This is a genomic window from Hydrogenophaga sp. T2 (genome assembly GCF_049843535.1).
GTDB lineage: Bacteria > Pseudomonadota > Gammaproteobacteria > Burkholderiales > Burkholderiaceae_C > Hydrogenophaga > Hydrogenophaga crocea.
The window spans coordinates 1-55,517 of the sequence record NZ_JBBHZJ010000001.1 but is presented as its reverse complement, the minus strand read 5'-3'; the positions used below and the strand labels follow the sequence as shown (position 1 = coordinate 55,517).

Sequence of the window (55,517 nt, the reverse complement as noted above, 5' to 3'; positions counted from 1 at the left end):
GCAAGCTCGAGGCGCTCGAAGCCGGGCGCTACGGCGAACTGCCCGACCTCACCTTCGCGCGCGCGCTCGCGTCCAGCGCCAGCCGCCACCTCAAGATCGACCCGGGCCCGGTGCTCGAGCAGATTCCGCTCAACCAGGCGCCGGTGCTCGGCGACGCCAGCCGGCCGATCAATGCGCCCTTCAAGGGCGCCAGCGACGCCCCGCCCGCGGGCGCGCTGAGCTGGCTCTCGCGGCCGGCGCTGCTGGTCGCCATCGTGCTGCTGCTGGCCGCGCTCGTGATCGTGTTCCTGCCGCGCATGGGCAGCGGCCCCGCCGAAGAAGCGGCCACCCCCGCCGCGCCCGCGGCCGTGCCCATGGCGCCGCCCGCGGCGCCGCTGTTCCAGCCCGGCACGCCCGAAGCGGGCGAGGGCGGTGCGTCCGCCCCGGCAGCCGCCGACGCGGGCGCTGCACCGGGTGCGGGCGCCGCACCGGCTGCACCCGCTGCGCCAGGCACCCCCGTCACGCCCGCCACCGAAGCCCCCGCCACACCCCCTACACCCGCTGCCCCCGCCGCCGCGACCGCGCCAGCCAGCCCCGCGACCCCGGCCGCGGAGGCCGGCGCCCGGCCGCCCGAAGGCGCGGTGCTGGGTCTGGCTGCCAGCCAGGCGTCCTGGGTCGAGGTCACGAACGGCACCGGCACCGTCGTGCTGCAGCGCCTGCTGCAGGCCGGCGAGCGCGTGGAGTTCTCGGCCGCGCCGCCGTACGCGGTGGTGGTCGGCAACGCGGGCGGCGTGGAGGTGACCCTGCGCGGCCGGTCCTTCAACGCCGCGACCATCGCGCGCAACAACGTGGCCCGATTCGAAGCGAAGTGACCCATGAGCAGCCCTGAGCCCCAGCCCATTCCCCTGCCCGAAGTGCCCCGGCGGCGCACGCGCCAGGGCGTGGTGCGCTGGGGCAGCCACGCCGTCACCGTGGGCGGTGACGCGCCGGTGCGCGTGCAGTCCATGACCAACACCGACACCGCCGACGCGATCGCCACCGCGATCCAGGTGAAGGAACTCGCGCAGGCCGGCTCGGAGCTCGTGCGCATCACGGTCAACAACGACGAAGCCGCCCGGGCCGTGCCGCACATCCGCGAGCAACTCGACCGCATGGGCATCGCGGTGCCCCTGATCGGCGACTTCCACTACAACGGCCACCGCCTGCTCACCGACCACCCGGCCTGTGCCGAGGCGCTGTCCAAGTACCGCATCAACCCCGGCAACGTGGGCCGCGGCGACAAGGGCGACCGCCAGTTCTCGCAGATGGTCGAGATCGCCGCACGCCTGGGCAAGCACGTGCGCATCGGCGTGAACTGGGGCAGCCTCGACCAGGATCTGCTGGCCCGCCTGATGGACGAGAACGCCGCGCGCGCCACGCCCTGGGACGCCAAGCAGGTGATGTACGAGGCGCTCATCACCTCGGCGATCGAATCCGCGAAGAAGGCCGAGGCCATCGGCCTGCCGGGCGAGAACATCGTGCTGTCGTGCAAGGTCAGCGCGGTGCAGGACCTGATCGCCGTGTACCAGGCGCTCGCGCAACGCTGCGACTACCCGCTGCACCTGGGCCTCACCGAGGCCGGCATGGGCACCAAGGGCGCGGTGGCCTCCACCGCGGCGCTGTCGGTGCTGCTGCAGCAGGGCATTGGCGACACCATCCGCATCTCGCTCACGCCGCAGCCCGGCGAAGCGCGCACGCAAGAGGTGGTGGTGGGCCTGGAGATCCTGCAGGCCATGGGTCTGCGCAGCTTCGTGCCCAGCGTCACCGCCTGCCCGGGCTGTGGCCGCACCACCAGCACCACTTTCCAGGAACTCGCCAAGCAGATCGACGACTACCTGCGCGCGTCCATGCCCGTGTGGCGTGAGCGTTACCCGGGCGTCGAAGGCATGAAGGTGGCGGTCATGGGCTGCATCGTCAATGGCCCGGGCGAAAGCAAGCACGCCGACATCGGCATCAGCCTGCCCGGCACCGGCGAAGCGCCCGCCGCGCCCGTGTTCATCGACGGCCAGAAGGCCATGACGCTGCGCGGCGAAGGCATCGCACGCGAGTTCCAGACCATCGTCGAAAACTACATCGAGAAGCGCTTCGGCACGCCCGCCTGAGCCCTTTTCCCATCCCGTCCCGCACATGGCTGAAAAACTGGTTGCCGTCAAAGGCATGAACGACATCGCGCCGCCGCAGTCGGCGCACTGGGAGTGGCTGGAGGACACGCTGCGCGCGCTCATGGCGCGCTACGGCTATCGCAACCTGCGCACCCCCATCGTCGAGCCGACCGCGCTGTTCGTGCGCGGCCTCGGCGAGGTCACCGACATCGTCGAGAAGGAGATGTACTCCTTCGAAGACAAGCTCAATGGCGAGCACCTCACGCTGCGCCCCGAGAACACCGCGGGCGTGGTGCGCGCGGCCCTCGAGAGCAACATGCTCTACGAAGGCCCCAAGCGCCTCTACTACATGGGCCCGATGTTCCGCCACGAGCGCCCGCAGCGCGGCCGCTACCGCCAGTTCCACCAGTTCGGCGCCGAGGCCCTGGGCTTCGCCGGGCCGGACGTGGACGCCGAGCTCATCGTGCTCGCGAGCGATCTCTGGGCACAGCTCGGCCTCACGGGCATCGAGCTCGAGATCAACAGCCTGGGCCAGCCCGCCGAGCGTCTGGCGCACCGCCAGGCCCTGATCGCCTACCTCGAAGCGCACGCCGACCAGCTCGACGAAGACGCCAGGCGCCGCCTGCACAGCAACCCGCTGCGCATCCTCGACACCAAGAACCCCGCCATGCAGGCCCTGGTGAACGCCGCGCCGCGCCTCATGGACCACCTGGGCGCCGAATCGCTCGGCCACTTCGAGCGCCTGAAGGCGTTGCTCGACGCGCACGGCATCGCCTACCGCGTCAACCCGCGCCTGGTGCGCGGCATGGACTACTACAACCTCTCGGTCTTCGAGTTCGTCACCACCCAGCTCGGCTCGCAGGGCACGGTCTGCGCGGGCGGCCGCTACGACGGCCTGTTCGAGCAGATCGGCGGCAAGCCCACGCCGGCCGTGGGCTGGGCGCTCGGCATGGAGCGCATCCTCGAGCTCCTGAAAGAGCAGGGCCGCCTGCCCGATGCGCCCGTGCCCGACGCCTATGCCGTGGTGCCCGACGCCGCCGACCTGCCGCGCGTGATGCCGCTGCTGCGCGCCCTGCGCGCGGCCGGCGCGCGCGTGCAGATGCACGCCGGCGGGCCCGACGGCATGGGCAGCATGAAGTCGCAGTTCAAGAAAGCCGACGCCAGCGGCGCGCGCTGGGCGCTGATCTTCGGCGCCGACGAACTGGCCCAGGGCCAGGTGGCGCTCAAGCCCCTGCGCGGCGAGCGCGACGCCGCGCCTTCGCAGGCGCCCATGCCCCTGTCCGACGCCCAGGCCATCGCCGCCCGCGTGCGCGCGCACTGAGGCGTTTCGCGCCGCTACCTACAATCCAGCACTTTCGCGACCACATCCCGACATGGCCAAGCACCTCGACCTCGAAGAACAGGAACAGCTCGATCAGCTCAAGCACTTCTGGGCCAAGTACGGCAACGCCATCAGCTGGGTGCTGATCGTGGTGTTCGGCAGCTTCGCCGCCTGGAACGGCTGGAACTGGTACCAGCGCAACCAGGGCGCCAAGGCCGCTGCGCTCTACGAAGAGGTCGAGCGCGCCGCGCTCGCCAAGGACCTCGAGCGCACCGAGCGCAGCCTGGCCGACATGCGCAGCGGTTTCGCCCGCACCACCTACGCCGCACAGGCCGGTCTGCTCGCGGGCAAGGTGCTGTTCGAGGCCGGCCAGCACGACAAGGCGCGTGCCGCGCTGCAAGGCGTGCTTGACACCACCCAGGACGACGGCCTGCAGGCCGTGGCCCGGCTGCGCCTGGCCTCGGTCGAGCTCGAAGCCGGCCGCGCCGACGCCGCGCTGCAGGCGCTGCAGACCCCTGCGCCCGCGGCCTTCGAGCCGCTGCTGGCCGACCGACGCGGCGACGTGCTCATGTCGCAGGGCAAGACCGACGAGGCCAAGGCCCAGTACCAGGCCGCCTGGAAGGGCCTGGAGCCGCGCAGCGAGGTGCGCCGCCTGGTCGCCATCAAGCTCGCCGCCCTGGGCGTGAGCGTGGAACAGCCGGAGGCGCGCTCATGATCCGGCGCCACCTGCTTGCCCTGGGCATGGCCTCGGTGGCCCTGCTGGCTGCCTGCTCCTCCGGCCCCAAGAAGCCCGACCCCACGCCCCTGGCGCCGCCTGCGGCCCTCATGGGCACGCGACAGATCTGGACCGCGCAGGTGGGCGAGGGCGGGGTGGGCTTCGTGCCCGTCGCCGCGGGCGGCCGCGTGTTCGCCGCCGGCTCGGCCGGTGTGGTCGCCGCGATCGATGCGGCCACGGGCGCCGACGTCTGGCGCGTGGACCTGCGCACCCGCCTCTCGGCCGGCGTGGGCAGCGACGGCCAGACCGCCGCGGTGATCACCGGCGAGAACCTGCTCGTGGCCCTGGCCGATGGCAAGGAACGCTGGCGCGTGCGCCTGGCCGCGCGCTCGTTCACGCCGCCGCTGGTGGCCGGCGGGCGCGTGTTCGTCTTCACCGCCGACCGCAGCGTGGCCGCCTACGACGCCGCCAACGGCGCGCGCCTGTGGGGCCAGACCCGCACCGCCGACCCGCTGGTGCTCAGCCGCCCGGCCGCGCTTGCCGCCGTGGGCGACACCCTGGTGGCTGGCGTGTCGGGCCGCCTCGTGGGCCTGAACCCCGACAACGGCGCCGTGCGCTGGGAAGTGCCCGTGGCGAACGCGCGCGGCACCAACGAGGTCGAGCGCCTGATCGACATCGTGGCCCCCGTGGGGCGCCTGGGCAACGAGGTCTGCGTGCGCGCCTACGGCGCCGCCGTGGGCTGTGTGGACACGTTGCGTGGCCAGCCCGTGTGGACCCGCGCCGCCCAGGGCACGAGCGGCGTGCACGGCGACGACCGCCTGCTGTTCGGCAGCGAGTCCGACGGCACCCTGATCGCCTGGCGCCGCGGCGACGGCGAGCCCGCCTGGCGCAACGAACACCTCAAATACCACCGCCTCGCGGCCCCGCTGGCCCTGGGCCGCGTGTTCGCGCTGGGCGACGGCAACGGCCTGGTGCACCTGCTGTCGCGTGAAGACGGCAGCGAGATGACGCGTCTGAGCACCGACGGCTCGGCCATCGTGTCCCAGCCCGCCCTGGCCGGCGACGCGCTGGTGGTGCTCACCAGCCGCGGCGGTCTCTACGCTTGGCGCCCGCAGTGAGCGGCCCGGCCCTTTTGCAAAGTCGCGCAACGTGAAACCCGTCATCGCCCTCGTCGGTCGCCCCAACGTCGGCAAGTCCACGCTCTTCAACCGCCTCACGGGCACGCGCGACGCCATCGTGGCCGACTTCGCCGGCCTCACGCGCGACCGCCACTACGGCAACGGCCGCGTGGGCAAGCGAGAGGTCATCGTCATCGACACCGGCGGTTTCGAACCCGACGCGGGCGAGGGCAGCATCTACCGCGAGATGGCCAAGCAGACGCGCCAGGCCGTGGCCGAAAGCGACGTCGTCATTTTCGTGGTCGACGCGCGCGCAGGCCTGAGCGCGCAGGACCACGACATCGCGAACTACCTGCGCCGCCTGGGCAAGCCCTGCGTGCTGGTGGCCAACAAGGCCGAAGGCATGACCAGCGGCGCGCAGACCGTGGAGTTCTTCGAACTCGGTCTGGGCGAGGTGCTGCCCGTGTCGGCCGCGCATGGCCAGGGCGTTCGCTCCATGCTCGAGATCGCGCTCGAGCGCGTGCCCGGCCTGCCGCCCGAAGACGAGGACGAGCCCGAGGCCGAACCCGGCGTGATCCGGCTCGCGGTGGCGGGCCGGCCCAACGTGGGCAAGTCCACGCTGATCAATGCCTGGCTCGGCGAAGAACGCCTGGTGGCCTTCGACATGCCCGGCACCACGCGCGACGCGATCAAGGTGCCCTTCGAGCGCAACGGCCAGAAGTTCGAGCTCATCGACACCGCCGGCCTGCGCCGCAAGGGCAAGGTGTTCGAGGCAATCGAGAAGTTCTCGGTGGTCAAGACGCTGCAGGCGATCGAGAACGCGCACGTGGTGCTGCTGCTGCTCGACGCGACCCAGGGGGTGACCGACCAGGATGCCCACATCGCGGGTTACATCCTCGAAAGCGGCCGCGCCGTGGTGCTGGCCATCAACAAGTGGGACGCGGTCGACGCGTACCAGCGCGAGCAGATCGAGCGCCAGATCGAAACCCGTCTGGCCTTCCTCAAGTTCGCCTCGCTGCACCTGATCTCGGCGCGCAAGCGCCAGGGCCTCGCGCCGGTGTGGAAGTCCATCGCCCAGGCGCACGCGTCGGCCATGCGCAAGATGTCCACCCCGCTGCTCACGCGGCTGCTGCAGGAATCGGTGGCCTTCCAGGCCCCGCCGCGCAGCGGTGGCGGCCGGCCCAAGATGCGCTATGCGCACCAGGGCGGCATGAACCCGCCGGTGATCGTGATCCACGGCAATGCGCTCGACCGCGTGCCCGACGCCTACACGCGCTTTCTCGAAGGGCGCTTCCGCAAGGCCTTCGACCTCGTGGGAACGCCGCTGCGAATCGAGTATCGGACGAGCGAGAACCCGTTCAAGGAAACGTGATCACCCCACGCGGCGGTCGGAATAGGCGTGTGGTATGTTTCCGCCTTCCGAAACGTCGAACACGGAGCATATCGTGAGCAACAACAAAGGCCAGCTCTTGCAAGACCCTTTCCTCAACCAGCTGCGTCGAGAACACGTGCCGGTGTCGATCTACCTCGTCAACGGCATCAAGCTGCAAGGGCAAATCGAATCCTTCGACCAGTACGTGGTTCTGCTGCGCAACACGGTCACCCAGATGGTCTACAAGCACGCCATCTCCACCATCGTGCCGGGCCGCCCGATCCAGTTCTCGGTCGCCAGCTCCGACGACACCAACGCCTGACCCCGGCGCTCTGAAACGCCCAAAGCCCGGGCCCGTATGCACGGGCCGGGCGGGCAACGCAGGGCGCGTTGCCCCAACGTCTTGACCGCCGAGTCCCGTTCCGCCAAACCCGCCCCCGCCGTCATCCTGGTCGGCGTGGACTTTGGCTTGCCGCATTTCGACGGCGAGCTGCTCGAACTCGGCCTGCTGGCCGAGACCGCCGGCTACCGCGTGGCCGAGCGCGTGGCATGCAAGCGGCGCGCCCCCGACCCGGCGCTGTTCGTGGGCTCGGGCAAAGCCGACGAGATCAAGATGCTCGCGCAGTCGACCGGTGCCACCGAGGTGCTGTTCGACCAGGCCCTGAGCCCCGCGCAGCAGCGCAACCTCGAACGCCACCTGGGCCTGCCGGTCAACGACCGCACGCTGCTGATCCTGGAAATCTTCGCGCAACGCGCGCGCAGCCACGAAGGCAAGCTGCAGGTCGAGCTCGCGCGGCTGCAGTACCTGTCCACGCGCCTGGTGCGGCGCTGGTCGCACCTGGAGCGGCAAAGCGGCGGCATCGGCATGCGCGGCGGCCCGGGCGAGACGCAGATCGAGCTCGACCGCCGCATGATCTCGGACGCCATCAAGCGCACCAAGGACCGGCTCGAAAAGGTCAAGAAGCAGCGCGCCACCCAGCGCCGCCAGCGTGAGCGCCGTGATGCCTTCACGATCTCGCTCGTGGGTTACACCAACGCGGGCAAGAGCTCGCTGTTCAACGCGCTGGTGAAGGCCCGCACCTACGCGGCCGACCAGCTCTTCGCCACGCTCGACACGACCACCCGCCAGCTCTATCTGGGCGAGGCCGGGCGCACGGTGTCGCTGTCGGACACCGTGGGCTTCATCCGCGACCTGCCGCACGGCCTGGTCGACGCCTTCGCCGCCACCCTGCAGGAGGCGGCCGAGGCCGACCTGCTGCTGCACGTGGTCGACGCGTCCAACCCCGACCACCCCGAGCAGATCACCGCGGTGGAGCAGGTGCTCGGCGAGATCGGCGCGGGCGAGATCCCCCAATTGCTGGTGTTCAACAAGATCGACGCGCTCGACCCCGCGCGCGCGCCGCAGCGCCGCCTCGACAGCTTCGAGGTCGGTGGCCGCGCGCTGCCGCGCCTGTTCGTCAGCGCCCACGACGGTACCGGGCTGCCCGAGCTGCGGGCCTGGCTGGCGGCCGAAGTCGCGCGCCGCACCGCAGGGCAGGCCCCACAAGACCCCGGACAAGCCCTCGATTACGGGAACCCCTCGGAATGATTCGGCACAATGGCGTGTCACCGTCGCACACAGAACCACCACACAGCATGGATGTGACCCCTCCGAACCAGCACCCCTTGTCGCCGCGCGCGACGGCATCGCACCGCGGCTGGCGCCGCTGGATCGGTGTGTTCAACCTCAACGACCCGCGCTGGGGCCGCGACGACAACGGCCAGGACGACGAGCGCGGGGGCCAACGCCCGCGCGGCCAGGGCCCGAACCAGGGCCCGCCCGACCTCGACGAGCTCTGGCGCGACTTCAACCGCAAGCTCGGTGGCCTGCTGGGCAACCGCCGTGGCGGTGGCGGCGGGCAGGGCGGTGGGGGCGGCGGCCACGGCGGCGGTCCGTCGGGCTTCAGTCCCAATCCGAAGGCGGCCGGCGTGGGCGTGGGCCTGATCGTCGGCGTGGCCGCGCTGATCTGGCTCGGCACCGGCTTCTTCATCGTGCAGGAAGGTCAGCAGGCCGTGGTCACGCAGTTCGGCCGCTACCACAGCACCGTCGGCGCCGGCTTCAACTGGCGCCTGCCTTACCCGGTGCAGCGCCACGAGACCGTGTTCGTGACGCAGCTGCGCTCGGTCGACGTGGGCCGCGACAACGTGGTGCCGGCCACCGGCCTGCGCGAGTCGTCCATGCTCACCGAAGACGAGAACATCGTCGACATCAAGTTCGTCGTGCAGTACCGCCTGAGCGACGCGCGCGCCTTCCTGTTCGAAAGCCGCGACCCCGACCTCGCGGTGCAGAAGGCCGCCGAAACCGCCGTGCGCGAGGTGGTGGGCAAGATGAAGATGGACGCGGTGCTCGCCGAGGAACGCGACCAGATCGCGCCCCGCGTGCGCACGCTCATGCAGACCATCCTCGACCGCTACAAGGTGGGCATCGAGGTGGTGGCCGTGAACCTGCAGCAAGGCGGCGTGCGCCCGCCCGAGCAGGTGCAGGCCGCCTTCGACGACGTGCTGCGCGCCGGCCAGGAGCGCGAGCGCGCCAAGAACGACGCCGAGGCCTACCGCAACGACGTGGTGCCACGGGCCCGTGGTACCGCCTCGCGCCTCACCGAAGAGGCCGAGGGCTACAAGGCCCGCATCACGGCCCAGGCCCAGGGTGACGCGCAGCGCTTCCGCTCGGTGCTCGCCGAGTACCAGAAGGCGCCGCAGGTCACGCGCGAGCGCATGTACACCGACGCCATGCAGCAGGTCTACAGCAACGTGACCAAGGTGCTGGTGGACACCCGCAACGGCGGCTCCAACCTGCTGTACCTGCCGCTCGACAAGCTCATGCAGGCCGCGGGCGCGCCCCAGCCGGCTGCGGGCTCGCCGTCTTCGTCCACGACCCTGCCGAGCGCGCCGCCGCCGGTGAGCAGCGCCCCGGACCGCGGCGGTGACGCCGCCCGCTCGCGCGATCGCGAAAGCCGCTGAAGCAGGGGGCACACCACATGAACAAGATCGGATTCCTCATCACCTCGCTCATCGTGGCGCTGGCCGTGGCCAGCTCCATGCTGTTCGTTGTCGACCAGCGCCAGTTCGGCGTCGTCTACCAGCTCGGCCAGATCAAGCAGGTCGTGACCGAGCCGGGCCTGAACTTCAAGCTGCCGCCGCCGTTCCAGAACGTCAGCTACATCGACAAACGCCTGCTCACGCTCGAAAGCCAGGACAGCGAACCCACCCTCACGGCCGAGAAGCAGCGCGTGGTGATCGACTGGTACGTGCGCTGGCGTATCAGTGACCCGCAGGCCTACATCCGCAACGTGGGCGTGAACGAGCGCGCGGGGGCGCTGCAGCTCAACCGCGTGGTGCGCAACGCCTTCCAGCAGGAAGTCAACAAGCGCACCCTGCGCGAGCTGCTCTCGGCGCGCCGCGACGAGCTCATGCGCGACGTGCAGCGCCAGGTCACGGGCGCCATCCAGAGCGCCAACCAGCCCTGGGGCATGGAGGTGGTCGACGTGCGCATCAACCGCGTCGACTACGCCGAGTCCATCGTGACCTCGGTCTACCAGCGCATGGAGGCCGAGCGCAAGCGCGTGGCCAACGAGCTGCGCTCGACCGGCTTCGCCGAGGGCGAGGCGATCCGCGCCGACGCCGACCGCCAGCGCGAGGTGATCGTGGCCGAGGCCTACCGCGAAGCCCAGCGCATCAAGGGCGAGGGCGACGCCCAGGCCGCCGCCGCCTTCAGCGACGCCTTCGGCCGCGACCCGGCGTTCGCGCGCTTCTACCGCCAGCTCGAGGCCTACAAGGCCAGCTTCTCCGGCAAACACGACGTGATGGTGGTCGATCCGTCCACCGACTTCTTCGGTTCGCTGCGCAACAGCAACGTGGGCGGCCAACGCTGACATGGACGAGGCCTGGTGGCTGGCCCTGGGCCTGGTGATGGTGTTCGAAGGCCTGCTGCCGCTGGTGTCGCCCGGCGGCTGGCGGCGCGTGTTCAGCCAGATGCTCAGCCTGCGCGACGGCCAGCTGCGCTTTTTCGGCCTGATCAGCGTGGCCACCGGCCTGCTGGTGCTCTGGCTGACCTGAGCCCCCACGCGGCGCAGCGACCGAGCGCCTGCCGGGTACCCCTGGGGGGCCCGGTAGAATCGCGTTTTTAACAGCGTCCCACAAACGCCATGTCCGCCTGGGTCCTCCCGGATCACATCGCCGATGTCCTGCCCTCCGAGGCCCGGCACATCGAAGAACTCCGCCGCAGCCTGCTCGACACCGCGCGCTCGTACGGTTACGAGCTCGTGATGCCGCCGCTGGTCGAGCACCTCGAGTCGCTGCTCACGGGCACCGGCGAATCGCTGGACCTGCAGACCTTCAAGCTCGTCGACCAGTTGAGCGGCCGCACCCTGGGCCTGCGTGCCGACAGCACGCCGCAGGTCGCGCGCATCGATGCCCATCTGCTCAACCGCCAGGGCGTGGCGCGCCTGAGCTACTGCGGCCCCGTGGTGCACACCCGCATCGACCGCCCGGCCGCCACGCGCGAGCCGCTGCAGTTCGGCGCCGAGATCTACGGCCACGCCGGCCTCGAGGCCGACCTCGAAGCGGTCGAACTGGCCCAGGCCTGCCTGCGCGCGGCCGGCCTGCGCGAACTCCAGCTCGACCTCGCCGACGTGCGCATCATCGACGCCGTGCTCGACCCGCTGGGCCTGCCCGCGGCCCAGGTGGCGCAGATTCACGCCGCGCTCACCACCAAGGACGCGGCAGGCCTGCAGGCGCTGTCGCAAAACCTGCCCGCGCCGGCGCGCGCCGACCTGGCGCTGCTGCCCACGCTCTACGGCGACGCCAGCGTGCTGGCGGCCGCGCGCCGTGGCCTCACGCCGTCGCCCGCGCTGCACGCCGCGCTCGACGCGCTGCAGTGGCTGGCCGACCGCGTGCAGGGCATGGCGGTCTCGATCGACCTGTCCGACCTGCGCGGCTACGCCTACTACACGGGCGTGCGTTTCGCGGTGTTCGCCCGCGACGCCCGCGGCCCCGTGGCCGACCTCGCGCGCGGCGGCCGCTACGACGAGGTGGGGGCGGTGTTCGGCCGCAAGCGCCCCGCGGTCGGCTTCAGCCTCGACCTCAAGGAGCTGGTCGCCGCCGTCGCGCCGCGACCGCTCGAGGCCGCCATCCGCGCCCCCTGGGGCAGCGAGCCCGGCCTGCGCGAAGCCATTGCCGCCTTGCGCGCGCAAGGCCAGACGGTGGTGTGCGCACTGCCGGGCCACGACCACCAGGTCGATGAATTCCACTGCGACCGCGAGCTGGTGCCCGACACCGCGCGCGCGGGCGCCTGGACCGTACGAACCCTCTGATTGGAAAACGCGATGAGCAACAAGGGCAGCGCCGCAACCCCCGGGCGCAACGTGGTGGTGGTCGGCACCCAGTGGGGTGACGAAGGCAAGGGCAAGCTGGTCGACTGGCTGACCGAAACCGCGCAGGGCGTGGTGCGTTTCCAGGGCGGCCACAACGCGGGCCACACGCTGGTCATCAACGGCGTGAAGACAGCGCTGCACCTCATCCCCAGCGGCATCATGCGCGCGGGCGTCAGGTGCTACATCGGCAACGGCGTGGTGTTGTCGGTGAGCAAGCTGTTCGAAGAGATCGCGGGCCTGGAAAAAGCCGGCGTCGAGGTGCGCTCGCGCCTGCGCGTGAGCGAGGCCTGCCCGCTGATCCTGCCCTTCCACGCCGCGATCGACATCGCGCGCGAGGCCGCCAAGGTCAAGGCCGGCACCGAGAAGATCGGCACCACGGGCCGCGGCATCGGCCCCGCCTACGAAGACAAGATCGCGCGCCGTGCGCTGCGCGTGCAAGACCTCAAGTACCCCGAGCGCTTCGCCACCAAGCTGCGCGAACTGCTCGATCTGCACAACCACGTGCTCACCACCTACCTGCACTCGGCCGACATGGCCTGGGACGACAAGATCGCGCCCTACATGAAAGACGGCGCGATCCAGTTCGAGCCGGTCTACGCCGAAGCCATGCAGCAGGCCGAGCTGCTCAAGCCCATGATCGCCGACGTCTCGCGCGAGCTCAACGAGGCGCACAAGACCGGCGCCAACCTGCTGTTCGAAGGCGCGCAGGGCACGCTGCTCGACATCGACCACGGCACCTACCCCTTCGTCACCTCGAGCAACTGCGTGGCCGGCAACGCCGCCGCGGGCGCGGGCGTGGGACCGCAGCTGCTGCACTACGTGCTGGGCATCACCAAGGCCTACTGCACGCGCGTGGGCGGCGGCCCGTTTCCCACCGAACTCGACTGGGAAACCGAAGGCACGCCGGGCTGGCACATGTCCACCGTGGGCGCCGAGAAGGGCGTGACCACCGGCCGCTCGCGCCGCTGCGGCTGGTTCGACGCCGCGCTGCTCAAGCGCTCGGCCCAGGTCAACGGCCTGTCGGGCCTGTGCATCACCAAGCTCGACGTGCTCGACGGCCTGCCCGAGCTGCAGCTGTGCGTGGGCTACGAGCTCGACGGCGAGCGCATCGACATCCTGCCCATGGGGGCCGACGAGATCGCGCGTTGCCGGCCGATCTACGAAACCATTCCCGGCTGGACCGAGACCTCGGTGGGCGTCACGCGCTACGAAGACCTGCCCGCCAACGCGCGCCACTACCTCAGGCGCATCGAGGAGACCACGGGTGTGCCGATCCACGTGATCTCCACCAGCCCCGACCGCGACCACACCATCCTGCTGCACCACCCGTTCCACGGGTAATTCCGGGTAGGGCGTTCGCTTCTGTCAGACCACACTTTTCCGATCCCCCTCCCGGAGTCCGCATGCTCACCGAAGACGGCAAACACCTCTACGTCTCCTACGACGAGTACCACAACCTGATCGAAAAGCTGGCGCTCAAGGTGTACCAGTCGGGCTGGGAGTTCGACACCATCCTGTGCCTGGCGCGCGGCGGCATGCGCCCGGGCGACATCCTCTCGCGCATCTTCGACAAGCCGCTGGCCATCATGTCGACCAGCTCCTACCGCGCCGAGGCCGGCACGGTGCAGGGCAAACTCGACATCGCGCGCTACATCACCACGCCCAAGGGCGAGATTGCGGGCAAGGTGCTGCTGGTCGACGACCTGGCCGACTCGGGCCACACGCTCAAGGTCGTGATCGACCTGCTCAAGAACAACTACGACCCGATCACCGAGCTGCGCAGCGCCGTGATCTGGACCAAGCAGCTCTCGACCTTCACGCCCGACTACTCGGTCGAGTTCCTGCCCACCAACCCCTGGATCCACCAGCCCTTCGAGGGTTACGACAGCCTGCGTCCCGCGCAGCTGCTCGAAAAGTGGAAGCTCTGATCGCATGACCGATCACCTGTCCACCCACCTCATCCACCACCCCTACAAGCCCCCCGAGGGCTTCGAGGCCGTGGCACCCGGCGTGCACAAGGCCTCCACCGTCATCTTCCCGAACGTGCACGCGCTGCGCACGGCCGAATGGAAGGACAAGTCGGGCTACACCTACGGCCTGCACGGCACGCCCACCACTTTCATCCTCGAAGAGCGCATCGCGGCGCTCGAAGGCGGGCGCTTCTGCGTGCTCGCGCCCAGCGGCCTGTCGGCGCTGGCGCTGGTCGACATGGCCTTCTTGCGCAGCGGCGACGAGCTGCTGATCCCCGACAACGCCTACGGCCCGGGCAAGGCCTTCGCCGAGGGCGAGCTCGCCGCCTGGGGCGTCACGCTGCGCTTCTACGACCCCATGAACCCGGCCGACCTGGCCGCGCGCATCACGCCGGCCACGCGCCTGGTGTGGTTCGAGGCGCCGGGCTCGATCACGCTCGAATTCCCCGACCTGCCCGCGCTGGTGGCCGTGGTGAAGGCCGCGAACGCGGGGCGTGCGCGCCCCATCGTGACCGCGCTCGACAACACCTGGGGCGCGGGCATCGCCTTCCAGGCCTTCGAGCTCGGCGTGGACGTGTCCATGCAGGCGCTCACCAAGTACCCCAGCGGCGGCGCCGACGTGCTCATGGGCTCGGTCGTCACGCGCGACGAGGCCCTGCACCGCGCCGTGCTGCTGTGCCACATGCGCCTGGGCCTGGGCGTGTCGGGCAACGACACCGAGCTCGTGCTGCGCGGCCTGCAGACCATCGAGCTGCGCTACCGCCAGCAGGACGCGACCGCGCGCGAACTCTCGGCCTGGCTGCAGGGCCAGCCGGGCATCGCGCGCGTGTTCAACCCGGCCTTGCCCGGTTCGCCCGGCCACGAGGTCTGGCGGCGCGACGCGCGCGCCAGCGCCTGCCTGTTCAGCGCCGCGATCGACCCGGCCGTGCCGCAGGCGCGCATCGACGCCTTCTGCGACGCACTGCGCCTGTTCAAGCTCGGCTGGAGCTGGGCCGGCCCCGTGAGCCTGTGTGCCCCCTACGACGTGCCCGCCATCCGCACGCTGGGTTGGCCCCACGCAGGGGGTCTGGTACGCTTTGCCGCCGGTCTGGAGCACGTCGACGACCTCCGCGCCGATCTGGCACAGGCCTTGCCGCTGTTGCAGGCCTGATTTCTCAACCCTTGCAGGACACCCGCCTTGGCCACGCCGAACTACGGATACGAAAAGCGCCAGCGCGAGCTGGCAAAGAAGCAGAAGAAGGAAGAGAAAGCCCGCGAGAAGGCTGCCCGCAAGCACGGCGAGGCCCCGGCTTCCGACGAGGCCCCGCGCGACGACGCCGCGCCCGCGCCCTCAGGCGACGCCGCCAACGGCAACGACTGAGCCCGCCGCCTCGCTCGCCAGCAGGCCGCGCGCGGCCTCGCGCAGCGCCTCGGGCGAGCGGTTGGCGAGCACGCAGGGCAGGGCCTGGCCCAGGCGCACGAAGTTGCGCTGGGTCGAGGCCTGGTAGGTCGGGTCGTAGTGGCTCACCAGCAGGTCGAGCACCACGGCAGGAATCTGGCCCGCGCGCACCTGCGCCACCCAGGCGTTCACCACCTCACCCCCGCGCACGGCGCGCAGCGCCATCAGGCGCTCGATGAAGAAGTCGGGCTGGCGCACGAAGAAGTCGTAGTCCTCGAGCAGCAGCGCCACGCGCTCCTCGTCGGCCAGCGTGATCGCGATGCAGTCGCTCGCGCGCATGGCGTCCATCAGCGCATCGGGCACCCGCAGGTTGCCCACCTTCTTGCTCTCGCTTTCCACGTACACCGGGCGCGCCGGGTCGAAGCGGCGCAGCGCGTCCCAGACCAGCGCGTCGAAGCGTTTCTGGCTCGGCTGCGGCTGGCCGGGCAGCAGGCCCAGCACCGAACTGCGGTGGCGCGCCAGGCCTTCGAGGTCGAGCACCTGCGCGCCCTCGGCCGCGAGCGCCTGCAGCAGCCGCGTCTTGCCGCTGCCCGTGGGGCCGCAGAGCACGCGGTAGCGCAGCCGCGCGGCCTGGCGCGGCAGGTCGTCGACCAGGGCCGCGCGCCAGGCCTTGTAGCCGCCTTCGATCAGCGTCACCTGGAAGCCGATCGCACCCAGGATGGTGGCGAGCGCGCCGCTGCGGTTGCCGCCGCGCCAGCAGTACACCAGCGGCTTCCAGTCCCTGGGCTTGTCCAGGCCCTCGCGTTCGATGTGGGCCGCGATGTTGCGCGCCGCGTAGGCCGCGCCGCGCTTCTTGGCCTCGAACGCGCTCACCTGCTTGTACATGGTGCCGATCTCGATGCGCTGGGCGTTGTCCAGCGTGGGCCAGTTGATCGCGCGCGGCACGTGGTCGAGCGCGTGCTCGTCCTCCGAGCGGGCGTCGATCACGGTGTCGAAGGTGTCGAGGCGGCGCAGCGCTTCGGTGGCGGGCAGGGTGGCGACGGGCATGGGGCGGATTATCCCGCCGCCACCAGCTTCCTCAGTTCGGGCCAGACCGTGTCGCGCATGATGGGCTGGGCCTTTTCGTTGGGGTGGATGCGGTCGCTCTGGAACAGCGCCAGCGGGTCGGCGAGGTCGGCCACGCCCTTGAGGAAGAAGGGCACGAGCGCGGCCTTCTCCTCGCGCGCCACGCTCACGAACAGCTCGCGGAACTCTTTGGCGTAACTGGCACCGTAGTTGGGCGGCATGTCCATGCCCAGCAGCAGCACGCGCGCACCCGCGGCCTTGGCCGCCCGGGCCATGGCGGCGAGGTTCTCGCGCGTCATGCTCAGGGGCAGGCCGCGCAGCGCGTCGTTGCCGCCGAGTTCGATGACCACCACCCGGGGCCGGTGCTGCTGGAGCAGCGCGGGCAGCCGCGAACGCCCACCCGAGGTGGTGTCACCGCTCACGCTGGCATTGACCACCCGCGCGGCGAGTTTTTCGTCCGCGAGTTTCTGTTCGGTGAGCGCGACCCAGCCACTGCCGCGGCGCAGGCCGTACTCGGCACTGAGCGAGTCGCCCACCACCAGCACCACCGGCGGGGCCTTGCCCTGGGCGTGCAGCGGGCCGGCCGGCCCCAGCGCCAGCGCGGCCAGCAGGCTCAGGCTAAAGTCGCGGCGGTTCGAATACAGGGATTGCTTCATGTCCGATGTGATGATTGCGGTCAGCCAGGTGTCCAAGTCGGTCACCGACTCCACAGGCACGCTGACCATTCTGCGGGATATCGATTTCACCGTTCGGCGCGGCGAAACGGTGGCCATCGTGGGCGCCTCGGGCTCGGGCAAGAGCACGCTGCTGTCCATCGTGGCCGGGTTGGATACGCCCACCCAAGGAACGGTTCACATCGCCGGCACCGACCTGTTCGCGCTCGACGAAGACCGGCGCGCCGCGCTGCGCGCGGCCAAGGTGGGCTTCGTGTTCCAGAGCTTCCAGCTGCTGGCCAACCTCACCGCGCTCGAAAACGTGATGCTGCCGCTGGAGCTCGCGGGCCGGCGCGACGCGCGCGCCGCGGCCACCGCCATGCTGCAGCGCGTGGGTCTGGGCGAGCGCCTCGGCCATTACCCCAAGGTGCTCTCGGGCGGCGAGCAGCAGCGCGTGGCGCTGGCGCGGGCTTTCGTGGTGCGGCCGGCCGTGCTGCTGGCCGACGAGCCCACGGGCAGCCTCGACTTCGCCACCGGCGAGGCCGTGATGGCGCTGATGTTCGAGCTCAACCGCGAGCAGCAGACCACGCTGGTGCTGGTCACGCACGACCGCGGCATCGCGGCGCGCTGCGAGCGGCGCATCACCATCGCGGCAGGCCGCGTGGCGGACATCAGCAGCGGCGCGGCCACCGCGCCCGCCTGAGCCGCCGGGGCGCCGGGGCGCCGGGGCGCCGGGGCGGGATAATCCCGCCCATGTCTTCTTCCCCCAAAGCCCCGTCCACCACCAAGGTCCTGTTCGGTTTCCACGCGGTGGGCGTGCGGCTCAAGACCGCACCCCAGAGCATCGTCGAGGTGTACTTCGAGAGCACCCGCCGCGACGCCCGCATGCGCCAGTTCATCGAGCGCGCGCGCGAAGCCAATGTGCGACTGATCGAAGCCGATGGCCTGCGCCTGGCCAAGCTCGCGGGCAGCCACGGCCACCAGGGCGTGGCCGCGCGCGTGCTGCCGGTCGAGCAGGCGCGCTCGCTCGACGACCTGCTCGACCAGTTCGAAGGCACGGGCGAAGCCCCGCTGCTGCTGGTGCTCGACGGCGTGACCGATCCGCACAACCTCGGCGCCTGCCTGCGCGTGGCCGACGGCGCCGGCGCGCACGCGGTGATCGCGCCCAAGGACCACGCCGTGGGCCTGAACGCCACCGTGGCCAAGGTGGCCAGCGGCGCGGCCGAGACCGTGCCCTACTTCATGGTCACCAACCTCGCGCGCACCCTGAACGAACTCAAGGAACGCAACATCTGGGTCATCGGCACCAGCGACGACGCGCCCAAAACGGTCTACCAGGTCGACCTCAAGGGCCCGGTGGCCCTGGTGCTCGGCGCCGAAGGCCCGGGCATGCGTCAGCTCACGCGCAAGACCTGCGACGAGCTCGTGAGCATTCCCATGCGCGGCGCGGTCGAGAGCCTGAACGTGTCCGTGGCCAGTGGCGTGTGCCTCTACGAGGCCCTGCGGCAACGCACGGTGTGAGCCGGCTCAGCCGGCCTTGCCTTCGAGCGTTTCGAGCAGTTCGGTCTCGATCTCGATCTGGCGCTTGTTCACCTGCAGCGGCGCGCCGCTGATCAGGAAGGTGTCTTCCACGCGCTCGCCCAGCGTGGTGATCTTGGCGAGCTGCACGCTCACGCCGTGCTGCGCGAGCACGCGCGAGATGCCATAGAGCAGGCCCGCGCGGTCGCTTGCCGACACCGACAGCAGCCAGCGCTGCGCCTTGTCGTCGGGCCGCAGGTCCACGCGCGGGGTGATGGGGAAGTTCTTCACGCGCCGCGACAGCCGCCCCTTGGTGGGCGGCGGCAGCGGGCCGCGCGCGTCGATGATCTGTGCCAGCCGGTTTTCCACCATGGCCACGAGCTCGCGGTAGTGCTCGGCGAGCTCGGGCACCACCACCTGGAAGGTGTCGAGCGCATGGCCGGTGAGCGTGGTGTGCACACGCGCATCGAGGATGCTGAACTGCGACATGTCGAAGTAGCCGCAGATGCGCGCGAACAGCTCGGGCTGGTCGGGCGAGTACACCAGCACCTGCAGGCCTTCGCCTTCGGGCGAGAGGCGTGCGCGCACGATGCAGCGCTCGGGGTCGCGGTCGGCCTTGGCGAGCTCGCGCGTGAGCACGCGCGTGTGCCAGGCGATCTCGTCGGCCTGGTGGCGCATGAAGTAGCTCACGTCGAGCGTGTCCCACAGCGCCTTGTGCGCGTTGTGGGGTAGGGCGTGCAGCGCCACGAGTTGCAGGGCCTCGCGCTTGCGGCTTTCCACCTCGGCGCCCGGGTCGGGCGCGCGGCCGCCGAGCGCGCGCAGCGTGTAGCGGTACAGGTCCTCGAGCAGCTTGCCTTTCCAGGCGTTCCACACCTTGGGGCTGGTGCCGCGGATGTCGGCCACGGTGAGCAGGTACAGCGCGGTGAGGTAGCGCTCGTTGCCCACGCGCTGCGCGAAGGCCGCGATCACGTCGGGGTCGGACAGGTCGGCCTTCTGCGCGAGCCGGCTCATGGTGAGGTGCTCGGCCACCAGGAATTCGATGAGCCTGGCGTCTTCGCGCTCGATGCCGTGCTGGCGGCAGAAGCTGCGCACGTCTTTCGCGCCGAGCTCGGAATGGTCGCCGCCGCGGCCCTTGGCGATGTCGTGGAACAAGGCCGCCGCGTAGAGGATCCAGGGCTTGTCCCAGCCCGCGGCCAGCTGCGAGCAGAACGGGTATTCGTGCGAGTGCTCGGCGATGAAGAAGCGGCGCACGTTGCGCAGCACCATCAGGATGTGCTGGTCCACGGTGTAGACGTGGAACAGGTCGTGCTGCATCTGGCCCACGATGTTGCGGAACACCCAGAGGTAGCGCCCCAGCACCGAGGTCTGGTTCATGAGCCGCATGGCGTGCGTGATGCCCTGCGGCTCCATGAGGATGCGGCGGAAGGTCTCGCGGTTGGCCGGGTCGCTGCGGAAGCGGCCGTTCATGACGGCGCGCGCGTTGTAGAGCGCGCGCAGGGTGCGCGCCGACAGGCCCTTGATGCCGACCGTGGTCTGGTAGATGTGGAAGGTCTCGAGGATGGCGTGCGGCTGCTGCAGGTACAGGTTGTCGCTGGCCACCTCGAGCATGCCGCCCTTGTCGAAGAAGCGCTCGTTGATCGGGCGCAGGCGCTGCACGCCGGGTTCGGTGCTGGCCAGCCGCTCTTCGATGTTGAGCAGCAGGATCTGGTTGAGCTGGGTCACCGCCTTGGCCGCCCAGTAGTAGCGCTTCATGAGCGCCTCGCTCGCGCGGCGCGTGCCGCGCGGGTTGCTCTCGCCGGGGGCGGGCAGCTGCGCCTTGAAGCCGAAGGACTCGGCCACCGCGGTCTGCAGGTCGAACACCAGCCGGTCTTCGCGGCGCTTGGCCAACAGGTGCAAGCGCGCGCGGATCAGGCTCAGCAGCGCCTCGTTGGCCTTGATCTGGCGCGCCTCGAGCGGCGTGGCCAGGCCGGTGCGCGCGAGTTCGTCCCAGCTGCGGCCCAGGCCCGCGGCCTTGGCCACCCAGAGGATGATCTGCAGGTCGCGCAGGCCGCCCGGCGACTCCTTGCAGTTGGGCTCGAGCGCATAGGGCGTGTTCTCGAACTTGTGGTGGCGCTGGCGCATCTCCAGCGTCTTGGCCACGAAGAAGGCCTTGGGGTCCATGGCCTCGCCCAGGCGGCGCACCAGGGTGTTGAAGCCCGCGCGGTGGCCGGTGATCAGCCGGCACTCGAGCAGCGAGGTCTGCACCGTCACGTCTTTTTCGGCCTCGGCCACGCACTCGTCCACGGTGCGCACGCTCGAGCCGATCTCCAGCCCCAGGTCCCAGCAGGCGCCGATGAAGCCTTCGATGCGGGCCTTGAGCTCGGCGTCGGCGTCGGGCTGGCAGCCGTCGGGCAGCAGCACCAGCACATCGACGTCGGAATGCGGGAACAGCTCGCCCCGGCCGAAGCCGCCCACCGCCACCAGCGCGAAGCGCGGGCCGAAGCCGGCGCGCTGCCACAGGGTCTGCAGCGTCTGGTCGGTCAGGCGCGCCAGGCGCCGCAGGGCCTGGCCGATGCCGCGCGTGGACGCGCCCGATTCGCCGATCTCGGCGAACAGCGCGGCCTTGTCGTTGCGGTAGCGCTGGCGCAGCGCGGCCAGGTCGTCCATGCCGCCGTCCCCCGGGTCAGGCGGGCACGCCGGCCTGCACCTGGGGGTTCAGCACGGCCGCGGTCACGAAGGCGGGCGGGGCGATGTTGCCGGCCGACCAGGTGAGCACTTCGTAGCCGGTGTCGGTGACCAGCACCGTGTGTTCCCACTGGGCCGAGAGCGAGCGGTCGCGCGTGACGATGGTCCAGCCATCGCCCATTTCCTTGATCTCGCGGCGGCCCGCGTTGATCATGGGCTCGATGGTGAAGGTCATGCCGGGCTTGAGTTCTTCGAGCGTGCCCGGGCGGCCGTAGTGCAGCACCTGCGGCTCTTCGTGGAAGCGCTGGCCGATGCCGTGGCCGCAGAACTCGCGCACCACCGAGTAGCCGTTGCCTTCGGCGTAGGCCTGGATGGCGTGGCCGATGTCGCCCAGGCGCACGCCGGGCTTGACCATCAAGATGCCCTTCCACATGGCCTCGAAGGTGACCTGGCAGAGCCGGCGCGCCTGCACCGTGGCCGCGGCCTCGCCGCCGATCAGGAACATGCGGCTGTTGTCGCCGTACCAGCCCTCGGGCGTGATCACGGTGACGTCGACGTTGAGGATGTCGCCCTTCTTGAGCGGCTTGTCGTTGGGGATGCCGTGGCACACCACGTGGTTGATCGAGGTGCACAGGTGGCCCGGGTAGGGCGGGTAGCCCGCGGGCTGGTAGCCGATGGTGGCCGAGACCGTGCCCTGCTGCTTCATGTAATCGGCCGCGAGGCGGTCGATCTCGAGCGTGGTGACGCCGGGCTGGATCAGCGGCGTGAGGTAGTCCAGCACTTCGGAGGCGAGGCGGCACGCGGTGCGCATGCCCTCGATACCGGCGGCGTCCTTGTAGGTGATGCTCATGGGGGCGGATTATCCCACCGGACCCCGCCCGGGGGCCGCACGCTGGCCGATCGCCATGGAGGCCGCCGGGTAAAATCAGCGGCTTTCCACCACCCCGCCCGCGGGTGGTTCAACGCACCTCAGGCCCCACCGTGTCCCTGCACCTGCGCACCTTCGATGGCGGTCACGCCATCAGCGACTTCAAAGTCCAGCAGCTCCTTCCCCAGCTCCAAGCCATCCACGACAAGATCGTCGGCCTCAGCGCGCGCTTCGTGCACCTGGCGGCCTTCGACGCCGCGCCCGACGCCGCCACCGCGCAGCGCCTGGGCGAGCTGCTCACCTACGGCGAACCGGTGCAGGCCGAACACCTGCAACTCGAAGCCGCGGGCGCGCCCGCGCTGCTCGTGATGCCGCGCCTGGGCACGGTCTCGCCCTGGGCCTCCAAGGCCACCGACATCGCGCGCAACTGCGGCCTGGTGGTGCACCGCGTGGAGCGGCTGGTGGAGTACCGGCTCGCGCTCAAGAGCGGTCTGCTGGGCGGCAAGCCCACGCTCACGCCCGAGCAGCGCTGGGCCGTGGCCAGCCTGCTGCACGACCGCATGACCGAGGCCGTGGTGGCCACGCGCGACGAGGCGCAGGCCCTGTTCACCGAGCTGCAGGCCGCGCCCATGGAGCGGGTGGACGTGCTGGGCGGCGGCCGCGCCGAGCTCGAGCGCGCCAACACCGCCTGGGGCCTGGCCCTGGCCGACGACGAGATCCAGTACCTGATCGACGCCTTCACCGGCCTGGGCCGCAACCCGACCGACGTCGAGCTCATGATGTTCGCGCAGGCCAACAGCGAGCACTGCCGCCACAAGATCTTCAACGCCCAGTTCACCATCGACGGCGTGCCGCAGGACAAGAGCCTGTTCGGCATGATCCGCAACACCCACCAGAAGAGCCCGCAGCACACCGTGGTGGCCTATGCCGACAACGCCTCGGTGATGGAGGGCCACGCGGTGCAGCGCTTCAGCGCCCGCGACGACGGCCAGGGCGCGCCCCTGTACCGCAGCGAAGCGGTCACGCAGCACGTGCTCATGAAGGTGGAAACGCACAACCACCCCACGGCCATCTCGCCCTTCCCGGGCGCGTCCACCGGCGCGGGCGGCGAGATCCGCGACGAAGGTGCCACGGGCCGCGGCGCCAAGCCCAAGGCCGGCCTCACGGGCTTTTCGGTGGGCAAGCTCTGGGGCGGCCTGAGCGACCAGGCGGGCGGCAAGCCCGAGCACATCGCGAGCCCGCTGCAGATCATGACCGAGGGCCCGCTGGGCGGCGCGGCCTTCAACAACGAGTTCGGCCGGCCCAACCTGCTCGGCTACTTCCGCGAATACGAGCAGCAGGTCGACGGCGTGCAGCGCGGCTACCACAAGCCCATCATGATCGCGGGCGGCGTGGGCACCATCGACGCGCGCCTCACGCACAAGATTCCCTTCCCCGCGGGCACGCTGCTGATCCAGCTCGGCGGCCCGGGCATGAAGATCGGCATGGGCGGCGGCGCGGCCAGCTCCATGGCCACCGGCACCAACGCCGCCTCGCTCGACTTCGATTCCGTGCAGCGCGGCAACCCCGAGATCGAGCGCCGCGCGCAAGAGGTCATCAACCACTGCTGGGCGCAGGGCGAGGCCAACCCCATCCTGGCCATCCACGACGTGGGCGCGGGCGGCCTGTCCAACGCCTTCCCCGAGATCACCAACGACGCCGGCCGCGGCGCGCGCTTCGACCTGCGCGCCGTGCCGCTCGAAGAGAGCGGCCTCGCGCCCAAGGAAATCTGGTGCAACGAGAGCCAGGAGCGCTACGTGCTCGCGATCGCACCCGAATCGCTGCCGCAGTTCCAGGCCTTCTGCGAGCGCGAGCGCTGCCCCTTCGCGGTGGTGGGCGTGGCCACCGAAGAACGCCAGCTGCGCCTGGTGGACGAGGGCGCCGACAGCCCGGTCGACATGCCCATGGACGTGCTGCTGGGCAAGCCGCCCAAGATGCACCGCGACGTGAAGACCGTGGCGCGCCAGTCGCCCGCGATCGACCTCACGGGCGTGGACCTGCAGCAAAGTGTCATCAACGTGCTGAGCCACCCCACGGTGGCGTCCAAGCGCTTCCTCATCACCATCGGCGACCGCACCGTGGGCGGTCTGAGCCACCGCGACCAGATGGTCGGCCCCTGGCAGGTGCCCGTGGCCGACTGCGCCGTGACCCTGGCCGACCACGCGGGCTTCGCGGGCGAGGCCATGAGCATGGGCGAGCGCACGCCGCTGGCCGCCACCGACGCCGCGGCCTCGGGCCGCATGGCCGTGGCAGAGGCCATCACCAACCTGCTGGCCGCGCCCATCGAACTGCCGCGCGTGAAGCTCTCGGCGAACTGGATGGCCGCCTGCGGCGAGCCCGGTGAAGACGCCGCGCTGTACGAAACCGTCAAGGCCGTGGGCATGGAGCTGTGCCCGGCGCTGGGCGTGTCCATTCCCGTGGGCAAGGACAGCCTGTCCATGCGCACCCAGTGGCAGGCCGACGGCCAGACCAGGAAGGTCACCGCGCCGGTGAGCCTGATCGTGAGCGCCTTTGCCTCGCTGGCCGACGTGCGCGGCACGCTCACGCCGCAGCTCAATCGCGACATCGACGACACCACGCTGGTGCTGATCGACCTCGGCAAGGGCCGCCAGCGCCTGGGCGGCAGCATCCTCGCGCAGACCCTGGGCCACCCGGGCGGCGAGGTGCCCGACCTCGACGACCCGCAAGACCTCGTGAACCTGGTGAACGCCGTGAACGCGCTGCGCGCGCAGGGCCGCATCCTCGCTTACCACGACCGCAGCGACGGCGGCCTGCTCGCCGCCGTGGCCGAGATGGCCTTTGCGGGGCAGGTGGGCGTGGCGCTCAACGTCGACCAGCTCGTCACCGAAGGCGATGGCATCAGCGACAGCCGCGCCGACTTCGGCGACGCCAAGAACTGGAGCACCCAGGTCAGCGCGCGCCGCGAAGAGCTCACGCTGCGGGCCCTGTTCAACGAAGAACTGGGCGTGGTGCTGCAGGTGCGCACCGGGCAGCGCAACGAGGTCATGCAGGTGCTGCGCGAGCACGGCCTGTCCAAATTCAGCCACTTCGTGGGCAAGACGCGGCCGCTGCAATCGGCCATCGACGCCGGCAAGGGCGAGCTGCAGGTGTGGCGCGACACCAAGGCCGTGTTCAGCGCGAAGCTGGCCGACCTGCAGCAGGTCTGGGACAGCGTGAGCTGGAAAATCAACCAGCGGCGCGACAACCCCGCCTGCGCCGACGCCGAACACGCCGCCGCCGGCGACCCCAACGACCCCGGCCTGCACACCCACCTCACCTTCGACCCGGCCGAAGACGTGGCCGCGCCCTTCCTGAACCTCTCGCGCCCCAAGGTCGCGATCCTGCGCGAGCAGGGCGTGAACTCGCACGTGGAAATGGCCTGGTGCTTCACCCAGGCCGGCTTCGACGCGCTCGACGTGCACATGACCGACCTGCAGAGCGGCCGCGCCCACCTCAAGGACGTGCGCGGCGTGGTGGCCTGCGGCGGCTTCAGCTACGGCGACACGCTGGGTGCGGGCATCGGCTGGGCGCGCTCCATCACCTTCAACCCGGTGCTGTCCGAGCAGTTCCAGGCCTTCTTCGCGCGCCCCGACACCTTCGGCCTGGGCGTGTGCAACGGCTGCCAGATGTTCGCCGAACTCGCCGACATCATCCCTGGCGCCGAGGCCTGGCCGCGCTTCACCACCAACCAGAGCGAGCGCTTCGAGGCCCGCCTCTCGCTGGTCGAGGTGCTCGACTCGCCCAGCCTGTTCTTCCAGGGCATGGCCGGCACGCGCCTGCCCATCGCCGTGGCGCACGGCGAGGGCCATGCCAACTTCCGCCACCGCGGCGACCCGGCCAAGGCCATTGCGGCCATGCGCTACGTGGACAACACCGGCGCGCCCACCGAGCGCTACCCGTTCAACCCCAACGGCAGCCCCGGCGGCCTCACGGCGGTGACCACGGCCGACGGCCGCTTCACCGCGCTCATGCCGCACCCCGAGCGCGTGTTCCGCAACGTGCTCATGAGCTGGACCGACCAGGACACCTCGGCCCACAGCGGCTGGATGCGCCTGTGGCGCAACGCGCGCCGTTGGGTCGGCTGACGGTGGGCTGAACCCATGCCGCGCGCCCACCCGCTCGACGCCGCCACCGTGACCGCCTACGCGTGCGACGGCGCGGTGGTGCTGCGCGGGGTGCTCAACGCGCAGGAGCTGCAGCGGCTCGAAGCCGGCATCGAGCACAACCTGGCCCACCTGAGCCCGCTGGCCCTGGTGGCCAGCGAGCCCGACGACCCGGGCCGCTTCGTCGAAGACTTCTGCACCTGGCAGGGCAATGCCGACTACGCCCACGTGCTGCGCGAATCGTCGCTGCCGCACGTGGCGGCGCAGCTCATGGGCAGCCGCAGCGCGCGGCTCTACCACGACCACCTGCTCGTGAAAGAGCCCGGCACGCGCCAGCCCACGCCCTGGCACCAGGACCAGCCCTACTACAACGTGGACGGCGCGCAGAACGTGAGCTTCTGGATCCCGGTCGACCCGGTGCCGCTGGCGAGCACGCTGCGCTTCGTGGCCGGCTCGCACCGCGGCACCTGGTACATGCCGCGCACCTTCCGCGACCAGCAGGCCAAGTGGTTCCCCGAAGGCTCGCTGGCCGAACTGCCGCCGATCGAGGCCGAGCCTCAGGCCTGGCCGCAACTGGCCTGGGCGCTGGAGCCGGGCGATTGCGTGGCCTTCCACATGCTCGCGCTGCACGCCTCCAGCGGCACCGGTCCGGGCGCGCGCCGGCGCGTGTTCTCGGCCCGCTACCTGGGCGACGACAGCGTGCACGCGCCGCGCCGCTGGCGCACCTCGCCGCCGTTCCCGGGCCTGGAACAGCGCTTGCCCGCGGGCGCGGCGATGGACGATCCGCTCTTTCCCCTGGTCTGGCCGCCTGCGCCCGGCTGAAACCCCAACGGAGCCCCCCATGGCCGGCACCAGTCTGCTCGCACTCATCGACGACATCGCCACATTGCTCGACGACGTGTCGGTGATGACCAAGGTGGCGGCCAAGAAGACCGCCGGGGTGCTGGGCGACGACCTGGCGCTCAACGCGCAGCAGGTCACGGGCGTGAAGGCCGACCGCGAACTGCCCGTGGTGTGGGCCGTGGCCAGGGGCTCGTTCGTGAACAAGGCCATCCTGGTGCCGGCGGCGCTGCTGATCAGCGCCTTCATGCCGGTGCTCATCACGCCGCTGCTCATGCTCGGCGGCCTGTTCCTGTGCTTCGAGGGCGTGGAAAAGCTGATGCACAGCCTGGGCGCACACAAGGCCGAGGACACGAAGCACCACGACGAGCTCGCGCGCGCCGTGGCCAACGAGCAGCTCGACCTCGTGGCCTACGAGCGCGAGAAGATCAAGGGCGCCGTGCGCACCGATTTCATCCTCTCGGCCGAGATCATCGTGATCAGCCTGGGCACCGTGGCCAGCGCCACCATGGGCCAGCGCGTGGCCGTGCTGGTGGGCATCTCGGTGCTCATGACGGTGGGCGTCTACGGCCTGGTGGCGGGCATCGTGAAGCTCGACGACCTGGGCCTGCACCTGAACCGCCAGGCCCAGGCCTGGAAGCAGGCGCTGGGCCGCGGCATCCTGGCCTTTGCGCCCTGGCTCATGAAGGCGCTGTCGGTGCTGGGCACGGCCGCCATGTTCCTGGTGGGCGGCGGCATCCTGCTGCACGGCCTGCCGCTGCTCGCGCACGGCGTCGAGGCCATGGCCGAAAGCCTGGGCTGGCTTGGCGCCTTCGTGCCCAGCCTCGCGGGTGCGCTCGTGGGCGTGGCCGCGGGCGCGGTGGTGGTGGCCGCGGTTGCGCTGGTCAAGCGCCTGCGCGGCGGGCCGCGGCCCGCCTGAGCCGCGTTGTCAGGTCAGACACATCTGCCGCCGTCCACCTCTAGGCACACGCCCGAAATGAACGCGGCTTCGTCGCTGGCCAGGTAGAGCACCGCGTTGCCCACGTCCTCGGGCGTGGAGAAGCGCCCCAGGGGAATCGTGCTGCGGAACTTGGCCAGGCGCTCGTCGGTGAGCTCGCCGCCCGCGAACGAGGCGCCCAGGCCGGTGAAGGGGTTCATCACCGGGTTCACGCAGTTCACGCGGATGTTGTCGGCCCCGAACTCGGCCGCGAGCGACTTGCTGGTGATGATCACCGCGCCCTTGGAGCCGTTGTACCAGGTGAGCCCGGGCCGGGGCCGCACGCCCGCGGTGGACGCGATGTTGATGAAGGCCCCGCCGCCGTGGGCGCGGAACACCGGCACCGCGTGCAACGCGCTCAGGTAGATGCTCTTCACGTTGACCGCGTAGCAGCGGTCGAACTCCTCTTCGCTCACGTCGAGCGCGGGTTGGTTCTTGTGGGTCCAGCCGGCGTTGTTCACCACCACGTCGAGCCGGCCGTGGCGCTGCACCGCGGCCTGCACCAGGGCCTTCACGTCGTCGCTGCGCGTCACGTCGGCCGCGAAGAAGCTCGCGCGGCCGCCGCGCGCCACGATGTCGGCCACCACGCGCTCGCCGCCGGCCACGTTGACGTCGTTGACGATGACCTGCGCGCCTTCGGCCGCGAGCCGGTGCGCAATGCCTTCGCCGATGCCGTTGCCGGCCCCGGTGACGATGATGGATTTGTCTTTCACGCGCATGCGATGGGTCTCCTGAGGGGGGTCAGCCGTGGCGGATCGCCACGGTCTTGAGGGTGGTGAAGCCGAGCAGGGCCTCGAAGCCTTTTTCGCGGCCATGGCCGCTGGAGCGCACCCCGCCGAAGGGCAGCTCCACGCCGCCGCCGGCGCCGTAGTTGTTGATGAACACCTGGCCGGCCTTCACGCGCCGCGCCATGCGCAACTGGCGGCCGCCGTCGCGGGTCCATACGCCGGCGACCAGGCCGAAGGCCGTGCCGTTGGCCAGGCGCACCGCGTCGTCCTCGTCGTCGAAGGGCATGGCCGCGAGCACCGGGCCGAACACCTCTTCCTGCGCGAGCCGGTGCTGCGGCGGCACGTCGCGCACCAGCGTGGGCGCGGCGTAGTAGCCGTGTTCGCTGGCCTCGGCCACCACCTGGCCCTGGGCCACGATGGGCAGGCCGTCGCGGCGCACCTCGTCGAGGAAGCCGCGCACGCGTTCGAGCTGGGTCTGGCGGATCAGCGGGCCGAGGTCGAGGTCGGCCGCGGGCGGGCCGGCGCGCAGGCCCCGGAAGGCCTCGCCCAGGCGCTGCAGCAGCGGCTCGTACAGGCCGCGCTGCACCAGCAGGCGCGAGCCCGCGCTGCAGGTCTGGCCGCTGTTCTGCACGATGGCGTTGACGATGAAGGGAATGGCCGCGTCCACGTCGGCGTCGTCGAACACGATCTGCGGGCCCTTGCCGCCGAGCTCGAGCGTGACCGGGCAGTGCCGCTCGGCCGCGGCCTGCTGGATGAGCGTGCCCACGCGCGGGCTGCCGGTGAAGCTGATGTGGTCGATGCCCGGGTGGCGCGCGAGCGCGTCGCCCACCTCGTGCCCGTAGCCGGTGACGATGTTGATCGCCCCCGCGGGAAAGCCCACCTCGGCCGCGAGCTCGGCCACGCGCAGCAGCGACAGGCAGGCGTCTTCCGAGGGCTTGACCACGCACACGTTGCCCGCCGCGAGCGCGCCGCCCACGCTGCGCCCGAAGATCTGCATCGGGTAGTTCCAGGGGATCACGTGGCCCGTGACGCCGTGCGGCTCGCGCCAGGTGAGCACGCTGTAGCCGTCGAGGTAGGGAATGGTGTGGCCGTGCAGCTTGTCGCCGGCGCCGCCGTAGAACTCGAAGTAGCGCACCAGCGCGAGCGCGTCGGCGCGCGCCTGTTTGGTGGGCTTGCCGCAATCGCGCTGCTCGATGGCGGCGAGCTCGTCGGCGTGCTGGGCCACCTTGTCGGCCAGGCGGAACAGCAGCCGGCCGCGCTCGGCCGCGCTGAGCTTGCCCCAGGGGCCATCCAGGCAGTCGCGCGCGGCCTGCACCGCGGCGTCGAGGTCGGCGGCGTTGCCGCGCTCCAGGGTGTCGTAGGCCTGGCCGGTGGCCGGGTCGGTCACGGGCAGGGTCTGGCCCGAGGCGCTGCGCACGCCGCGGTTGTGGATGAAGTGAAGGGCCATGGATGCGTCTTATTGGGGGCCGATGGCCGGGGCCGGGCCCACGGGCATGACCGCGGGCGGCTTGTGGAACACCATGTCGCGCAGCGTGAGCGAGACCGCGGGCACGTAGGTGATGACCATCAGGCAGCCGATGATCACGAGCACGAAGGGCACCAGGTGCTTGATCATGCGGTCGAGCGAGATGCGCGCCACCGTGGCGGCGGCGAACAGGTTCACGCCGAAGGGCGGGGTGATCATGCCCAGCGCCAGGTTGACCACCATGATCATGCCGAAGTGCACCGGGTCGACGCCGAAGTGGATCGCCACCGGCACCAGGATGGGCGCGAGCACGATGATGGCGGCCGAGGTCTCGATGAACATGCCGATGACGAACAGCGCGGCATTCACGCCGAACAGGAACCAGCCGGGCGACTGCAGCACCTCCTTGAGCCACAGGCCGATGGCGTCGGGGATGCCGGCGCGCGTGATGAGGAAGGCGAACAGGCCCGCGTTGGCGATGATGAACATGATCACCGCGCTCGAAATCACCGACTTGCGGAACACCGGCACCAGGTCCTTGAAGCCGAGCTCGCGGTGGATGCCCATGCCCACGATCAGCGCGTAGAACACCGCGATCACCGAGGCCTCGGTGGGCGTGAACACGCCGCCGTAGATGCCGCCCAGGATGATCACCGGCATCAGCAGCGCCCAGCCCGCTTCGATCGTGGCGCGGCCCACGGGCAGGCGGCCGTCGCCGTCGTTCTTGCCCAGGCCCTTGAAGCGGCACCACAGGTGCACGAACACCATGAGCGAGAGGCCGATGAACAGGCCCGGCACCACGCCCGCGATGAACAGCTCGCCGATGGACACCTCGGCCGACACGCCGAACAGGATCATGGGGATGGAGGGCGGGATGATCACGCCCAGCTCGGCCGAGGTGGCCTGCAGCGAGGCCGCGTAGCCCGTGGGGTAGCCGTGCTTGATGAGCGCGGGGATCAGGATGGCGCCGATGGCGAAGGTGGTGGCCACCGACGAGCCCGACACCGCCGCGAAGATCATGCAGGTGAGCACGCAGGTCATGGGCAGGCCGCCCTGCACGCCGCCCACCAGCGACTTGGCGAAGTTCACCAGACGGCGCGAGATGCCGCCGGTTTCCATGAGGTTGCCCGCGAGGATGAAGAAGGGGATGGCCGCGAGCGGGAATTTGTCGATCGCGGTGAACATCTCCTTGGGCACCAGGATCAGCTTGCTGCTGTCGAAGAGGGCCAGGCCGAGGATGGCGGAGCCGCCGATGGCGACCGCGATGGAGATGCTGAAGGCAAAGCCCAGCAGCATCGTGACGAGGAGGGTGAGGGACATGGTGCGGACCTGTGGGGCTTGACCGTGGCGCTTATTGCGCGGTGGCGAGTTCTTCGTTCTGCGGGTCGATGTGGTGCGCGATCACGGCCACCACGGCGAGCGCCGCGCCCACCGGCAGCGCCGCGTAGGCCCAGCCCATGGACAGGTCCATGCTGGCGAAGGTCTGGAAGCGCACGCGCACCACGAGGTCGATGCCGAACCAGATGAGCACGCTCAGGAACGCGAGGTTGACCAGGGTGATGGTCCAGCGCACCACCTGCCGCCAGGCCCCGCGCGACAGGCGCAGCATCAGGTCGACCGACACCAGCGCGCCCTGGCGCAGCGAGGCGACCACGCCCAGCATCACCATCCAGATCAGCAGCCGGCGCATCGATTCCTCCGTCCAGGTGGACGGCTGCGACAGCACGAAGCGGCTGGTGACCTGCCACAGGCCCAGGCAGGAAATGACGGCCAGCAGCAGGCAGGCCGTGTACAGGCACAGCCCGGTGAGCCAACGGTCCAGACGCAGGATGAGTGATTTCATGGAAAAACCTCGGAGAGCAAACCAACCCAGGCGAGAACGCCGCGGATCCGGCTTCGCCGGTCCGCAGGCGTTGCCCCCCTGGGGGGGTGACGGCCCCGCCAGGGGCCGGCGCGGGGGTGTTACTTAACCGCCTGGATCGCGGCGATCTTGTCGGCGCCGAATTCCTTGGCGTACTGCTGGTAGGCCGGGGCCACCGCCTTGCGGAAGCTCTCGCCGTTGACCTGCTTGACCACCTGCATGCCGTCCTTCTCGAGCTGGGCGATGCCGTTGGCCTCGTCGTCATTCACCTTCTTGCGCTGGGCCGCGGCGGCCTTCTTGCCGGCTTCCAGGAAGACCTGCTTGTCGGCGGCCGACAGCTTGTTCCACACCGCGGGCGAGAGGATCAGCGCGGCCGGCGAGTACACGTGGCCGGTGAGCGAGAGGTGCTTCTGCACCTGCGAGAACTTGGACGACAGGATCACCGGGATCGGGTTCTCCTGGCCGTCCACCGTGCCCTGCTGCAGCGCGGTGAACAGCTCGGGGAAGGGCATGGGCGTGGGCAGGATGCCGAAGGTCTTGTAGCCGTCCATGTGCACCTTGTTCTCCATGGTGCGCATCTTCAGGCCGCTGGCGTCGCTGGCCTGGTTGATGGCCCGCTTGCTGTTGGTCATGTGGCGGAAGCCGTTCTCGGTCCAGGCCAGGTTCACCAGGCCCTTGGCTTCCATCTTCTTGCTCAGGTCCTGGCCGATCGGGCCGTCCATGACCTTGCGCGCGTGGTCGTAGTCGCGGAACAGGAAGGGGATGTCCACGATCTTGACCTCGGGCACGAAGTTGCCCAGCGGGCCGGTCGAGGTGTTGACCAGGTCTTGCGTGCCGAGCTGCACGGCCTCGATCTGCTCGCGTTCGCCGCCGAGCGCCGAGTTGGGGAACTGCTGGCACTTGTAGCGGCCTTGCGTGCCCTTCTCGATCTCGTCGCAGAAGGTCGTGGAGCCCACGCCGTAGTGCGAGGTGACGGCGGTGGCGTAGCCGATCTTGAGGACCGTCTGGGCCTGCACGCCGCTGGCGGCGAACAGGGCGGCCAGGGCCACGGGGGTGAGCAGCTGTTTCATCATGCGTTTGTCTCCTTGGGGTGGGTCACGGAACGGGGATCGGGGGTGGTCAGCGCGCGGGAATCGGCCGTGGGCGCGCTGCCGGCAGGGTCACGGCATCGGGGTGGTCCTGCGCGTACTGGCGCAGAACGGCATGGAAGTCGGGGTCGGCCTTGAGGCCCAGGGCGCGGGCGCGCGCGCTGTCGAAGCGCGCCGGCCAGCCGGCCACGATGCGCGCGGTGGCGGCGTCGGGCTCGTGGCCCACGAGCGCGGTGGCCTCGGGGCCGGCGAAGGCGGCCAGGGCGTCGAGCATGTCGCGCACGCGCAGGCTGAGCGCCGGCAGGTTGATCGCGGTGCGGCCGCCGAAGGCGTTGCGGCTGGCTTCGGCCACGGCCACGATGCCCGCGATGGTGGTGGCCGGCGAGGACAGCGCCACCGGCGTGTCCAGCGGCACCGGGCAGTTGCTGGGCTGGCCCGCGAGCGGTTCGCGCAGCATGCCTGAGAGAAAGCCCGAGGCCGCGCCGTTGGGCTGGCCCGGGCGCACCGAGACCGTCATGAGGCGCGCGGCGCGGCCGTCGATGAAGCCCTTGCGCGTGTAGTCGGCCACCAGCTGTTCGCACACGAACTTGTGGATGCCGTAGCTCGATTGCGGCGTGGGCAGGGTCTCGTCGGTGACCACCGCGGGCAGCGGCAGCGCCGGGTCGCTGCCGTAGACGGCGACCGAGCTGGAGAAGAAAAAGACCGGCGCGGCGTGGCCCGCCATGGTCTGTGCGCGGCAGGCGTCGAGCAGGCGGCGCGTGGTGTCGAGGTTGGCGTGCAGGCCGAGATCGAAGTTGGCCTCGCACTCGCCCGACACGGCCGAGGCCAGGTGGAACACGGCGTCCCAGCGCGTGGCGAACAGCGCGGGGATGTTGGCGAGCAGGTCGCCCGTGTGCGTGGCCACGCGCGCGTCGGCCGTGAGCGTGGCGTCGCGCGGGGCATAGAGGTCGGCCAGCATCAGGCGTTCGATGCGCTGGCCGCGCAGCTGGCCGCGTTGCAGCAGCTCGCGCGCGAGCCGGCTGCCCAGGAAACCGGCGCCGCCGGTGATGAGGATGTTCATGCAGAAGCCTTTGCGGTTTGTCGGGCGCGCCAGTCGCGCAGCCAGCCCAGGCCGGCGCTGGTGCCGGCGCGCGGGCGGTATTCGCAGCCCACGAAGCCCGTGTAGCCCAGGGCATCGAGGCGTTCGAACAGGTGCGGGTGGTGGATCTCGCCGGTGTCGGGCTCGTGCCGGTCGGGCACGCCCGCGATCTGGATGTGGCCCACACCGCCGATGTGCCGTTCGAGCCGGCGCGTGAGGTCGCCCTCGCTGATCTGGCAGTGGTAGAAGTCCATCTGCACCTTCAGGTTGGGCGCGCCCACCTCGGCCACGAGGTCGTGCGCCTGCTGCTGCGTGGTGAGGAAGTAGCCCGGCACGTCGCGGCCGTTGAGCGGTTCGATCAGCACCGTGACGCCGTGCGCGGCGGCGCGCTCGGCCGCGTGGCGCAGGTTGGCCACGGCGGTGGCGTGCAGGCGCGCGCGCAGCGCGGCGTCGGCGCCCGCGGGCACCAGGCCCGACATGGCGTGCAGGCGCTGGCAGCCCAGGGCCTGGGCGTAGCGCAGCGCGGTGTCCAGGTGGGCGCGGAACTCGGCCTCTCGGCCAGGCAGCGCGGCCATGCCACGTTCGCCCGCGTCCCAATCACCGGGCGGCATGTTGAACAGGGCCTGGGTGAGGCCGTGCGCGCGCAGGCGCGCGGCGATGTCCGCGGCCTCGAACGCATAGGGAAAGAGAAACTCCACCGCGTCGAAGCCATCGGCGGCGGCGGCCGCGAAGCGCTCCAGAAAGGGCACTTCGGTGTACATCAGCGTGAGGTTGGCGGCGAAGCGGGGCATGTCACCACAGGGCGTTGAAGCGCTGGCGCAGCTCGTCGAGGCGGGCGTCGCTCAGCGGGGCAGGGCGGGGGTTGCAGAGCAGCCACAGGCGGGCCGTCTCTTCGAGTTCTTCGAGCAGGGCCATGGCCTGTGCGGGGCTTTGGTGCCACACCACGGGGCCCAGGCGTTCGAGCAGCGCGGCATGCAGCGGGCGTTCGGCGCGCGCGATGAGGCCGGCGAGTTCGTCGGCCACGGCGGCGTCACCGGGCACGCGGTAGGACACATGGGGCACGTGGCCCACCTTCATCACCTGGTAGGGCGTGATCGGGGGCAGCACGTCGTGCGGCTGCCACACGCCCTGCAGGCTCAGCGCCACCAGGTGGGTGCTGTGGGTGTGCAGCACGCAGTGCGCCTGCGGGGCCGCGCCGTAGATGCGCCGGTGCAATGCGAGGGTCTTGCTCGCGCGGTCGCCGCTGCGCTGCATGCCGTCGTCGGCCACCCAGGCGAGCCGGTCGGCCTCGAGCATGCCCAGGCAGGCGTCGGTGGGCGTGATGAGGAAGCCGCCGCCTTGCTCGGCCGTGAGCCGCACGCTGATGTTGCCCGCGGTGGAGTGCGCGTAGCCGCGCTGGAACAGCGAGGCGCCGATGCGCACGATCTGCTCGCGGCAGGCTTGCTGGGCCGCGTTCATGGGGCGTGCCCCGCGAGCGCCAGGGCCTCGCGGAAGAAATCGGGGCCGCCGAAGTTGCCCGACTTGAGCGCGAGCAGCAGCTCGTCGCCGCTGGCGGCGTCGCGCGCGGCGGTCCAGGGCACACCGGGGCAGATGCTGGGGCCGATGCGCAGCTGCTGCACGCCCAGGGCCTGCACCACCGCACCCGAGGTCTCGCCACCGGCCACCACCAGGCGGCGCACGCCGGCCCGCACCAGGCCGGCAGCGATGCGGGCCAGCGCCTGCTCGACCAGTTCGCCCGCGGCCTGCACACCCAGCGCCTGCTGCACCGCGCCCACCCGTTCGGGCGCGGCCGTGGCGTACACGAGCACCGGTTGCTGCTGCAGCACCTGCTCTGCTTTCAGGAGCAGACCGGCCGCGGTGTCGCGGCCCTCGTGCAGCGCGAGCGGATCGACCTGGACGGCCGCGCCGCCCTTGTGCAGCCAGCGCGCCACCTGCGCATTGGTGGCTTCGGAGCACGAGCCCGAGACCACGGCCGAGGCGCCGCGCACCGCGGGCAGGGCCGCGGCCTGCGCGTCGGGCCGCAGCCAGCCGCGCCGCGCGTAGGCCGGGGGCAGGCCCAGGGCCACGCCCGAACCCGCAGTGACCAGGGGCAGTTCGGCGCAGGCCTCGGCCAGCGTGAGCAGGTCGCCGTTGTCCACCGCGTCGGCCACGGCGATGCGCACGCCCTCGGCCTGCAGCGCCTGCAGCCGCGCACGCGCCGCGGCCGCGCCTTGCGCCACCGTGTCGTGGCGCAGCAGGCCCACGCGCTGCGCGGTCTGCGCCTGCAGCACGCGCACCAGGTTGGCGTCGGTCATGGGCGTGAGCGGGTGCTGGCGCATGCCCGATTCGCTGAGCAGCGCGTCGCCCACGAACAGGTGGCCGCGGAACACGGTGCGGCCGTTCTCGGGAAAGGCGGGGCAGGCGATGGTGAGGTCCGTGCCCAGGGCCTGCATCAGCGCGTCGGTGACCGGACCGATGTTGCCGCGCGGCGTGGAGTCGAAGGTGGAGCAGTACTTGAAGTAGATCTGCCGCGCGCCGGCCGCGCGCAGCGCCGCGAGCGCGTCCAGGCTCTCGCGCACCGCGGCCTCGGGCGCGGTGGTGCGCGACTTGAGCGCGACCACGATGGCGTCGGCCTCGGGCAGCGGCCCCTGGGGCACGCCCAGCACCTGCACCGTGCGCATGCCCGCGCGCACCAGCATGCTGGCGACGTCGGTGGCGCCGGTGAAGTCGTCTGCGATGACGCCGAGGATCATGGCGCGGCCTTCGCGGCGGGGGCCGGCAGGTCGAGGCCCGCGAGCCCGGCGTAATACTTGACCACAGCCGAATCGTCTTCGCCGCCCAGGCCCATGGCCGCGGTGGCCAGGTAGAGCTGGTGCGCGGCGGCCGCCAGCGGCAGCGGGAATTTGAGCGCGCGCGCGGCGTCGAGCACGATGCCCAGGTCTTTCACGAAGATGTTGACCGCCGACAGCGGGGTGTAGTCGCCATCGAGGATGTGGGGCACGCGGTTCTCGAACATCCAGCTCATGCCGGCGCTGTTGCAGATCACCTCGTAGAGCTGGCGCGGGTCGGCGCCGGCCTTGATGCCCAGCGCCATGGCCTCGCAGGCGGTGGCGATGTGCACGCCCGCGAGGTGCTGGTTCACCATCTTCACCGTGGAGCCGATGCCCGCGCGCTCGCCGAGCCGGTAGACCTTGCCCGCGATGGCCTGCAGCGCGGCCTCGGCAGCGGCGAAGGCCGCGTCGCTGCCCGAGGCCATCACCGTCATCTGGCCCTCGGCGGCCTTCTTTGCGCCGCCCGACACGGGCCCGTCGATCAGCAGGATGCCGCGCTCGGCCAGCCGCGCTTCCCACTGCGGCGGCAGGGCCGGATCGACCGTGGCCGAGGCGATCACCACCGCGCCGCGGCGCAGGCCCTGCACCAGGCCGTGTTCGCCGAACAGCACGGCCTCGGTCTGCGCGGCGTTGACCACCAGCACCAGCACGGCGTCGCAATGCGGCGCGAGTTCGGACGGGTGCTGCACGGCACGGCCGCCGGCCTGCTCGAAGGCGGCGCGCGCGGCGGGCTGCGGGTCGCAGCCCCAGGTGGCGAGGCCGCGGCGAAGCGCGGATCGGGCGGCGCCCAGGCCCATGGAGCCCAGGCCGATCACGCCCAGGGTGAGAGATGCGGGTGCAGCGGCGGCGGTCATTCGGTGCGAGAGGAAGAAGGGGGCTTGAGCAGCGCGTCGAGCGCGCGGCGGATGGGCGGGGTGGCGTTTTCGATGCGGTCGGCCGCGTTGACCATGTGCCGCATGGCGGCGTCGCGCGCGGCCGCGGCGTCGCCGCGCGTGACCGCTTCGGCGATGGCGCGGTGCTCAACGTGCACCTGCACCATGTAGCCGTTGTCCAGCGATTCGTTGGTGCGCGTCACACGCATGGCGTCGCGCTGGTACTGCTCGAGAAAACCGAGCAGGCGCTCGTAGTGCGGGTTGTCGGTGGCGCGCGCGATGCTGCGGTGAAAGCGCAGGTCGGCCTCCACACCCTGTGCGCCCAGGGCCGGGCAGGCCTCGAGCTCGGCGAGCGCGTCCATGATCACGCGCGCCTTCTCGGGGGTGATGCGCCGCGCCGCGAGCTCGGCCACGTCGGCCTCGAGGCCGCGCCGCACCTCCACCACCTGCAGCACCGCTTCCATGGAATGCAGCACCGTGGGGTCGAAGGCCAGCGCGCGCGCCTGGTGGCTGGGCGCCACGAACACGCCCGCGCCCTGGCGCGAGGTCAGCAGGCCGATGGACTTGAGCTGGCTGATGGCCTCGCGCACCACGGTGCGCGACACGCCGAACTGCTCGGACAGGCGCTGCTCGGTGGGCAGGCGCTGGTCGGGGGCAAGCTCGCCCGATTCGATGCGCTGCATCAGCAGCGCCGCAAGCCGGTCGGTCAGGCGCTGGGGCGCCTGCAGGGGCTCTGCGTTGTCGGGGGGCATGCTTGTCTCGCCGTCTTTGTATGTTTGTCAGGTCATCATACAAGTTGAACGGCCCCCAAAAAGCCCGGGAAAACCCGGGCTGGCGCTGTCAGCGGCCGACCGCGACGAACAGCGCGCTGTTCTCGCGCAGCCACGTGGCCGAGCGTTCCGAGTGCTGGTGTTCGGGGTGGAAGTCGGGGCGGAAATAGGCGCGCCAGGGGGCGAAGGTCTCGCGCAGCAGGCCCTGGCGGCCCAGCAGGTGGCGCGCCGCGCTGCGCCAGGTGGACCAGCGCCACAGCGTGCCGTCGCGGCGCAGGTTGTTCACGGTCTGGCGCAGGGCGTCGGCGAGGAAGAACACGGTGATGCGGCGCATCCACTTCACGCGCCAGGCGTGGTTGCCGCCCAGGGCCTGGTAGAGATCGAAGGCGGTGCTCTTGTGCTCGGCCTCTTCGGCGCTGTGCCACAGCCACAGCGCCTGCAGGCGCGGTTCGCTGTGGGCGAGCACCTCGGGGTGGCCGAGCAGCCATTCGGCGAACAGGGCGGTGAAGTGTTCGTTGGCCGCGGTGATGCCCAGCGCGTGGCGCGGGTCGGCGCCCGCGAGCACCTTCATGCGCGCCTCGGCACGCGGCGCCCAGGCGTTCACCAGGCCGTGCTTTTCGATCTGCGCGTTGAACAGCGCGTGGATGCGCCGGTGCGTGGCCTCCTGGCCCACGAAGCCCTTCACCTCGGCCTCCCAGGCCGCGCGCTCTGATTCCGGCAGGGCCTTGGCCCCGTCGCGCACCGAGTCGATGAAGAACTGCTCGCCCACCGGAAAGCTCATGGACAAGGCGTTGAACCACGCGGTGAGGAAGGCGTCACCGCCGCACCAGTGGCGCGCCACGGGGCGCTCGAGGTCGATCAGCAGGCGGCGGACGGTGAGGTCGGTCATCGGGTGGCTCCGTTTGGTACCGGTTCGTACCAAGGCGAATGTGCCCGGCCCGGCCGGGGCTGTCAAGCGGCGCTTAATGGCCGAAGAAGACCTGGTATTCCACGGGTGCGGGTGTGGTCGCGGACCAATGCCAGAAGAAGCTGCCGTCGCGCACGATCGCGTCGAGCAGCGCATCGGCGAACACCCCGTGCCGCGTCAGAAAGCCCCGGTCCCGGTGCAGGGCGATCAGGGCGGCACGGAGATCGGGGGCCATGGCTTCGGTGCTCAGCGCGGCATTGAAAGGCTGCTCGTACCACTTCGGCGCGCCACGCTCTTCGGGGGGTGGCGTGAGTTCGCGCTCGATGCCGTCCATGCCGGCGCACACCAGCGCGGCCATTGCGAGGTAGGGATTGGCGCAGGGGTCGGGAAAGCGGATCTCGATACGGCAGTCGGCTGCGCTCGTGAAGTGGGGCACGCGGATGGCGGTGGTGCGGTTGCGATAGCCCCATCCTGCGGGGCGCATGAGGGAATAAGCGTGGTTCAAGCGCTTGTAGCTGTTGACCGTGGGATTCGTGATCGCGTTGAGCGCGGGCAGGTGCGCCAGCACGCCCGCGATGAAGGACATGGCCTGTGGGCTGAGCTGACCTGGCTGCCCGTCGGGCGCATGGAAGGTGCTGCGCCCTTGTCGCCGCAGCGAGAGGTTGACGTGCATGCCGTTCGGTTCAGCATAGGGGATCGGCCTCGGCATGAAGGTGGCCGTTCTGCCATGCCAAATGGCCACCGTGCGGACCACGTGCTTGAGCAATTGCACCTGGTCGGCAGCCTGGCAGAGGTCCGCGTGCCCGATGGCGATTTCATGCTGGCTGGGACCCGCTTCATGGCCGTGGTGCAGCGGGGCGATGCCCAGCGTCGCCAGGTGTTGGCAGATGTCTGCCCGGATCGGGGCATGCTGGTCGGCAGGGCCGGCCAGCAAATGCAGGGTGCGGTGCCCGATGCGGTGCCCCGCGCCTAGGATGCTCGCATTGCCGGACCAGCCATCTTCTTCCTCCAGTTCGACCAGGTTGCGTTCTGCCGTGGTGTCGAAGCGCACGCGCTTGAGCAGATGGAACTCGATTTCAGTGCCGATACGAACGGTGTCGGCGATCGTTGAAGCCCGCAGCAGGGCTTCTGCGCGCTGAGCAACACCCCGCACGTCCATGGCATAGGAGCTTAGCGGCTCACCCGGCTGCACCGGTTGCGCAAAAACGAGGCCGTGGCCCTGGAAGGGGTCGACCCTTGCGCTCGTCTCGTCCGGCACGAGCTGCAGATCGGATTCGGCCTCGGATTGCCAGCCCGGTATCAGAGCGCCGGAGACCGGGGCGCGGGACAGTGGGAAGGAGGGCGCGCCTTCGCGCGTGACTTGCATGAGGAAGCCGCGGATGTCGGTGAAGAGGTATTGGTGCTGCATGAGGCCAGTTCGAGGGCAGGCGGGAGAAGCCTTGTGTGGCGCTCACGGCCCTAAGATCACCGCATGCCCCGCCCCGAAGCCGCCACCGCCACCCTCGAATCTCCCGACACCCGATTGCTGCAGGCGCTCGCCGATGTGGCGGCCGAGAAGGGCCTGGCCGCGGTCACCGTGGCCGACGTGGTGCGCGTGGCGGGGGTGTCCAAGCGCACCTTCTACGAACACTTCAGCGACAAGGAGGCCTGCTTCCTGCAGCTCTACCGGCTGGCCAGCGCGTCGGCGCTGCGCACGCTGCGCGAGGCGGTGCAGCCCGGGCTGCCCTGGCAGGCGCAGGTGGAGACGGCGTTGTGCGCGTACTTCGCGCACCTGGCCTCGGGCCCGCAGCTGCTGCGGCTGCTGTTCGTGGAGATCCACCACCTCGGCGAAGCGGGCAGTGCGGTGCGGCGCGAGGTGATGGGCGAGCTCGCGGCCTTCATGCTGAACACCGTCAACCGCGACCGCTCGGCCGCGCGTGCGCTCAGCGAGCCCATGGCCGTGGCCGCCGTGGGCGCGATCACCGAGCTCGTGCTGCAGGCCGTCGAGCAGAACCGGCAGGCCGATCTCACCGAACTCGCGCCCGCGGCCAGCGAGGTGGTGCGGCGCCTGGCCCAGTAAGCACAAGGCCCGCACGCGGCGGGCCTTGTGAGTGGGGGCCGAGCGCGGCTTACTTCGCCAGCGGCAGCAGCGGCACGATCAGCAGCGCCACGATGTTGATGATCTTGATCAGCGGGTTCACCGCGGGGCCGGCCGTGTCCTTGTAGGGGTCGCCCACGGTGTCGCCGGTGACGGCCGCCTTGTGCGCCTCCGAGCCCTTGCCGCCGTGGTGGCCGTCTTCGATGTACTTCTTGGCGTTGTCCCAGGCGCCGCCGCCGGTGCACATGGAGATGGCCACGAACAGGCCGGTGACGATGGTGCCCATGAGCAGGCCGCCGAGCGCCTTGGGGCCGAGGAACACACCCACCAGGATGGGCACCACCACCGGCAGCAGGCTGGGCACGATCATCTCCTTGATCGCGGCCGAGGTCAGCATGTCCACCGCCTTGCCGTACTCGGGCTTGGCCGTGCCTTCCATGATGCCGGGAATCTCCTTGAACTGGCGGCGCACCTCGACCACCACCGAACCCGCGGCGCGGCCCACGGCCTCCATGGCCATGGCACCGAACAGGTAGGGGATCATGCCGCCGATGAACAGGCCGATGATCACCATCGGGTCGCTGAGGTCGAAGCTGACCTTGGCGCCGTAGGTTTCGAGCTTGTGGGTGTAGTCGGCGAACAGCACCAGCGAGGCCAGGCCCGCCGAGCCGATGGCGTAGCCCTTGGTGACGGCCTTGGTGGTGTTGCCCACGGCGTCCAGCGGGTCGGTGATGTCGCGCACCGCGCTGGGCAGTTCGGCCATCTCGGCGATGCCGCCGGCGTTGTCGGTGATGGGGCCGTAGGCGTCGAGCGCCACCACGATGCCCGCCATGCTCAACATGGCCATGGCCGCCACGGCAATGCCGTACAGGCCGGCCAGCATGTAGGCCGCCACGATGGCCGCGCACACGAAGAGCACGGGCCAGGCGGTGGAGCGCATGGACACGCCCAGGCCCGCGATGATGTTGGTGCCGTGGCCGGTGGTGGATGCCTGCGCGATGTGTTTGACCGGGCTGTACTGCGTGCCGGTGTAGAACTCGGTGATCCACACCAGCAGGCCGGTGAGCGCCAGGCCCACGAAGCAGGCGCCGAACAGGCGCAGCTGGCTGCCGCTGGCGGCGATCGCGTTGTCCGGGATGATCCAGGCGGTGACGAACCAGAAGGCGACCAGCGAGAGCACGCCCGCGATGATCAGGCCCTTGTAGAGCGCGGGCATCACGTTCTTCATGCCCGGGCTGGCCTTGACGAAGAAACAGCCCACGATGGACGCGAGGATGGACACGCCGCCCAGCACCAGCGGGTAGAGCACGGCCTGCAGCGGCGCGGTCGCGACCATGAGCGCGCCCAGCACCATGGTGGCGATCAGCGTGACCGCGTAGGTCTCGAACAGGTCGGCAGCCATGCCCGCGCAGTCGCCCACGTTGTCGCCCACGTTGTCGGCGATCACCGCCGGGTTGCGCGGATCGTCTTCGGGAATGCCGGCCTCCACCTTGCCCACCAGGTCGGCGCCCACGTCGGCGCCCTTGGTGAAGATGCCGCCGCCCAGGCGCGCGAAGATCGAGATCAGCGAGGAACCGAAGGCGAAGCCGATCAGCGGGTTGAGCATCTTGGCCAGGTTGGACGAGGCGTTGAGGTTGCCGTTGCCCACCAGGAACCAGAAGAAGCCGGCCACGCCCAGCAGGCCCAGGCCCACCACCAGCATGCCCGTGATGGCGCCGCCGCGGAAGGCGACGTCGAGCGCCGGACCCATGCCCTTGGTGGCGGCCTGTGCGGTGCGCACGTTGGCGCGCACCGAGATGTTCATGCCGATGAAGCCGCAGGCGCCCGAGAGCACCGCACCCACCACGAAGCCGATGGCCGTGGGGCCGTCGAGGAAGATGCCGATGAGCACGGCGAGCACGATGCCGACCAGGCCAATGGTCTTGTATTGCCGAGCGAGGTAGGCCGCAGCACCGGTCTGGATGGCGCCCGCGATTTCCTGCATGCGGGCGTTGCCGGCTTCCTGGGAGAGGATCCAACTGCGGGACCAGAAACCGTAGATCACGGCAACCAGGCCACAGACGAGCGCGAAGATCAGCGCACTTTGACCAACCATGAATTTCTCCTGCCAGTGGTTTTTGACTTGGAGGGGGCAACGCCTCCGGGGCTGCCCCCGCTGCGTTGCTTCCTCGCGGTCTTCGCTGCTGCGAAAGCTGCAGCAGGGCAGAGGCGATTGGCCAACGCGACCAATGTAGCGAGATTCGCGCCGTTTGCCACCGGGGCCGTCAGCTTCGCGTCGGTAAAATCAGGGTAAATCCGGAGCGCGCGCCGCGCCTGGTGTCATTCGCGTGACGCCCCGGTCAGATTCCCTTCAACCCCTCCCGAGCACTTCATGTCCCTCGACAACGTCACCCCTGGCAGCAAGGTTCCCGAATCGTTCAACGTGATCATCGAGATCCCGATGAACGCCGACCCGATCAAGTACGAGGTCGACAAGGAAACCGGCGCCATCTTCGTGGACCGTTTCATGAGCACGGCCATGCACTACCCCACGAACTACGGCTACATCCCCAAGACCATCTCGGGCGACGGCGATCCGGTGGACGTGCTCGTGATCACGCCGGTGCCGCTGATCCCCGGTGTGGTGGTGACCTGCCGCGCGCTGGGCATGCTGCGCATGGAGGACGAGGCCGGTGAAGACGCCAAGCTGCTGGCCGTGCCGGTGGACAAGATCCTGTCGATCTACACGCAGTGGCAAAAGCCCGAAGACCTCAACCCCATGCGCCTGAAGACCATCCAGCACTTCTTCGAGCACTACAAGGACCTGGAGCCGGGCAAGTGGGTGAAGGTGCTGGGCTGGGCCGACAAGGCCGCCGCGCACAAGGAAATCCTGGACGGCATCGCCAACTACGAGAAGTCGCTCAAGATGGCCTGAGCGGCCGTGGCGATCAGGGCGCGGCGGGCGGTTCCACCAGCACGTCGCGCAACACGGGCAGGCGGTCGGCCGTCTGCAGCGTGCGGAAGGGGCCCTTGAGTTGGGCCCCTTCGTACATCTGGAGCCGCCGCGCGAGCAGGGTGCCGGTGGACACACCGGTCTTGCTCACGTAGACCATGCCCTCGCACTCCAGGCTGGTGTCGTGCGGGCCGCCGTTGGGCGAGCCCAGCTGGCCGAACAGGTACAGGTCGCCGAGCACGCGGATGCGCCCGCGCACGCTGGCGCCGGTCCAGATGATGAGGCGGCCGTCCACGCGGATGTGGCCTTCGAGCCGGCCCTGCACGATCAGGCCGCCCTCGAAGTTCAGGTCGCCGCTGAGGTCGCAGCCCGCGGCCACGCGGTTGACGATGTTCATCGCCACCGGGTCGATGGTGAGCGTGTCCTGGGCCACCGGGTTCACCACGGCAGGCTCCTCACGAGGTGGTTGAGCTGGGCGAAGCCGCCGAGCGCGTGCAGGCTGAGGCCCGCGCCCCCCAGCAGCGCCAGCGCGCCCAGCAGGGCAATGCCCAGTGCATGGCGTTCGACCCAGCGCCGCCAGGCCTTGGGGCGGCGGCGCGGCACGCCGGGCGGCAGCTCGCTCAGGCGCTCGATCACCCAGGGCTGCCAGGCGGGGCTCACGCGCACGTCGCCATCGGCCGGGTCGATCTGCAGGCCCTGGGCCTGGCCCGCGGCCGCCGACATGCGCCGCCCGAGCAGCACCGAAAACGGTGGCCCGACCACCGCATGGGTGAAGAAGGCGTCCTGCTCGTCCATGGCGGCCGAGTGTAGCGAAGCGCCTAGGCGCCGCGGGCCTTGAGCGGGTTGCGTTCGGCGAGGTGGTCGAGGTAGTGCGCCACGCCCGCGCCCTCGCGCTGCAGGAAGCGATCGACCGCCTCGGCAAAGGCCGGGTGCGCCAGCCAGTGCGCGCTGGTGGTTTTCACGGGCAGCAGGGCCCGCGCCATCTTGTGCTCGCCCTGCGCGCCGCCCTCGAAGCGGCGGTAGCCGTGTGCCAGGCACCACTGCAGCGGCTGGTAGTAGCAGGCCTCGAAGTGCAGGCAGTCCACGCGCTCGAGCGCACCCCAGTAGCGGCCATAGGCCACGTGGCGCCCGGGGTCGATGGCGATCAGGCTGCTCGCGATCGGCTGGCCGTCGCGCTCGGCCACGAAGAGCAGCCAGTGTTCGGGCATGTCGCGCGCCATGCGGGCGAAGAAGTCGGGCGTGAGGTACGGCGGGTTGCCGTGCTCGAGGTAGGTGCGCTCGTAACAGCGGTAGAAGAAGGCCCAGTCGGCGGCCGTGATGTCGCGGCCCCGCGCCCAGCGAAAGCGCACCCCGGCCTCGGCCACCTTGCGGCGCTCCTGGCGGATCTTCTTGCGCTTGTCCTGCTGCAGGCTCGCGAGGAAGGCGTCCCAGTCGGGCCAGTCGTGGTTCTGCCAGTGGAACTGGACGGTGTGGCGCGCCATCAGGCCCTCGGCCTCGCAGGCGGCCACGTCCTCGGGCAGCAGGAACAGCAGGTGCAGCGACGACAGCCGCTGGGCTTCGCACCAGCCGATCAGGGCCCGCAGCAACGCGCGCCGAGCGGTGCCGTCCACCGCCAGCAGCCGCGCGCCCGGCACCGGTGTGAAGGGCACGGCCACGAGCGCCTTGGGGTAGTAGCGCAGGCCGTGTTCGGCGTAGGCGTTGGCCCAGGCCCAGTCGAACACGTATTCGCCGTAGGAGTGCGACTTGACCTGCACCGCGCACGCGGCCTGCAGCGTGTCGCCGCGCCACAGCGTGACCAGGCGCAGGGCCCAGCCGGTCTCGGGCGTCGCGCTGCCGCTGTCGACCATCGCGCGCAGGTAGGCGTGGCGCGCGAACGGGCTGGGGTCGCTGCTGTGCGCGAGCAGCGCGTCCCAGGCGGCGGCGGGCAGCGCGTCCCAGCCGTCGAGAACCCGGGTGACATAATCGTTTTCCCCTGTCAGCCCACCTGTTTCCATGACGTTTTCCGTATCGGTTGCCCAGCTCAACTTCGTGGTGGGAGACATGGCGGGCAATGCCCGCCGCATCGTCGACGCGGCCCGCGCCGCCCATGCGCGCGGGGTGCAGCTGCTGCTCACGCCCGAACTCGCCATCTGCGGTTACGCGGCCGAAGACCTGTACCTGCGGCCCGCCTTCATCGACGCCTGCGATGATGCCGTGAAGCGCGTGGCGGCCGAGACCGCCGACCTCAAAGGCCTGCACATCGTGGTGGGACATCCGGCCCGTGCCGGCCTGGGCGCGCGCCAGCGCAGCGTGTCGGTGCCCACCCTGCACAACGCGGCCAGCGTGCTCTGCGAGGGCCGCGTGCTCGCCACCTGCGCCAAGCGCGAGCTGCCCAACTACCAGGTGTTCGACGAGCGCCGTTACTTCACGCCGGGCGACGCGCCCTGCGTGTTCGCGGTGCCCGACGCCCAGGGCCGCCCGGTGAGGGTGGGCCTGCTGATCTGCGAAGACGCCTGGTTCGAGGCCCCCGCGGCCGACCTGCGCGCCGCCGGCGCCGAGCTGATCGCCGTCATCAACGCCTCGCCCTTCCACGCGGGCAAGGGCGGCGAGCGCGAGGCCCACATGCGCGAGCGCGTGCGCCAGACCGGCCTGCCGCTGGTGTACGCCCACCTGGTGGGCGGCCAGGACGAGATCGTGTTCGAGGGCCGCAGCTTCGTGCTCGACGCACAGGGCGAACTCGCGGGCCGCGCGGTGAGCTTCGAAGAGGCGCAGTTCGACGCCCGCTTCGAGCGCGGCGCGGCGGGCTGGCGCATCACGGCCGACACCGATCGCCCGCACAGCGCCGACGCCGACCTCTGGCACGCGCTGGTGCTGGGCGTGCGCGACTACCTCGGCAAGAACGGCTTTCCCGGCGCCATCCTGGGCCTGTCGGGCGGCATCGATTCGGCGCTGGTGCTGGCGATCGCGGTCGACGCCTTGGGCAAGGACCGGGTGCGCGCGGTGATGATGCCCTCGCCCTACACGGCCGACATCTCGTGGATCGACGCGCGCGACATGGCCGCGCGCCTGGGCGTGCGTTACGACGAGATCGCGATCGCGCCCGAGTTCGAGGCCTTCAAGGCCTCGCTCGCGCCGCTGTTCGAAGGCCGGCCCGAAGACACCACCGAAGAGAACCTGCAGGCGCGCATCCGCGGCACTCTGCTCATGGGCCTGTCGAACAAGTTCGGCAGCATCGTGCTCACCACCGGCAACAAGAGCGAGATGGCCACGGGCTACTGCACGCTCTACGGCGACATGGCGGGCGGCTTCGCGGTGATCAAGGACGTGGCCAAGACCGCGGTGTTCCGGCTCGCGCGCTGGCGCAACGCGCACGACCCCTACGGCACGGGTGCCAACCCGATCCCCGAGCGCATCATCGTGCGGCCGCCGAGCGCCGAGCTGCGCCCCGACCAGAAGGACCAGGACAGCCTGCCCGAGTACCCGGTGCTCGACGCCATCATCGAGCGCTACATGGAGAACGACCAGAGCCCCGAGAGCATCATCGCCGAGGGCTTCGCGCGGGCCGATGTGGAGAAGGTGGTGCGGCTGATCCGCATCAACGAGTACAAGCGCCGCCAGGCGCCGGTGGGCATCCGCGTGACCCACCGCAGCTTCGGCAAGGACTGGCGCTACCCGATCACGAGCAAGTACCGGGCTTGAGCTCGAGCACGGCGCGCATGTCGCCGACCTCCACGCCGGCCGCGTTCTTCAGCGGCGGCGGCAGCAGGCGCGCGAGCGCCTCGCGGTCGGTGTCTTCGAGCCAGCCGAGCTGTTCGAGCGCGGCCACCAGCGCCACCATCAGCGGCGCGAGCTGACCGTCGCTGCACTTGGCCGCGATGGCGATGCCCCGGCTGAAACTCGCAAGCGCCTGCACGCCGTCGGCGCCCACCTTGCTCACCCAGTCGCCGCGGCCGGCCTGCATCAGGTGCAGGTCGTTGCGGCCGCGCCCGCTTACGAGGTCGGGATGGCGGCTCATGGCGCGCGCGATGCGCTGCGGCGCCCTGCCGTAGCGGCTGTCGGGTGTGTCCAGCGTGAGCCGTGCGAAGGCATGCGCGAGCGAGCGCAGCGGCAGGGCGATGTTGGGCGCGCTGCAGCCATCGATGCCCCGCACCAGCGCGTGCTCGGGCACGCCCGAAAAATGGCTCACGCAGTGCGCGATCTCGCGCTGCACCGGGTGGTCCGTGGCCAGGTAGCCCTGCAGCGGGGCGCCCAGCGCGTCGGCCAGCAGCAGCATGCCCGAGTGCTTGCCCGAGCAGTTGTGGTGCAGCGCGCCGTAGCGCGCGCCCGCCGGCGGCGTGAGGCCGTTGAAGCGGAACACGTAGGGCTCATGCACGCCGCAGGCCAGCGCCGATTCGTCGGCGCCGATGCGCGCGAGCAGCGCCGCCGCGCGTTCGGTGTGCATGGGCTCGCCGTTGTGGCTGGCGCACAGCAGGGCGATGTCGGCGTCGTCGAGCCGCAGGCGCTCGGCCGCGCGCGCGATCAGGGGCATGGCCTGAAAGGGCTTGAGCGAAGAGCGCGTGAAGACCGGCGTGTCCACGTCGCCGGTGCGGGCCAGCAGCTCGCCCGCGGCGTTCACCACCGCGAAGGAGCCGTGGTGAATGTTCTCGGGGTGGCTGCCGCGAAAGCTCGCGGCGATGGGCACGTGGCGGGGGCAGGGGGTGTTCGTGGTCATGGGGGGGCTCGGCGGGGCCGGCCAGTATGCCCTCGAGAGGCGCTTGATGAATGGATCACGCGCTGGCGACGCGTCGGGATCTAGTGCCATCGCAGTATGGGTTGGGCTGGGGGGCGTTCCTAGCATGCCGACGCCCGCTGTCACCCGAACGCCAGGAGGAATCCCATGCCCGCGACCGATCCCTACGTCGGCGAAATCTGTGCCGTTGCCTTCGACTTTGCGCCCCTGGGGTGGGCGATCTGCGACGGCAGCCAGTTGCTTATCGCCCAGTACCGGCCGCTGTTCACGCTGCTGGGCACCACCTACGGCGGCGACGGCATCACCACCTTCGGCATTCCCGACCTGCGCGGCCGCGCACCCGTGGGCGCCGGGCAGGGCAACGGCCTCGACCCCATCGGCCTGGGCCAGGCCGTGGGGGCCGAGCGCGTGGCGGTGTTGATCAACCACCTGCCGCCGCACGGCCACCCCGCGAGCCTCTCAAACGCCAGCGCACAGCCCGGCGCCTTCAGCGGTCCGGGCTCGCTCACCAACGCCACCGGCGCGGTGGCGGCCAATCCGGTCACGTCCACGGGCGCGGTGCTGCCCGGCTTCGCGCCCCTGTCCCAGGCCAATGCCGGCATGGCACCGGCCGTGGTGAGTGGTCAGGTGGCGGTGGGCAACACCGGGGGCGGCCTGCCCTTGCCCATCCGCGGTCCGGCCCTGGGCATCACCTACCTCATCGCGCTCGAGGGCGTGTTTCCCGCGCGGGGCTGAGATGCTGCGGCCCTGGCATCTGCACGCGCTGGCTGCGCTGGTCTGTCTGTTGTTCGTGCTGGGCCTGAGTGGCTGCGGCGGTGGCGACACCGTGCAGGTCGTGGCGGCGGCCGAAACGCGTCCGCCCGTGGTGATCGCGGGCGCCGGCGCGCCGGGCGACAGCGTCGGCAACGACGGCGACTATTACCTCGACACGGCCGCGTCCCTGTTGTACGGCCCGAAGGCCGGCGGGGCCTGGCCGCCGCTGGGCGTCTCGCTCACGGGGCCAGCGGGGCCCCCGGGCCCGGCCGGTCCCTCGGGTGCCACCGGCCCGGCCGGCGGGGCGCCGTTCGACATGGCCTGGCGCATCGACCCCAACACGGTCTTCGGCGATGGCACCTATTACCTGATCGTCGGCGGCATCAATGCCACCTTGCGCCTGCCGGTGCTGCTGCCGCGCGATTGCGCCCAGGCGGGTCTGCGCGTGGCCACGCTGGGCACCCCCGGCGCCGGGCAGCGCTACCGCTTCCAGGTGCTGCACACACCGGGCCCGTCGCTGTCGGCGCTCGTGGCCGAAACGCGGCCCGAATGGGCCTGCGGCATCGACGACCTGGACCGCTCGTGCGCGAGCGCGTGGACCATGAGCCCGGCCTGGCAGGCGGGCGATGCCGTCGAGGTGCAGATGGTGGGCACGCAGGCGTTGTCGGCCATGGCCGATCCCGGCGCCATCGCGGTGTCATTCACTTGCCAGTGAGGCGCTGCGGCCGTGGGCCGATGGCGGCGTGATACATTTTTCGGCACGCCAGACATCACCAGAGGTTCACGACATGAAGCAGATCACCGCCGTCATCAAGCCCTTCAAGCTCGAGGAGGTGCGCGAGGCGCTGGCCGAGCAGGGCGTGACCGGCCTGACCGTGACCGAGGTCAAGGGCTTCGGTCGTCAGAAGGGCCACACCGAGCTCTACCGCGGCGCCGAGTACGTGGTCGACTTCCTGCCCAAGGTCAAGGTCGAGGTGGTGGTGAAAGACGAAGACGTGGACCGCTGCGTCGAGGCCATCGTCAACGCCGCGCGCACCGGCAAGATCGGCGACGGCAAGATCTTCGTGACCTCGGTCGAGCGCGTGGTGCGCATCCGCACCGGCGAAGAAGACGAAACCGCCGTCTGAGCGCGGCGCTTCAGATCGCGTCGAGGCGCGGGGCCGGGGCCAGCCCGGCCGACTGCACCAGCTCCGGCAGCAGCGCCTGTGCGTCGGGCGACACGCGGATCAGGTCCATCTGCCAGTCGCCCATGAACTGCGCCTGCACGCCGGTGCGCAGGAAGGCCATCAGGCCGTCGTAGTAGCCGTCCACGTTGAGCAGACCCACGGGTTTGTCGTGGTAGCCGAGCTGGCGCCAGGTCCAGACCTCGAAGAACTCCTCGAAGGTGCCGATGCCGCCGGGCAGGGCGAGAAAAGCGTCAGCGTGCTCGGCCATGAGGCGCTTGCGTTCGTGCATGGTGTCGACCACGTGCAGTTCGCTGCAGCCGTGGTGCGCCCATTCCTTCTCGACCAGCGCCTTCGGGATCACGCCCACCACGCGGCCGCCGGCCTGCAGCGTGCTGTCGGCCACCAGACCCATGAGGCCATTGCGCCCACCGCCATACACCAGCTGGCCACCGCGTTCGCCGATCCAGCGGCCCACGGCGCGCGCGGCCTCGGCGAACGCGGGTTGCGCGCCCGGGCGCGAGCCGCAGTACACGCACAGCGAGAAGGCCGGCCCGCTCACGCCGGATTCCCGAAGTGCATCCACAGCGCCGCGATCCAGGTGCCGCTGCACAGCAGCAGGCTCAGCAGCACCGCGGCGCTGCCCATGTCCTTGGCGCGTTTGGACAGCACGTGCCACTCGGGCCCGATGCGGTCGATGGCGGTTTCGATGCCGGTATTGAGCAACTCCACCACCATCACCAGCACCACGGTGCCGATCAGCAGCGCGGTCTCCACCCAGCCCTGTCCCACCCAGAAGGCCAGCGGCACCAGCACGACAGACGCGATCGCCTCCTGTCGGAACGCGGTTTCGCCCCAGCCCGCGCGCAGGCCCGCGAACGAATAAAACAGGGCGTGCCACATGCGGCTCAGGCCGGTGCGGCGCTTTTGCGCGGTGACGTCTTCGTGGTGTTGCGGGGTCATGCCTTGAGCCCTTTGCGGGCGCGTTTGGGGCCTGGGGCCTGGGCGTGGTGCACCAGGCGCGTGCCGGCGAGCGCGTCGTGCAGGAACTGGCGCTGGGCGTGAAAGCGCGACAGCAGCGCGTAGACCAGCACCCAGCCCATCAGCAACACCGCGAGCTCGCCGCCGCTGGTGCCCAGCACCGCGCTCAGCGCGAGCGGGGGCAGCAGCCACAACCAGGACAGCACGTAGCGCCACAGCGCGCGCCACTGACCAATCGGGCGGCCCTGGGCATCGACGACGCGGATGTTCCAGGTCTTCTGCGCCAGGGTCTGGCCCTTGTGCCAGAACCAGGTGAAGTAGATGCCGAACACCACGAACAGGAAGGCCTGCAGCGGGTGGCGGTTGTCCAGGGCATGGCGCTGCTGCGTGAGCGCCGAGAACAGGTAGCCGGCGATGAACACCACACCGAACATGAGCATGCCCTCATAGAGCCAGCAGGCCATGCGGCGGCGCAGTGAAGGGGCGGTGAGGTCGGGTCGGGCGGCGCCGGAAGCGGGGGCGTCGGGGGTCATGGGAGGTTTCGCGGATAAGCGCGGAATTGTCGCATTCCGGCTTCGGTCGACGAAAAACCGGCGGCGGGCCTTTGCTGCGGTGCCATAATCTGCGGCTTTCGTCATCACACGGCAAACGGATCAGGGTCCGGTGGATACGTTCCGCCCATGGCCACTGGTCTCAAGTCCCGACGTCGCCTCACAAGGGTTGGCCGAGGGGCACCCAAGGTTTTTCGTCAGAGAAATTCTCGAAAGGTTGATCATGGACATCTCCAAGGCCGAACTGGCCTCGGCCGCCGCCGCCACGGCCGGCGACGCTCCCCTCGAACTCCGCGGCGCGGAAATCCTCGTCAAGGCCCTGCAGGCCGAGAACGTCAAGTACGTCTGGGGCTACCCCGGCGGCGCAGTGCTGCACATCTACGACGCGTTCTACAAGCAGGACACCATCCAGCACGTGCTGGTGCGCCACGAACAGGCCGCCGTGCACGCCGCCGACGGTTATGCGCGCGCCACCGGCGACGTGGGCGTGGCCCTGGTCACCTCCGGCCCCGGCCTGACCAACGCGGTCACCGGTATCGCCACGGCCTACATGGACAGCATCCCGATGGTGATCATCTCGGGCCAGGTGCCGACGCCGGCGATTGGCCTCGACGCCTTCCAGGAGTGCGACACCGTCGGCATCACGCGCCCCATCGTCAAGCACAACTTCCTCGTCAAAGATGTGCGGCATATGGCCGATGTGATGAAGAAGGCGTTCCACATCGCGCGCTCGGGCCGCCCCGGCCCCGTGGTGGTCGACGTGCCCAAGGACGTGTCCTTCAACAAGACCGCCTGGACCGGCTACCCCGAGAGCGTGGCGATGCGCTCGTACAACCCCGTGCGCAAGGGCCATGGCGGCCAGATCCGCAAGGCGCTGCAGCTGCTGCTCAACGCCAAGCGCCCCTACATCTACACCGGCGGCGGCGTGCTGCTGGGCAACGCCACGCAAGAGCTGCGCACCCTGGTCGACCTGCTCGGCTACCCGGTGACCAACACCCTCATGGGCCTGGGTGCCTATCCCGCCAGCGACCGCAAGTTCCTGGGCATGCTGGGCATGCACGGCACCATCGAAGCCAACAACGCGATGCAGAACTGCGACGTGCTGCTGGCCGTGGGCGCGCGCTTCGACGACCGCGTGATCGGCAACCCCAAGCACTTTGCGCAGAACGAACGCAAGATCATCCACATCGACATCGACCCCTCAAGCATCTCCAAGCGCGTGAAGGTCGACGTGCCCATCGTGGGCGACGTGAAGGACGTGCTGACCGAGCTGATCAACATGGTCCGCGAGACCAGCCAGCGCGCCGACGAAAAGGCCCTGGGCGAGTGGTGGAACACCATCGAAGGCTGGCGCTCGCGCGACTGCCTCAAGTACGACCGCGGCAACAAGGACGTGATCAAGCCGCAGATGGTGGTCGAGACCCTGTGGAACATGACCAAGGGCACCGAAACCTACATCACGTCCGACGTGGGTCAGCACCAGATGTGGGCCGCGCAGTTCTACAAGTTCGATGAGCCGCGCCGCTGGATCAACTCGGGCGGCCTGGGCACCATGGGCGTGGGCATTCCCTACGCCATGGGCATCAAGCTCGCCAAGCCCGACGCCGAGGTGTTCTGCATCACGGGCGAAGGCTCGGTGCAGATGAACATCCAGGAGCTGTCCACCTGCCTGCAGTACAACACCCCGATCAAGGTGGTGTCGCTCAACAACCGCTACCTGGGCATGGTGCGCCAGTGGCAGGAGATCGAGTACTCGGGCCGCTACAGCCACAGCTACATGGACGCGCTGCCCAACTTCGTGAAGCTGGCCGAGGCCTATGGCCACGTGGGCATGCTGATCGAGCGTCCCGAAGACGTGGAGCCCGCGCTTCGCGAGGCGCGCAAGCTCAAGGACCGCACGGTCTTCATGGACTTCCGCACCGACCCGACCGAGAACGTGTTCCCCATGGTCCAGGCCGGCAAGGGCATCACCGAGATGCTGCTGGGTTCGGAAGACCTGTAAACGCCCCGTCGGCCCGTCGGCCCGTCCGCGAGGCCGGGCCATTCCCCAAGTCGAATCTATTGATCGCCAAGCCTGGCACTTACCGGTGTCAGGGGAGGGCGGCGAAAAGAGGAAGCTGTCATGAAGCACATCATTGCCGTGCTGCTCGAGAACGAGCCCGGCGCACTCTCCCGCGTGGTGGGCCTGTTCTCGGCCCGTGGCTACAACATCGAGTCGCTCACCGTCGCGCCCACCGAAGACCCCAGCCTGTCGCGCATGACCATCCAGACCACCGGGTCGGACGACGTCATCGAGCAGATCACCAAGCACCTGAACCGCCTCATCGAGGTCGTGAAGGTGGTCGACCTCACCGAGGGCGCCTACACCGAGCGCGAGCTCATGATGGTGAAGGTGCGCGCGGTGGGCAAGGAACGCGAAGAGATGAAGCGCATGGCCGACATCTTCCGCGGCCGCATCATCGACGTGACCGACAAGAGCTACACCATCGAACTCACCGGCGACCAGGGCAAGAACGACGCCTTCCTGGAAGCCATCGACCGCAGTGCCATCCTCGAGACGGTGCGTACCGGTGCCAGTGGCATCGGCCGCGGCGAGAGAATCCTGCGCGTCTGAACACATCCCCCTTTTTCAACGGAGCAAG

General features: G+C 70.3%; 54 protein-coding genes (1 of these 54 running past the window's edge). 29 read left to right on the top strand and 25 right to left on the bottom strand.

What is annotated here, in order from left to right; all coding sequences use genetic code 11:
* From WDZ95_RS00270 to WDZ95_RS00195, 16 genes are all read left to right on the top strand, one after another.
* Window positions 1–851 carry the 3' portion of a helix-turn-helix domain-containing protein gene (locus WDZ95_RS00270; protein WP_425775772.1) on the top strand. The gene continues 130 nt to the left of window position 1, outside the view, so the window shows 851 of its 981 coding nt (coding positions 131–981); its start codon lies beyond the left edge, outside the window; its stop codon occupies window positions 849–851.
* 3 nt (window positions 852–854) lie between these two features.
* On the top strand, window positions 855–2,120 hold the full coding sequence (gene ispG, locus WDZ95_RS00265; protein WP_166226804.1) for a flavodoxin-dependent (E)-4-hydroxy-3-methylbut-2-enyl-diphosphate synthase: 1,266 nt from the start codon (window positions 855–857) through the stop codon (window positions 2,118–2,120).
* Between the two features lie 25 nt (window positions 2,121–2,145).
* Entirely contained in the window at window positions 2,146–3,441 is a 1,296-nt protein-coding gene (gene hisS / locus WDZ95_RS00260; RefSeq protein WP_425775771.1) for a histidine--tRNA ligase, read from the top strand.
* 52 nt (window positions 3,442–3,493) lie between these two features.
* Complete coding sequence (locus WDZ95_RS00255) at window positions 3,494–4,156, top strand: YfgM family protein (RefSeq protein WP_166226802.1); 663 nt, start codon at window positions 3,494–3,496, stop codon at window positions 4,154–4,156.
* A complete protein-coding gene (gene bamB, locus WDZ95_RS00250; protein WP_166226801.1) occupies window positions 4,153–5,274 on the top strand; it encodes an outer membrane protein assembly factor BamB in 1,122 nt (373 codons plus the stop codon). Before WDZ95_RS00255 ends, bamB begins: the two co-directional genes overlap by 4 nt.
* Before the next feature lie 31 nt (window positions 5,275–5,305).
* Window positions 5,306–6,646, top strand: coding sequence for a ribosome biogenesis GTPase Der (der, locus tag WDZ95_RS00245; RefSeq protein WP_425775770.1), 1,341 nt, complete (start codon window positions 5,306–5,308; stop codon window positions 6,644–6,646).
* 34 nt (window positions 6,647–6,680) lie between these two features.
* A complete protein-coding gene (gene hfq, locus WDZ95_RS00240) occupies window positions 6,681–6,968 on the top strand; it encodes an RNA chaperone Hfq (RefSeq protein ID WP_166226799.1) in 288 nt (95 codons plus the stop codon).
* Between the two features lie 81 nt (window positions 6,969–7,049).
* Window positions 7,050–8,234, top strand: coding sequence for a GTPase HflX (hflX, locus tag WDZ95_RS00235; protein ID WP_425775769.1), 1,185 nt, complete (start codon window positions 7,050–7,052; stop codon window positions 8,232–8,234).
* 47 nt (window positions 8,235–8,281) lie between these two features.
* Entirely contained in the window at window positions 8,282–9,646 is a 1,365-nt protein-coding gene (gene hflK, locus WDZ95_RS00230; RefSeq protein WP_425775768.1) for an FtsH protease activity modulator HflK, read from the top strand.
* Between the two features lie 17 nt (window positions 9,647–9,663).
* Complete coding sequence (hflC, locus tag WDZ95_RS00225) at window positions 9,664–10,557, top strand: protease modulator HflC (RefSeq protein ID WP_425775767.1); 894 nt, start codon at window positions 9,664–9,666, stop codon at window positions 10,555–10,557.
* 1 nt (window position 10,558) lies between these two features.
* A complete protein-coding gene (locus WDZ95_RS00220) occupies window positions 10,559–10,741 on the top strand; it encodes a DUF2065 domain-containing protein (RefSeq protein WP_166226796.1) in 183 nt (60 codons plus the stop codon).
* Window positions 10,742–10,830: 89 nt separating this feature from the next.
* The gene (locus WDZ95_RS00215) at window positions 10,831–11,997 is read left to right on the top strand and encodes an ATP phosphoribosyltransferase regulatory subunit (RefSeq protein ID WP_425775766.1); all 1,167 of its coding nucleotides are present in this window, start codon (window positions 10,831–10,833) and stop codon (window positions 11,995–11,997) included.
* A gap of 12 nt (window positions 11,998–12,009) precedes the next feature.
* Window positions 12,010–13,398 carry an adenylosuccinate synthase gene (locus tag WDZ95_RS00210; protein ID WP_425775765.1) on the top strand — a complete coding sequence of 463 codons (1,389 nt, stop codon included), beginning with the start codon at window positions 12,010–12,012 and terminating at the stop codon, window positions 13,396–13,398.
* A 62-nt stretch (window positions 13,399–13,460) separates the two neighbouring features.
* Entirely contained in the window at window positions 13,461–13,985 is a 525-nt protein-coding gene (locus WDZ95_RS00205) for a phosphoribosyltransferase (protein WP_166226793.1), read from the top strand.
* Window positions 13,986–13,989: 4 nt separating this feature from the next.
* Entirely contained in the window at window positions 13,990–15,177 is a 1,188-nt protein-coding gene (locus tag WDZ95_RS00200) for a PLP-dependent transferase (RefSeq protein ID WP_425775764.1), read from the top strand.
* A gap of 27 nt (window positions 15,178–15,204) precedes the next feature.
* Window positions 15,205–15,387 carry a hypothetical protein gene (locus tag WDZ95_RS00195; RefSeq protein ID WP_425775763.1) on the top strand — a complete coding sequence of 61 codons (183 nt, stop codon included), beginning with the start codon at window positions 15,205–15,207 and terminating at the stop codon, window positions 15,385–15,387.
* On the opposite strand, the gene mnmH is transcribed toward WDZ95_RS00195, so the two are convergent.
* Window positions 15,358–16,452: a tRNA 2-selenouridine(34) synthase MnmH gene (gene mnmH, locus WDZ95_RS00190; protein WP_425775762.1), complete on the bottom strand. Its 1,095-nt coding sequence runs from the start codon at window positions 16,450–16,452 to the stop codon at window positions 15,358–15,360. The two genes, WDZ95_RS00195 and mnmH, sit on opposite strands and share 30 nt — an antisense overlap.
* An 8-nt stretch (window positions 16,453–16,460) precedes the next feature.
* Complete coding sequence (locus WDZ95_RS00185; RefSeq protein ID WP_166226789.1) at window positions 16,461–17,126, bottom strand: arylesterase; 666 nt, start codon at window positions 17,124–17,126, stop codon at window positions 16,461–16,463.
* On the opposite strand from WDZ95_RS00185, the gene WDZ95_RS00180 reads away from it, so the two are divergent.
* Both WDZ95_RS00180 and rlmB read left to right on the top strand, forming a co-directional pair.
* Window positions 17,125–17,826 carry an ABC transporter ATP-binding protein gene (locus WDZ95_RS00180; RefSeq protein ID WP_425775761.1) on the top strand — a complete coding sequence of 234 codons (702 nt, stop codon included), beginning with the start codon at window positions 17,125–17,127 and terminating at the stop codon, window positions 17,824–17,826. The two genes, WDZ95_RS00185 and WDZ95_RS00180, sit on opposite strands and share 2 nt — an antisense overlap.
* A gap of 50 nt (window positions 17,827–17,876) precedes the next feature.
* Window positions 17,877–18,644 (top strand): 23S rRNA (guanosine(2251)-2'-O)-methyltransferase RlmB, encoded by a 768-nt coding sequence (rlmB, locus tag WDZ95_RS00175; protein WP_166226787.1) that lies wholly within the window; start codon window positions 17,877–17,879, stop codon window positions 18,642–18,644.
* Between the two features lie 6 nt (window positions 18,645–18,650).
* Here the strand turns inward: rlmB and WDZ95_RS00170 are convergent, their stop codons facing one another.
* Together WDZ95_RS00170 and map are read right to left on the bottom strand one after the other, a co-directional pair.
* Entirely contained in the window at window positions 18,651–21,287 is a 2,637-nt protein-coding gene (locus tag WDZ95_RS00170) for a [protein-PII] uridylyltransferase (RefSeq protein WP_425775760.1), read from the bottom strand.
* A gap of 16 nt (window positions 21,288–21,303) precedes the next feature.
* Complete coding sequence (gene map / locus WDZ95_RS00165; RefSeq protein WP_425775759.1) at window positions 21,304–22,155, bottom strand: type I methionyl aminopeptidase; 852 nt, start codon at window positions 22,153–22,155, stop codon at window positions 21,304–21,306.
* A gap of 131 nt (window positions 22,156–22,286) precedes the next feature.
* On the opposite strand from map, the gene purL reads away from it, so the two are divergent.
* From purL to WDZ95_RS00150, 3 genes are read left to right on the top strand one after another with little or no spacing between them, the layout of a single operon-like run.
* Window positions 22,287–26,297 (top strand): phosphoribosylformylglycinamidine synthase, encoded by a 4,011-nt coding sequence (gene purL, locus WDZ95_RS00160; RefSeq protein WP_425775758.1) that lies wholly within the window; start codon window positions 22,287–22,289, stop codon window positions 26,295–26,297.
* A gap of 15 nt (window positions 26,298–26,312) precedes the next feature.
* Entirely contained in the window at window positions 26,313–27,137 is an 825-nt protein-coding gene (locus WDZ95_RS00155; protein ID WP_425775757.1) for a phytanoyl-CoA dioxygenase family protein, read from the top strand.
* A 19-nt stretch (window positions 27,138–27,156) separates the two neighbouring features.
* Entirely contained in the window at window positions 27,157–28,074 is a 918-nt protein-coding gene (locus tag WDZ95_RS00150; RefSeq protein WP_425775756.1) for a DUF808 domain-containing protein, read from the top strand.
* 14 nt (window positions 28,075–28,088) lie between these two features.
* On the opposite strand, the gene WDZ95_RS00145 is transcribed toward WDZ95_RS00150, so the two are convergent.
* The 13 genes from WDZ95_RS00145 to WDZ95_RS00085 form a co-directional block, all read right to left on the bottom strand.
* Entirely contained in the window at window positions 28,089–28,850 is a 762-nt protein-coding gene (locus WDZ95_RS00145) for an SDR family oxidoreductase (RefSeq protein ID WP_425775755.1), read from the bottom strand.
* A gap of 22 nt (window positions 28,851–28,872) precedes the next feature.
* Entirely contained in the window at window positions 28,873–30,306 is a 1,434-nt protein-coding gene (locus WDZ95_RS00140) for an aldehyde dehydrogenase family protein (RefSeq protein WP_425775754.1), read from the bottom strand.
* Window positions 30,307–30,315: 9 nt separating this feature from the next.
* The gene (locus WDZ95_RS00135) at window positions 30,316–31,644 is read right to left on the bottom strand and encodes a TRAP transporter large permease (protein WP_425775753.1); all 1,329 of its coding nucleotides are present in this window, start codon (window positions 31,642–31,644) and stop codon (window positions 30,316–30,318) included.
* Window positions 31,645–31,675: 31 nt separating this feature from the next.
* On the bottom strand, window positions 31,676–32,167 hold the full coding sequence (locus tag WDZ95_RS00130) for a TRAP transporter small permease (RefSeq protein ID WP_425775752.1): 492 nt from the start codon (window positions 32,165–32,167) through the stop codon (window positions 31,676–31,678).
* A gap of 119 nt (window positions 32,168–32,286) precedes the next feature.
* On the bottom strand, window positions 32,287–33,258 hold the full coding sequence (locus WDZ95_RS00125) for a TRAP transporter substrate-binding protein (protein WP_166226777.1): 972 nt from the start codon (window positions 33,256–33,258) through the stop codon (window positions 32,287–32,289).
* Window positions 33,259–33,304: 46 nt separating this feature from the next.
* The gene (gene denD, locus WDZ95_RS00120; RefSeq protein WP_425775751.1) at window positions 33,305–34,333 is read right to left on the bottom strand and encodes a D-erythronate dehydrogenase; all 1,029 of its coding nucleotides are present in this window, start codon (window positions 34,331–34,333) and stop codon (window positions 33,305–33,307) included.
* The gene (otnI, locus tag WDZ95_RS00115; RefSeq protein ID WP_425775750.1) at window positions 34,330–35,142 is read right to left on the bottom strand and encodes a 2-oxo-tetronate isomerase; all 813 of its coding nucleotides are present in this window, start codon (window positions 35,140–35,142) and stop codon (window positions 34,330–34,332) included. The genes denD and otnI overlap by 4 nt, the downstream gene beginning before the upstream one ends.
* A gap of 1 nt (window position 35,143) precedes the next feature.
* Window positions 35,144–35,809: an aldolase gene (locus WDZ95_RS00110; protein ID WP_425775749.1), complete on the bottom strand. Its 666-nt coding sequence runs from the start codon at window positions 35,807–35,809 to the stop codon at window positions 35,144–35,146.
* Window positions 35,806–37,083 carry a 3-oxo-tetronate kinase gene (gene otnK, locus WDZ95_RS00105; RefSeq protein WP_425775748.1) on the bottom strand — a complete coding sequence of 426 codons (1,278 nt, stop codon included), beginning with the start codon at window positions 37,081–37,083 and terminating at the stop codon, window positions 35,806–35,808. Before otnK ends, WDZ95_RS00110 begins: the two co-directional genes overlap by 4 nt.
* Window positions 37,080–38,015 (bottom strand): L-threonate dehydrogenase, encoded by a 936-nt coding sequence (ltnD, locus tag WDZ95_RS00100; protein ID WP_425775747.1) that lies wholly within the window; start codon window positions 38,013–38,015, stop codon window positions 37,080–37,082. The genes otnK and ltnD overlap by 4 nt, the downstream gene beginning before the upstream one ends.
* Window positions 38,012–38,785: a FadR/GntR family transcriptional regulator gene (locus tag WDZ95_RS00095; RefSeq protein WP_425775746.1), complete on the bottom strand. Its 774-nt coding sequence runs from the start codon at window positions 38,783–38,785 to the stop codon at window positions 38,012–38,014. Before WDZ95_RS00095 ends, ltnD begins: the two co-directional genes overlap by 4 nt.
* Window positions 38,786–38,873: 88 nt before the next feature.
* A complete protein-coding gene (locus tag WDZ95_RS00090) occupies window positions 38,874–39,692 on the bottom strand; it encodes a metal-dependent hydrolase (RefSeq protein WP_425775745.1) in 819 nt (272 codons plus the stop codon).
* Window positions 39,693–39,765: 73 nt separating this feature from the next.
* Complete coding sequence (locus tag WDZ95_RS00085) at window positions 39,766–41,118, bottom strand: glutamine synthetase family protein (protein WP_425775744.1); 1,353 nt, start codon at window positions 41,116–41,118, stop codon at window positions 39,766–39,768.
* 63 nt (window positions 41,119–41,181) lie between these two features.
* Here WDZ95_RS00085 and WDZ95_RS00080 point away from each other — a divergent pair, with 63 nt between their 5' ends.
* Window positions 41,182–41,769: a TetR/AcrR family transcriptional regulator gene (locus WDZ95_RS00080; RefSeq protein WP_425775743.1), complete on the top strand. Its 588-nt coding sequence runs from the start codon at window positions 41,182–41,184 to the stop codon at window positions 41,767–41,769.
* A gap of 49 nt (window positions 41,770–41,818) precedes the next feature.
* On the opposite strand, the gene WDZ95_RS00075 is transcribed toward WDZ95_RS00080, so the two are convergent.
* Window positions 41,819–43,882 (bottom strand): sodium-translocating pyrophosphatase, encoded by a 2,064-nt coding sequence (locus WDZ95_RS00075; protein ID WP_425775742.1) that lies wholly within the window; start codon window positions 43,880–43,882, stop codon window positions 41,819–41,821.
* A gap of 276 nt (window positions 43,883–44,158) precedes the next feature.
* Between WDZ95_RS00075 and ppa the strand changes: the two genes are divergently transcribed.
* On the top strand, window positions 44,159–44,701 hold the full coding sequence (ppa, locus tag WDZ95_RS00070) for an inorganic diphosphatase (RefSeq protein ID WP_425775741.1): 543 nt from the start codon (window positions 44,159–44,161) through the stop codon (window positions 44,699–44,701).
* A gap of 13 nt (window positions 44,702–44,714) precedes the next feature.
* On the opposite strand, the gene WDZ95_RS00065 is transcribed toward ppa, so the two are convergent.
* From WDZ95_RS00065 to WDZ95_RS00055, 3 genes are read right to left on the bottom strand one after another with little or no spacing between them, the layout of a single operon-like run.
* Entirely contained in the window at window positions 44,715–45,164 is a 450-nt protein-coding gene (locus WDZ95_RS00065; RefSeq protein WP_166226766.1) for a bactofilin family protein, read from the bottom strand.
* Window positions 45,158–45,514, bottom strand: coding sequence for a hypothetical protein (locus WDZ95_RS00060; RefSeq protein WP_425775740.1), 357 nt, complete (start codon window positions 45,512–45,514; stop codon window positions 45,158–45,160). Before WDZ95_RS00060 ends, WDZ95_RS00065 begins: the two co-directional genes overlap by 7 nt.
* A 23-nt stretch (window positions 45,515–45,537) precedes the next feature.
* Window positions 45,538–46,713 (bottom strand): GNAT family N-acetyltransferase, encoded by a 1,176-nt coding sequence (locus WDZ95_RS00055; RefSeq protein WP_425775739.1) that lies wholly within the window; start codon window positions 46,711–46,713, stop codon window positions 45,538–45,540.
* On the opposite strand from WDZ95_RS00055, the gene WDZ95_RS00050 reads away from it, so the two are divergent.
* Entirely contained in the window at window positions 46,712–48,397 is a 1,686-nt protein-coding gene (locus tag WDZ95_RS00050; RefSeq protein ID WP_425775738.1) for an NAD+ synthase, read from the top strand. The genes WDZ95_RS00055 and WDZ95_RS00050 overlap by 2 nt on opposite strands.
* On the opposite strand, the gene WDZ95_RS00045 is transcribed toward WDZ95_RS00050, so the two are convergent.
* The gene (locus WDZ95_RS00045) at window positions 48,375–49,409 is read right to left on the bottom strand and encodes an asparaginase (RefSeq protein ID WP_425775737.1); all 1,035 of its coding nucleotides are present in this window, start codon (window positions 49,407–49,409) and stop codon (window positions 48,375–48,377) included. The two genes, WDZ95_RS00050 and WDZ95_RS00045, sit on opposite strands and share 23 nt — an antisense overlap.
* A 165-nt stretch (window positions 49,410–49,574) precedes the next feature.
* Between WDZ95_RS00045 and WDZ95_RS00040 the strand changes: the two genes are divergently transcribed.
* From WDZ95_RS00040 to WDZ95_RS00030, 3 genes are all read left to right on the top strand, one after another.
* On the top strand, window positions 49,575–50,162 hold the full coding sequence (locus WDZ95_RS00040; protein ID WP_425775736.1) for a phage tail protein: 588 nt from the start codon (window positions 49,575–49,577) through the stop codon (window positions 50,160–50,162).
* A gap of 1 nt (window position 50,163) precedes the next feature.
* Entirely contained in the window at window positions 50,164–50,895 is a 732-nt protein-coding gene (locus WDZ95_RS00035) for a hypothetical protein (RefSeq protein ID WP_425775735.1), read from the top strand.
* Between the two features lie 73 nt (window positions 50,896–50,968).
* Complete coding sequence (locus WDZ95_RS00030; RefSeq protein ID WP_166226761.1) at window positions 50,969–51,307, top strand: P-II family nitrogen regulator; 339 nt, start codon at window positions 50,969–50,971, stop codon at window positions 51,305–51,307.
* 10 nt (window positions 51,308–51,317) lie between these two features.
* On the opposite strand, the gene WDZ95_RS00025 is transcribed toward WDZ95_RS00030, so the two are convergent.
* From WDZ95_RS00025 to WDZ95_RS00015, 3 genes are read right to left on the bottom strand one after another with little or no spacing between them, the layout of a single operon-like run.
* Window positions 51,318–51,905 carry a TIGR00730 family Rossman fold protein gene (locus WDZ95_RS00025; protein ID WP_425775734.1) on the bottom strand — a complete coding sequence of 196 codons (588 nt, stop codon included), beginning with the start codon at window positions 51,903–51,905 and terminating at the stop codon, window positions 51,318–51,320.
* Window positions 51,902–52,306 (bottom strand): diacylglycerol kinase, encoded by a 405-nt coding sequence (locus WDZ95_RS00020; protein WP_425775733.1) that lies wholly within the window; start codon window positions 52,304–52,306, stop codon window positions 51,902–51,904. The genes WDZ95_RS00025 and WDZ95_RS00020 overlap by 4 nt, the downstream gene beginning before the upstream one ends.
* The gene (locus tag WDZ95_RS00015) at window positions 52,303–52,857 is read right to left on the bottom strand and encodes an RDD family protein (RefSeq protein WP_425775732.1); all 555 of its coding nucleotides are present in this window, start codon (window positions 52,855–52,857) and stop codon (window positions 52,303–52,305) included. Before WDZ95_RS00015 ends, WDZ95_RS00020 begins: the two co-directional genes overlap by 4 nt.
* A 241-nt stretch (window positions 52,858–53,098) precedes the next feature.
* Between WDZ95_RS00015 and WDZ95_RS00010 the strand changes: the two genes are divergently transcribed.
* Window positions 53,099–54,877, top strand: a complete 1,779-nt coding sequence (locus WDZ95_RS00010; protein ID WP_425775731.1) for an acetolactate synthase 3 catalytic subunit — start codon at window positions 53,099–53,101, stop codon at window positions 54,875–54,877.
* Window positions 54,878–54,997: 120 nt separating this feature from the next.
* Complete coding sequence (ilvN, locus tag WDZ95_RS00005) at window positions 54,998–55,489, top strand: acetolactate synthase small subunit (RefSeq protein WP_166226756.1); 492 nt, start codon at window positions 54,998–55,000, stop codon at window positions 55,487–55,489.
* The last annotated feature ends 28 nt before the right edge of the window (window positions 55,490–55,517 follow it).

Bases quoted from the DNA above. Each gene is read 5' to 3' on its own strand.
- rlmB (WP_166226787.1), top strand. From the start codon at position 17,877: ATGTCTTCTTCCCCCAAAGCCCCGTCCACCACCAAGGTCCTGTTCGGT.
- WDZ95_RS00255 (WP_166226802.1), top strand. From the start codon at position 3,494: ATGGCCAAGCACCTCGACCTCGAAGAACAGGAACAGCTCGATCAGCTC.
- WDZ95_RS00045 (WP_425775737.1), bottom strand. From the start codon at position 49,409: ATGACCACGAACACCCCCTGCCCCCGCCACGTGCCCATCGCCGCGAGC.
- WDZ95_RS00205 (WP_166226793.1), top strand. From the start codon at position 13,461: ATGCTCACCGAAGACGGCAAACACCTCTACGTCTCCTACGACGAGTAC.
- mnmH (WP_425775762.1), bottom strand. From the start codon at position 16,452: ATGCCCGTCGCCACCCTGCCCGCCACCGAAGCGCTGCGCCGCCTCGAC.
- WDZ95_RS00140 (WP_425775754.1), bottom strand. From the start codon at position 30,306: ATGGCCCTTCACTTCATCCACAACCGCGGCGTGCGCAGCGCCTCGGGC.
- WDZ95_RS00055 (WP_425775739.1), bottom strand. From the start codon at position 46,713: ATGGAAACAGGTGGGCTGACAGGGGAAAACGATTATGTCACCCGGGTT.
- WDZ95_RS00075 (WP_425775742.1), bottom strand. From the start codon at position 43,882: ATGGTTGGTCAAAGTGCGCTGATCTTCGCGCTCGTCTGTGGCCTGGTT.
- WDZ95_RS00150 (WP_425775756.1), top strand. From the start codon at position 27,157: ATGGCCGGCACCAGTCTGCTCGCACTCATCGACGACATCGCCACATTG.
- ilvN (WP_166226756.1), top strand. From the start codon at position 54,998: ATGAAGCACATCATTGCCGTGCTGCTCGAGAACGAGCCCGGCGCACTC.
- ispG (WP_166226804.1), top strand. From the start codon at position 855: ATGAGCAGCCCTGAGCCCCAGCCCATTCCCCTGCCCGAAGTGCCCCGG.
- ltnD (WP_425775747.1), bottom strand. From the start codon at position 38,015: ATGACCGCCGCCGCTGCACCCGCATCTCTCACCCTGGGCGTGATCGGC.
- WDZ95_RS00125 (WP_166226777.1), bottom strand. From the start codon at position 33,258: ATGATGAAACAGCTGCTCACCCCCGTGGCCCTGGCCGCCCTGTTCGCC.
- hfq (WP_166226799.1), top strand. From the start codon at position 6,681: ATGTTTCCGCCTTCCGAAACGTCGAACACGGAGCATATCGTGAGCAAC.
- WDZ95_RS00130 (WP_425775752.1), bottom strand. From the start codon at position 32,167: ATGAAATCACTCATCCTGCGTCTGGACCGTTGGCTCACCGGGCTGTGC.
- WDZ95_RS00145 (WP_425775755.1), bottom strand. From the start codon at position 28,850: ATGCGCGTGAAAGACAAATCCATCATCGTCACCGGGGCCGGCAACGGC.
- otnI (WP_425775750.1), bottom strand. From the start codon at position 35,142: ATGCCCCGCTTCGCCGCCAACCTCACGCTGATGTACACCGAAGTGCCC.
- bamB (WP_166226801.1), top strand. From the start codon at position 4,153: ATGATCCGGCGCCACCTGCTTGCCCTGGGCATGGCCTCGGTGGCCCTG.
- WDZ95_RS00170 (WP_425775760.1), bottom strand. From the start codon at position 21,287: ATGGACGACCTGGCCGCGCTGCGCCAGCGCTACCGCAACGACAAGGCC.
- WDZ95_RS00030 (WP_166226761.1), top strand. From the start codon at position 50,969: ATGAAGCAGATCACCGCCGTCATCAAGCCCTTCAAGCTCGAGGAGGTG.
- WDZ95_RS00060 (WP_425775740.1), bottom strand. From the start codon at position 45,514: ATGGACGAGCAGGACGCCTTCTTCACCCATGCGGTGGTCGGGCCACCG.
- WDZ95_RS00095 (WP_425775746.1), bottom strand. From the start codon at position 38,785: ATGCCCCCCGACAACGCAGAGCCCCTGCAGGCGCCCCAGCGCCTGACC.
- map (WP_425775759.1), bottom strand. From the start codon at position 22,155: ATGAGCATCACCTACAAGGACGCCGCCGGTATCGAGGGCATGCGCACC.
- WDZ95_RS00040 (WP_425775736.1), top strand. From the start codon at position 49,575: ATGCCCGCGACCGATCCCTACGTCGGCGAAATCTGTGCCGTTGCCTTC.
- otnK (WP_425775748.1), bottom strand. From the start codon at position 37,083: ATGATCCTCGGCGTCATCGCAGACGACTTCACCGGCGCCACCGACGTC.
- WDZ95_RS00200 (WP_425775764.1), top strand. From the start codon at position 13,990: ATGACCGATCACCTGTCCACCCACCTCATCCACCACCCCTACAAGCCC.
- WDZ95_RS00110 (WP_425775749.1), bottom strand. From the start codon at position 35,809: ATGAACGCGGCCCAGCAAGCCTGCCGCGAGCAGATCGTGCGCATCGGC.
- denD (WP_425775751.1), bottom strand. From the start codon at position 34,333: ATGAACATCCTCATCACCGGCGGCGCCGGTTTCCTGGGCAGCCGGCTC.
- WDZ95_RS00220 (WP_166226796.1), top strand. From the start codon at position 10,559: ATGGACGAGGCCTGGTGGCTGGCCCTGGGCCTGGTGATGGTGTTCGAA.
- WDZ95_RS00180 (WP_425775761.1), top strand. From the start codon at position 17,125: ATGTCCGATGTGATGATTGCGGTCAGCCAGGTGTCCAAGTCGGTCACC.
- WDZ95_RS00090 (WP_425775745.1), bottom strand. From the start codon at position 39,692: ATGACCGACCTCACCGTCCGCCGCCTGCTGATCGACCTCGAGCGCCCC.
- WDZ95_RS00080 (WP_425775743.1), top strand. From the start codon at position 41,182: ATGCCCCGCCCCGAAGCCGCCACCGCCACCCTCGAATCTCCCGACACC.
- WDZ95_RS00215 (WP_425775766.1), top strand. From the start codon at position 10,831: ATGTCCGCCTGGGTCCTCCCGGATCACATCGCCGATGTCCTGCCCTCC.
- WDZ95_RS00010 (WP_425775731.1), top strand. From the start codon at position 53,099: ATGGACATCTCCAAGGCCGAACTGGCCTCGGCCGCCGCCGCCACGGCC.
- WDZ95_RS00185 (WP_166226789.1), bottom strand. From the start codon at position 17,126: ATGAAGCAATCCCTGTATTCGAACCGCCGCGACTTTAGCCTGAGCCTG.
- hflK (WP_425775768.1), top strand. From the start codon at position 8,282: ATGGATGTGACCCCTCCGAACCAGCACCCCTTGTCGCCGCGCGCGACG.
- WDZ95_RS00020 (WP_425775733.1), bottom strand. From the start codon at position 52,306: ATGACCCCGCAACACCACGAAGACGTCACCGCGCAAAAGCGCCGCACC.
- WDZ95_RS00210 (WP_425775765.1), top strand. From the start codon at position 12,010: ATGAGCAACAAGGGCAGCGCCGCAACCCCCGGGCGCAACGTGGTGGTG.
- hflC (WP_425775767.1), top strand. From the start codon at position 9,664: ATGAACAAGATCGGATTCCTCATCACCTCGCTCATCGTGGCGCTGGCC.
- WDZ95_RS00015 (WP_425775732.1), bottom strand. From the start codon at position 52,857: ATGACCCCCGACGCCCCCGCTTCCGGCGCCGCCCGACCCGACCTCACC.
- WDZ95_RS00135 (WP_425775753.1), bottom strand. From the start codon at position 31,644: ATGTCCCTCACCCTCCTCGTCACGATGCTGCTGGGCTTTGCCTTCAGC.
- ppa (WP_425775741.1), top strand. From the start codon at position 44,159: ATGTCCCTCGACAACGTCACCCCTGGCAGCAAGGTTCCCGAATCGTTC.
- WDZ95_RS00155 (WP_425775757.1), top strand. From the start codon at position 26,313: ATGCCGCGCGCCCACCCGCTCGACGCCGCCACCGTGACCGCCTACGCG.
- WDZ95_RS00050 (WP_425775738.1), top strand. From the start codon at position 46,712: ATGACGTTTTCCGTATCGGTTGCCCAGCTCAACTTCGTGGTGGGAGAC.
- WDZ95_RS00085 (WP_425775744.1), bottom strand. From the start codon at position 41,118: ATGCAGCACCAATACCTCTTCACCGACATCCGCGGCTTCCTCATGCAA.
- WDZ95_RS00035 (WP_425775735.1), top strand. From the start codon at position 50,164: ATGCTGCGGCCCTGGCATCTGCACGCGCTGGCTGCGCTGGTCTGTCTG.
- hisS (WP_425775771.1), top strand. From the start codon at position 2,146: ATGGCTGAAAAACTGGTTGCCGTCAAAGGCATGAACGACATCGCGCCG.